The following is a 57,671-nucleotide window of genomic DNA, read 5'->3' as shown; positions in this document are numbered from 1 at the left end:
CGATCCCATGCCGCCGACCACCACCACCGCGAAGACCACGATGATGATGTTGGAGCCCATCAGTGGCGAGACCTGGTAGACGGGCGCCGCCATGATGCCGGCAAGCCCCGCCAGCGCCGAGCCGAGCCCGTAGGTGAAGGTGAGGAGGAGCGGCACGTTGATGCCGAAGGCGCGCACCATCACCGGGTTCTCGGTCGCCGCGCGCAAGGTCGCGCCGAGCCGCGTCTTCTCGATGAGCGCCCAGGTGCCGATGCAGACGACGAGCGAGGCCACGACGATGAAGGCGCGGTAGTTCGGCAGGAACATGAAGCCGAGATTGGTGCCGCCGGTGAGCGCGACCGGGGGTGCGTAGGGCTGGCCCGAGGCGCCGTAGAGATAGCGGAACGTGCCCTCGATCACGAGCGCGAGGCCGAAGGTGAAGAGAAGGCCGTAGAGGTGGTCGAGGTCGTAGAGGCGCGAGAGGGCGAGGCGCTCGATCGCCGCCCCGATGATGCCGACGACGAGTGGCGCCAGGATCAGCGAGAACCAGAAGCCGATGCCGAGATTGGTCAGGAGCAGGTAGCCCACGAAGGCGCCCAGCATGTACTGCGCGCCGTGGGCGAAGTTGATGATGCGCAGGAGCCCAAAGATGATCGCAAGGCCCAGCGAGAGCATCGCGTAGAACGAGCCGTTGATGAGGCCGACGAGAAGCTGGCCGAGCAGCGCCTGAATCGGAATGCCGAAGACCATGGTCATGCGGTCAGACTCCGAGGGTTTCGGTGAGCTGGGCCATGCGGGCGGGAAGCTCGGAGACGGGGAAGCCGTCGAGCACCTGTCCGTGGTCCATGAGATAGAAGCGGTCGGCGACCTTGGCGGCGAAGCGGAAGTTCTGCTCGACGAGAAGCACCGTCATGCCTCTGGCCTTCAGCGTCGTCAGGATTTCGCCGATGCGCTGGACGATGACGGGCGCGAGGCCCTCGGTCGGCTCGTCGAGAAGCATGAGCTTGACGCCTGAGCGCAGGATGCGGGCGATCGCCAGCATCTGCTGCTCGCCGCCCGAGAGCTTCGTGCCGGGCGAGGCCCGGCGTTCCTCGAGATTGGGGAAGAGGCGATAGATCTCCGCGATCTCCATGCCGCCCGGTGCCACGACGGGGGGCAGGAGGAGGTTCTCCTCCACGGTCAGGCTGGAGAAGATCGCGCGCTCCTCCGGCACGAAGCCGATCCCATGATGGGCCGTACGGTGGAGCGGTACGCGGATCATGTCGCGGCCGTCGAAGCGGATCTCGCCGGTGCGCCTGGGGATGATGCCCATGATGGCACGCAGCGTCGTGGTCTTGCCGACGCCGTTGCGCCCGACCAGCGTCACCGTCTCGCCGGGCAGGATGTCGAGGTCGACGCCGTGCAGCGCATGGCTTTCGCCGTACCAGGCGTTGAGGCCGCGCACGCGCAGGAGGGGCTCAGCCATGGTCGGTCCCCATGTAGGCGGTGCGCACGCGCTCGTCGGTGGAGACGGTGGCATAGTCGCCCGCCGCCAGGATCTCGCCGCGCTGGAGCACCGTCACGCGGTCGCAGAGATCGGCGACCACCTTCAGGTTGTGCTCCACCATCAGGACGGCGCGCGTCTCGGCGACGCGCTTGATGATGGCGGCGACTGTGCCGACGTCCTCGTGCCCCATGCCGGCCATCGGCTCGTCGAGGAGGAGAACCTTGGGGTCGAGCGCAAGCGTCGTCGCGAGTTCGAGGACACGCTTTCGGCCATAGGACAGGTCGGCCGCCTGCAGGTGGCGGGCGTCCTCCAGCCCGACCTCGCGCAGGAGTTCCATCGCCCGCGCATCGAGGCGGTCGAGGGCGGACAGGCTGCGCCAGAACTGCGTGGCGAGCCCGGCCGGGCGCTGGAGCGCGACGCGCACGTTCTCCAGGACGCTCATATGGGGAAAGGTCGCCGAGATCTGGAACGAGCGCACGAGGCCCATGCGCGCAACCTTGGACGGCGAGGTCTTCGTGATGTCCTCGCCCATCAGCGTGATGGTGCCGGCGGTCGGCTGGAGGAACTTCGTCAGGAGGTTGAAGACCGTGGTCTTGCCCGCCCCGTTCGGTCCGATCAGCGCGTGGACCTCGGCATGGCGGACGTCGAGATCGACGTCCTTGACCGCGGTGAAGCCGCCGAAGTCGCGCCGGAGCCCCCGGCAGGCGAGCACGACCTCGCCTTTGGCTGCGATCGGGGAGGCGCCGGCCGGGACAGCGCCCGGCCGGTCGATGCGCGCCGTCGCGCCCGCCATCTCGGCCCCGCCCTTTACTGCGCCGCGACCAGCGGGCAGCCGCTCTTCGCCGGATCGATATAGGCCTCCGAGCCCGGCACGGTGGCGAGCACCTTGTAGTAGTCCCAGGGCTTGGTGCTCTCGGCCGGCGTCTTCACCTCCATGAGATACATATCGTAGATCATGCGGCCGTTGGCGCCGACCTTGCCGCCGCGCGCGAAGACGTCCTCGACGGGCATCTCGTGCAGCGCCTTGGAGACGGCTTCCGTCTCGTCGGTGCCGGCCTTCTGGATGGCCTTCAGATACTGCGTCACGGCCGAGTAGGTGCCGGCCTGGATCATGTTGGGCATGCGCTGCGTGCGATCGAAGAACTTCTGGGAGAAGGCGCGCGATTCGTCGTCGCGGTCCCAATAGAAGCCTTCGGTCAGCGACAGGCCCTGCGCCGCTTCGAGTCCGAGGCCGTGCACCTCGGCGAGCGTGAAGAGGAGCGCGGCCAGCCGCTGGCCGCCCTGCACGATGCCGAACTCGGCCGCCTGCTTCACCGCGTTGGCGGTGTCGAGGCCGGCATTCGCCATGCCGATCACCTTGGCGCCGGACGACTGGGCCTGAAGCAGGAACGAGGAATAGTCGGTGGTCGAGAGCGGATGGCGGACCGAGCCCAGCACCTGACCGCCATTGGCCTTCACGAAGTTGGAGGTCTGCTCTTCCAGCGAATAGCCGAAGGCGTAGTCGGCGGTCAGGAAGAACCACGTGTCGCCACCCTGCTTCACCAGCGCGCCGCCGGTGCCGACCGCGAGGGCATGCGTGTCGTAGGCCCAATGGAAGCCGTAGGGGCTGCACTGCTTGCCGGTGAGTTCCACCGTCGCGGCGCCCGTCGTGATCGTGACCTTCTTCTTCTCCTTCGACAGGCCCTGTACGGCGAGCGCGACCGAGGAGGTCGTCAGCTCCATGATCGAATCGACCTGCTCCGTGTCATACCACTGGCGTGCGATGTTGGAGGCGACGTCGGGCTTGTTCTGGTGGTCGGCCGTGACGACCTCGATCGGCGCATCGAGGACCTTCCCGCCGAAGTCCTCCACCGCCATCTTCGCGGCCTCGAAGCTCCAGCGCCCGCCGAAGTCGGCATAGACGCCGGACTGGTCGTTGAGGATGCCGATCTTCACCTTGCCGTCCGAGACCTGGGCGGCAGCCGGCAGCACGGTGGCGGCGAGAAGAAGCGTCGAAAGCGCGGCGAGTCGGGTCATCAGGTGTCCTCCCAGGTTGCGACGAACGTCGGGAAGACGGCGCGTGCGCCAGGGTGGATCTCGCCCGCCCCGGCTCTCGCCAACCTCCCCGTCCGCCCCGCGTCGTTCGATCGCGCAGGTTCGGACCATCCGCCTGCAGCACCCGAGGCCTCCCGCCTCGTGATGCTGCCGATGACCGAAAGGCTAGCATCGCCCCGCCGGCAGATGAATGTTCATTTCCGAAAATGACCTGTACAAAAACGTACAGGCGGAGACGAGAATGGCCGAATATTCCTGGGACGACCTGCCGTTTTTCCTCGCCGTCGCACGGACCGGCCAGCTGTCGGCCGCGGCGCGCGAGCTTCGCACCAATCACGTCACCGTGTCCCGCCGGCTCGATCGGCTGGAGAGCGACCTTGGCGTCCGCCTCTTCGAGCGCTCGCCACGCGGCTACCGGCTGACCGCGCTCGGCGAACGGCTGGTCGAGCGGGCCGGCGCGATGGAGCGCGATGCGGCTGTCTTTGCGGAAGCGGCGACCGAGGGCCCCGCGACGCCGCGCGGCACGGTGCGGCTGGCGACGCCGGAAGGGTTCGGCAATTTCTTCCTGGCCGACCACCTGCCCGCGCTCGCCCGCAGCCATCCCGCGCTCCTCATCGAGCTCGTGCCGATCCAGCAGATCATGTCGCTGTCGCGGCGCGAGGCGGACCTGTCGGTGGCGCTGCATTCGCCGTCGAGCGGGCCATACCGGCGCGAGCGCATCCTGCCATATCGCCTCTTCGTCTATGCCTCGCGCGGCTATCTCGACGCGCATGGCCCAATCCGGCACGCAGGCCAATTCGCGGCCCATCCGGTGATCGGCTACATCGAGGACATGATCTTCACGCCGGGGCTCGACTATCTCCGCGAAATCCTGCCCGGCACGCGCGCGAGCTACCAGAGCTCCAGCATCCAGGCGCAGCTGGCCGCAACGCGCGCCGGCTTCGGCCTCGGGGTCCTTCCCTTCTTCATCGCCAGCCGCCATCCCGACCTCGTCCCGGTCCTGCCGCGCGAGGTGCATATCGAGCGCGCCTACTGGCTGATCTGTCACGACGATCTCGTCGCCGCGCCGCGCATCCGCCTCCTGTCGGACTTCATCCGCAACGCCGCGCAATCGGCTGCGGAGACCTTCGCGGGCGCGCCGCTCCTCTCATGAAAAAGGCCGCCCGGAGGCGGCCTTCTCATATGCGTCAGGCCGTTCAGGCCTTCGGCGCGGTCATCTTGCCGTCCATCCGGCGCCAGAGGCCGAGCGGGTTGGCGTCCTTCAGGGCGTCGGGCAGGAGGCCGTCCGGCAGATCCTGGTAGCAGACCGGACGCAGGAAGCGGTCGATCGCCTTCGAGCCGACCGAGGTCGAGCGGCCGTCGGCCGTGGACGGATAGGGACCGCCGTGGACCATGGCATGCGCCACCTCGACGCCCGTGCCAAAGCCGTTGACGAGGATGCGGCCGGCCTTGCGCTCCAGAAGCGGGAGCACGGCGCGCGCCGCCTCGTGGTCGCCTTCCGTGATGTGGATCGCCGCTGTGAGCTGACCTTCCAGCGCCGATACCACCGACTTTATCTCGGCGGCGTCCCGGCAGACGACCACGATCGAGGCCGAGCCGAACATCTCGTCCTGCAATTCGGCCGACTTGACGAAGTCGGAGGCCGAGACGCGGAAGAGCGCCGCCTGGCCGCGCAGCGTCTCGCCGGCCTGCCCCTTGGCGACCACCGAGACGGAGGCATGGCCCTCGACCGCCGCGACGCCCTTGGCGTAGGCCGAGCAGATGCCAGGCGTCAGCATGACGGCGGCGGGCGCGGCGACGAGCGCCTCCTCAGCGCCCCGCAGGAAGGCGTCGAGCCCCTCGCCCTCGACCGCGATGATGAGGCCGGGATTGGTGCAGAACTGGCCGGCGCCGAGCGTCAGCGAGCCGACGAAGGCCTTGCCGATCGCAGCGCCACGCTCCTTCAGCGCGCCCAAGAAGAGCAGCACCGGATTGATCGAGCTCATCTCGGCATAGACGGGAATCGGCTCCGGCCGGTTGGCCGCGATCTTCATCAGCGCCGTGCCGCCGGTGCGCGAGCCGGTGAAGCCGACCGCCTTGATGCGGTGGTCGGCGACGAGGCCCTCGCCGATAGCGCGCTCGGCCGCGAACAGGAGCGAGAAGGTGCCTTCCGGCATGCCGCACTTCTCGACCGCCGCATGCACCGCGCGGCCGACAAGCTCGGACGTGCCGGGGTGGGCCGAGTGCGCCTTGACGACGACCGGGCAACCTGCGGCGAGCGCCGAGGCCGTGTCGCCGCCGGCGACCGAGAAGGCGAGCGGGAAGTTGGAGGCGCCGAACACGGCGACCGGGCCGACCGGCACGTTGCGAAGACGCAGGTCCGGGCGCGGCAGGGGCTGGCGGTCCGGCATCGCCGGGTCGATGCGCGCATCGAGATAGCCGCCGTCGCGCAGGACGCCGGCGAAGAGGCGCAGCTGGCCCATCGTGCGGCCGCGCTCGCCCTCAATGCGCGGGCGCGGCAGGCCGCTCTCCGCCATGCAGCGCTCGACGAGCTCGTCGCCGAGGGCCAGGATCTCGTCGGCGATCGTTTCCAGGAACCGGGCCCGGTCCTCGAGGCTGGTCTCGCGATAGGTGTCGAACGCGGCGTCCGCGAGCGCACAGGCCCGGCCGAGGTCGGCCTTGCTGGCACCGCCGAAGGCCGGCTCGAGCTTTTCGCCCGTCGCCGCTGCGATACCGTAGACCGTGCCCTGCCCCCCCTTGGAGATGGCCTGGCCGATGATCTGCTCGCCTTGAATGGTCATGATAGGTCTCCGTCGTGTCCCGACCCGGTGCGGCGCGCCCGCCGCTTCGCGCTCCGATTACAGCCTAGAGCCGGCGGAGGGAACCTCGCGAAGCCCGTTCGGGACGGTTTCCTCGGACAAATAGGGGCGCGAACATGCAAACGGCAGGGGGTCTTTGATGCCGCTGCATCAGATACGACAACCTAAGTGTTGCGTACGAAGACACATTGCGGCATGTGAGATTGGTATTCCTTTGTAAGAAGTGGCGGCAGCACCGATGAGCAAGGACCTTCTCCTCGACGAGCAGCTGTGCTTTGCGATCTATTCCGCGACTCACGCCTTCAACCGCTTCTACAAGCCGAAGCTCGATCGGCTCGGCCTCACCTATCCGCAGTACCTCGTCATGATGGTGCTCTGGGAGGAGGAGCCGCAGACGGTCGGCAGCATCGGCGAGCGGCTGCTCCTCGATTCGAGCACCCTGACGCCGCTCCTGAAGCGGCTGGAAGCGGCCGGCTACGTCAGCCGCAACCGCTCGCTGCGCGACGAGCGCGTGGTGGAGGTGACGCTGACGCCCGTCGGGCGCGCGCTGCGCGAGGACGCCTGCCCTCTGCCGGAGGCGGCGAAGGCTGCGAGCGGCTCGACCATGGCCGAACTCACCGACCTGCGGCACCAGCTCGTGTCGATCCGCGACGCCCTCAATACGGCCGATCCGGCCTGACCCGACGCGCCCACTGGTGCGGAGCGGCGACTTATCCGCTATGAGATCGCCCGACTGCGGCGGCCGAGGACGGCGCCGCGCGAGGGAGGATCGACGATGGTGGCGCTCGGCAACGGCAATCTGGCCGAAATCTCGAAGACGGCCGACGTGCCGGCCTATGACCGCGGCGCGCTGACGCCCGGCATCGCGCATTTCGGCGTCGGCAATTTCCACCGCGCCCATCAGTGCGTCTATCTCGACGACCTGTTCGCGACCGGCGCGGACCACGACTTCGCCGTCGTCGGCCTCGGCGTGCGCCCCGAGGAGAAGGCGGCCTTCGCCGACCTCACGGCGCAGGACGGCCTCTACACCGTGACCGAGGTCGACGAGGGCGTGCGGCGCACGCGCGTGATCGGCTCGGTGGTCCGCCTCGTCGAGCCCGGCGACCGCGCCGCCACGATGTCGGTCCTCACCGACCCCGCGATCCGCATCGTCACGCTGACGATCACCGAGGGCGGCTACTACCTGTCCGGCGACAAGCCGAACCTCGACCATCCCGACCTTGCCGCCGACGCCGCCGACCTATCCGCTTCGCGCACCGTCTTCGGCCTAATCGTCTCGGCGCTCGCCGAGCGGCAGAAGGCGGGCACCGCACCCTTTACGGTGCTCTGCTGCGACAACCTCCCACACAACGGCGACCTGACGCGCAAGCTCGTGACCGGCCTCGCCCGCAAGGCCGACCCGGCGCTCGCCGACCACATCGAGACGGCCGTCGCCTTCCCGAACTCGATGGTGGACCGCATCACGCCCGCCACGACTCCGGTGCAGGCCCAGTCGCTGCGCGACGAGACCGGCATCGAGGACAAGCGCCCGGTCTTCTGCGAGCCCTTCATCCAGTGGGTCGTCGAGGAGAACTTCTGCAACGGCCGCCCGGCCCTCGAGACCGTGGGCGTCACCTTCGTCGAGGACGTCACGCCCTACGAACTGATGAAGCTGCGCATCCTGAACGCGGGCCATGCGACCATCGCCTATCCGGCGGCGCTCCTCGGCCTGACCTATGCGCACGACGCCATGCGCGACGACCTCGTCCTGCGCTTCTTCCGCGATGTCGAGGAGAACGAACTTCTGCCGACGGCGCCTGGCATCGAGGGCGTCAGCCGCGAGGACTATCTCGCCACCGTGACGTCGCGCTTTGCCAATCCGGCGATCGCCGACACGCTGCGGCGCCTCGCCCTCGACGGGTCCAACCGCCAGCCGAAGTTCATCCTGCCCTCGGTGCGCGAGCGGCTGGCTCGCGGCGAGGACATCTCGGGGCTCGCGCTCGTCGGCGCCCTGTGGTGCCGCTACTGCTACGGCACGCTGGAGGACGGCACCGACATCGAGCCGAACGATCCGAACTGGGACGCGCTGCAAGCGGCTGCGCGCGCCGCCAGGGACGAGCCCCGGCGCTTCCTGGAACAGCGCGACATCTTCGGGGATCTGGCCGAGAACCCCGTCTATGCCGAGGCCTTCTCCGGCCACCTAAAGGCGCTGTGGCGCGACGGCGTGCGCCCGGTTCTGGAAGGATACCTCGCCCGCCGCGCAGGCTGACGCTCGGGCCGAAAGGCCCGTTTCAGCCGCGGAATCCGAAGGGCCGGACCTCATGGAGGTCCGGCCCTTCGTCGTTTCGGTTGGTCGCCAGCCCGATCGGCCGACGGAGCGGTCAGGGGAAGAGGATGGCGACGGCCAGCGTCGTGCCCGCGGCCAGCATGGCCAGCGCGGTCAGGTTCACGAAAACGGACACCATGGTCTCGATGCGCACCGGAATCTCTCCTCGTAGTCGGCAATTCGATCCTACAACGGCCTTGTTTCGGCCCGGTTTCATCAAATTGCGCATTTCACCATTCCCCTCGAAATCCACAGGGAAACGGCAGCCGGACGCATCAACACGGGCGTGTGAGAAATCGAGTTGACAGACGCCCGGGTTTCGAACTTGTATGAGTTATTGCGGATCAGACGACCGCAAGGCGGTTTCCGGCACGGCCGGACCCGTTCGCCGGCTCGGGAGGCCGGTTCGGATTCAGGCCGGCAGCGGTCCGGCTTCAGGGAGGAAGAACATGGGTAAGTTGGGCAAGCTGGCTGCGGCCTTGGCTTTGGCGACCGTGATGGGCGCGCCCGCCTTCGCGCAGGGCGGCATGGTGGTCGGATTCTCGCAGGTCGGCTCCGAATCGGGCTGGCGCGCGGCCGAGACCGCGGTCACCAAGCAGGAGGCCGAGAAGCGCGGCATCGACCTGAAGTTCGCAGACGCCCAGCAGAAGCAGGAGAACCAGATCAAGGCGATCCGCTCCTTCGTGGCGCAGGGCGTCGACGCGATCCTGCTCGCCCCCGTGGTCGCGACCGGCTGGGACGACGTCCTCGAGGAAGCCAAGGAAGCCGAGATTCCGGTCATTCTTCTCGACCGCAACATCGAGACCACCGACGATTCGCTCTACCTCACCGCCGTGACCTCGGATCAGGTCCACGAGGGCAAGGTCGCCGGCGACTATCTCGTCGGTCAGGTCGGCTCCAAGCCCTGCAACGTCGTCGAGCTCCAGGGCACCACGGGCTCCTCGCCCGCGATCGCCCGCAAGAAGGGCTTCGAGGAGGCTCTCAAGGGCCACGACAACATCAAGCTCACCCGCTCGCAGACCGGCGACTTCACCCGCACCAAGGGCAAGGAAGTCATGGAGAGCTTCATCAAGGCCGAGAACGGCGGCAAGGACATCTGCGCTGTATACGCCCACAACGACGACATGGCGGTGGGCGCGATCCAGGCGATCAAGGAAGCCGGCCTGAAGCCCGGCTCCGACATCATGGTCGTCTCGGTCGACGCCGTGCCCGACATCTTCGCCGCCATGGCGGCCGGCGAGGCGAACGCCACGGTCGAGCTGACGCCCAACATGGCCGGCCCCGCCTTCGACGCGCTGGAAGCCTACAAGAAGGACGGCACCGAGCCGAAGAAGTGGATCCAGACCGAATCGAAGCTCTACACGCAGGCCGACGATCCGAAGGCGGTGATGGAATCGAAGAAGGGCCTCGGCTACTGAGCCGACTCGTCTGACGGGACACCTCCCGTCCGTTCGATCAGCCGCGCCGTCGCCCCGAGGTCGACGGCGCGGTCCTTTCGGGGCGAGGACGCCGCCGCGCGCAAGGCGCCGGCTGGAACGGACCGCCCCCGGCTCCCGCGATCCGAGCGACGTCATGCCCCACGACCTCTTGGCCCTTCGCGGCCTGACCAAGACCTTTGCCGGAATGACGGCGCTCGACGGCGTCGACCTGACGCTGCGCGCGGGCGAGATCCACGCGCTGCTGGGCGAGAACGGCGCGGGCAAGTCGACGCTGATCAAGACGCTGACCGGCGTGTATCGCCGCGACGGCGGCCGCATCCTTCTTGACGGCGCCGAGATCCACCCGGCCGACAGCCGGCAGGCGCAGGCTCTGGGCATCGGCACCGTCTATCAGGAGGTCAACCTCCTGCCCAACCTGTCGGTCGCCGAGAACCTGTTCCTCGGACGCCAGCCCACCCGCTTCGGCTTCACCGACGGGCGCGCCATGCGCCGCCGCACCGCCGAGCTCCTGCGAGCCTATGGGCTCGAGGTCGACCCGTCCGCCACGCTCGGGCAGCTCTCGGTCGCCGTGCAGCAGCTCGTCGCGATCATCCGCGCCGTCGACATTTCCGGCAAGGTTCTGATCCTCGACGAGCCGACGGCAAGCCTCGACGCGGCCGAGGTCGAGCTCCTGTTCTCCGCCATGCGGCGCCTGCGCGACCAGGGCATGGCGATCGTCTTCGTCACCCATTTCCTCGACCAGGTCTTTGCCGTCTGCGACCGCGCGACGGTGCTGCGCAACGGCCGCCTCGTCGGCGAGCGCGCGATCGCCGAGACCTCGCGCATGGACATCGTCACCATGATGCTCGGCCGCGAACTTGGCGAGGCCGTGCACCACGCCCCGCCCGCACGGGAGGCGGCCGGCGAGCCGCGCGTCGCCTTCCGCAACTTCGGTCGCCGCCGCAGCGTCGAGCCGTTCGACCTCGCGATCCGCCCAGGCGAAGCGGTGGGCGTCGCCGGCCTTCTCGGCTCGGGTCGCACCGAGACCGCGCGCCTTGTCTTCGGCGCCGACCGCGCCGACACGGGCGAGGCGATCGTCGACGGCAAGCCGGTGCGGCTCGTCAATCCGCGCGCCGCGATCCGCGCGGGCTTCGGCTACTGCCCGGAGGAGCGCAAGGTCGAGGGCATCGTCGGCGACCTGTCGGTGCGCGAGAACATCATCCTCGCCCTCCAGGCGCGGCGCGGATGGGCAAAACCACTGTCGATGCGCGAGCAGGTGCGCATCGCCGACCGCTTCGTGAAGGCGCTCGATATCCGCACCGCCGACATCGAGAAGCCGATCCGCCTCCTGTCCGGCGGCAACCAGCAGAAGGCGATCCTCGCCCGCTGGCTCGCCACCGAGCCGCGCTTCCTGATCCTCGACGAGCCGACCCGCGGTATCGACGTCGGCGCCCATGCCGAGATCGTCCGCCTCATCGAGAAGCTCTGCGAGGACGGCATGGCGATGCTCGTCATTTCCTCCGAACTCGATGAGATCACGACCTACGCCTCGCGCGTGCTCGTCCTGCGCGACCGTCGCCACCTCGGCGACCTGACCGGCGAGGACGTCTCGCCGGGCGCGATCATGCGCACCATCGCTGGAACGCCGTCCGAGGAGATGCGCCCGTGACCCTCGCCCGCCTCCGCTCCGCCCTGCCGCAGCTTCTCGCCCTCGCTTTGGTGCTCGGCGTCAACGCCATGGTGTTCCCCTCCTTCTTCGACCTGACGGTGCGCAACGAGCGCCTCTACGGGCCGCTGATCGACGTTCTCAATCGCGGCGCGCCGGTGATGCTGCTCGCGATCGGCATGACGCTCGTCATCGCCACCAAGGGCGTCGATCTCTCGGTCGGCGCCATCATGGCGATCTCGGGCGCCGTGGCCGCGACGCTGACGGTCGCGGGCGTGCCGGTTCCACTGGTGATCCTCGCCTCGCTCGGGGTCGGCCTCGTCTGCGGCCTGTGGAACGGCATCCTCGTCGCCGTCCTCGACATCCAGCCGATCATCGCGACCCTGATCCTGATGGTCGCCGGGCGTGGCATCGCGCAGCTCGTCACCTCGGGCTTCATCGTCACCTTCAACGACCCGACGCTCTTCTTCATCGGCTCGGGGTCCTTCCTGTTCCTGCCGATGCCGGTGGTGATCGCGCTGGTGATGGCGGCGCTGGTCATCCTTCTCGTCCGGCGCACCGCGCTCGGCCTCCTGATCGAGGCGACCGGCATCAACCGCCGCGCCTCCGCGCTCGCCGGCATCGACGCCAAGGCCGTCCTGATCGCGGCCTACATGACCTCCGGCCTCTGCGCCTCCGTCGCGGGCATCATCGCGGCGGCCGACATTCGGGGCGCCGACGCCAACAATGCCGGCCTCTGGCTCGAACTCGACGCGATCCTCGCCGTCGTCATCGGCGGCACGTCGCTGATGGGCGGGCGCTTCTCGATCCCGCTGGCGCTCGTCGGCGCCCTGATCATCCAGGCGATGAACACCGGCATCCTCCTGTCGGGCTTCCCGCCGGAGATGAACCTCATCCTGAAGGCGGTCCTGATCGCGCTGATCCTCGTCCTCCAGTCGCCGGCCATGGCGCGCGTCACCGGCCTCCTGACGGCCCGCCGCGCCCCGGCGCCCGGTCCTGCCGCGCCGACCGCCGCCAATCCCCGCAAGGTCTGATGCCGATGAACGCGCGCTTCCTGCCCCTCGTCATCACGATCGCCGTCTTCGTCGTCGCCTTCGCCCTGTCGTCGGTGCAGTTCCCGGCGATGCTCTCGACCCGCGTCGTCGCCAACCTCCTGACCGACAACGCCTTTCTCGGCATCGTCGCGGTGGGCATGACCTTCGTCATCCTGTCGGGCGGCATCGACCTCTCGGTCGGCTCGGTAATCGCCTTCACCGGCGTCTTCCTCGCCGTCACCATTCGCGACGGCTACCATCCCTACCCGATGATCGCCGCGATCCTCGTCATATCGGCGCTCTTCGGGGCGCTGATGGGGGCGATGATCCACTATCTCGAGACGCCGCCCTTCATCGTCACGCTCGCCGGCATGTTCCTCGCGCGCGGCGGCTGCTACCTCCTCACCACCGAATCCGTGCCGATCGACCACCCGGCCTTCGACGCGCTGAAGCGCATCTACTGGACGATCCCGACCGGCGGTCGCCTCAGCTTCGTCGCCATAGTCATGCTCGCCGTCTTCGCCGTTGGCATGCTGATCGCCCACAAGACGCGTTTCGGCACCTATGTCTACGCGCTCGGCGGTGACCGAACCTCTTCGGAACTCATGGGCGTGCCGGTCGCCCGCGTCACCATCGGCATCTACGCCCTGTCGTGCCTCCTTGCCGGCGTCGCGGGCGTCGTCTTCGCGCTCTACACCTCCTCCGGCTATTCGCTCGCGACCGTCGGCGTCGAGCTCGACGCGATCGCCGCGGTCGTCATCGGCGGCACGCTCCTGACTGGCGGCGTCGGCTTCATCGCCGGCACCTTCGTCGGCATCCTGATCTCGGGCCTCATCCAGACCTACATCGTCTTCGACGGCACGCTCTCGTCCTGGTGGACCAAGATCGCCATCGGCATCCTCCTCTTCGCCTTCATCACCCTCCAGCGCGGCCTGACGAAACGCACCAGCCTGGCCGCCGCGGCGTAAGGGATGGCAGGGGCGCCGCCCCTGCACCCTGCCAGGGGACATGATGTCCCCTGGACCCCTCCTCACTCGAAGAGTGTCCAAAGACAAAGGGGGCCGCCGGCCCCCTTTGTCTTTGGAAAGATCATCAAATGAAAAGAAGGGTTCGGGAATTCTTTCCCGAGCGGGGACCGGGGCGGCAGCCCCGCTATCCCTACCCCTCCGCCGAGAACGCCGCGAAGGCGGCCATGTTGACGATGTCGATATCGGTCGCGCCGAGCTTGACGATCTGCACCGGCTTCTCGAGGCCGACGAGGACGGGGCCGAGCACCGTCGCCTCGCCGAGTTCCTGCACCATGCGGGTCGAGATCGAGGCCGAATGGAAGGCAGGCATGACGAGGACGTTGGCGGGCCCGGTGAGACGGCAGAACGGGTAGAGCGCCATCAGCTCGGGGTTGAGGGCGACATCGGCGCCCATCTCGCCGTCGAACTCGAAGTCGACGCTGTTCTGCGCGAGCAGCGCGACGGCCTCGCGCACGCGCTCGGACCGCTCCGACGCCGGATGGCCGAAGGTCGAGTGAGCAAGGAAGGCGACGCGGGGGTCGTGGCCGAGCTTGCGGGCGAAGCGCGCAGCCTCGGTCGCGATGCGCGCGAGCTGCGCCGCGGTCGGCATGTCATGGACGGCGGTGTCGGCGACGAAGGTCGTGCGCCCTTTCGAGATCACGATCGAGATGCCGATCACGGCGCGGTTCGGCTTGGGGTCGATGACGTGGCGCACGTCGTCGAGCACCACCGAATAGTTGCGCGTGAGGCCCGACACCATCGCGTCGGCGTCGCCGAGCGCCACCATGGCGGCCGCGAAGTGGTTGCGGTCGGTGTTGATCAGGCGGTGGCAGTCGCGCTGCAGGTAGCCGTGGCGCTGGAGCCGGCCGTAGAGATGCTCGGAATAGGCGCTGGTGCGCTCCGAAAGCCGGGCATTGTTGATCGAGATCCCGTCCTTCAGCTCGACGCCGGCAAAGCGCGCCGTCTCGCGGATGCGGTCCTCGCGGCCCACGAGCACGGCCTGGCCGAGCCCCTGCGTGACGTAGTTCGTCGCCGCCCGGATGACCTGCTCCTCCTCGCCTTCCGCGAAGACGACCTTGCGCGGACGCTGGCGGAGCGTGGCGAAGATGTTCTGGAAGGTGCCGGCGGTCGGGTCGCGGCGCGAGGCGAGCTGGTTGCGATAGGCGGTCCAGTCCGCGATGTCCTTGCGTGCGGCGCCCGATTCCATCGCCGCGCGCGCCACGGCTTCCGGAATGTGGGTGATGAGGCGCGGGTCGAAGGGCGCGGGGATGACGTAGTCGCGGCCGAACTTCGGCCGGCCGGAGCCCTTGTAGGCCGAGGCGACGGCATCGGGGACGTCCTCGCGCGCGAGCGCCGCGAGAGCCTCGGCTGCCGCGATCTTCATCGCGTCGTTGATCTGCGTCGCGCGCACGTCGAGCGCGCCGCGGAAGATGTAGGGGAAGCCGAGAACGTTGTTGACCTGGTTCGGGTAGTCCGAGCGCCCCGTCGCCACGATCGCGTCGTCGCGGATGGCGTGCGCTTCCTCCGGCGTGATCTCGGGGTCGGGATTGGCCATGGCGAAGATGATCGGATTGTCGGCCATTGAGCGGACCATCTCGGCCGTCAGCGCGCCCTTGGCCGACACGCCGAAGAAGACGTCGGCGCCGCGCATCGCCTCCTCCAGCGTGCGCGCGTCGGTGTGGGCGGCGTGCGCCGACTTCCACTGGTTCATGCCGTCGGTGCGCCCCTGGTAGATCACGCCCTTGGTGTCGCACAGGATGACGCTGTCGTGCGGCACGCCCATCGCCTTGACGAGCTCGACGCAGGCGATGCCCGCCGCTCCCGCCCCGTTGCAGACGAGCTTGATGTCCTTCATCTCGCGCTTCGTCAGATGCAGCGCGTTGATGATGCCGGCGGCCGCGATGATCGCGGTGCCGTGCTGGTCGTCGTGGAAGACGGGAATGTCCATCAGCTCGCGCAGGCGCTGCTCGATGATGAAGCACTCGGGAGCCTTGATGTCCTCGAGATTGATGCCGCCAAACGACGGGCCGAGGTAGCGCACGGCGTTGACGAAAGTCTCCGGATCCTCGGTGTCGACCTCGAGGTCGATCGAATCGACATCGGCGAAGCGCTTGAAGAGGACCGCCTTGCCCTCCATCACCGGCTTGGAGGCGAGCGGCCCGAGATTGCCGAGCCCGAGGATCGCGGTACCGTTCGAGATGACGGCGACCATGTTGCCGCGCGTCGTGTAGTCGAAGGCGCGAGCGGGGTCCTCGGCGATCGCCTTCACGGGCACGGCGACGCCGGGCGAGTAGGCGAGACTGAGGTCGCGCTGGGTCGCCATCGGCTTCGTCGGCGCGATTTCGAGCTTGCCGGGCCGACCGTCGGCATGGAAGGCGAGCGCTTCCGCCTCGGTGGTGCGGATGCCGCTGCGTCGCGTCGTTTCGGCCATGGAATCCCTCGCTCGCTGGACCGGCTCAACGAGCCGACCGGAGGGCCGTTGTTTCGCGTCGGCCCGGCCGCGTCAACGGGTCCGGCATGCGGCAGTGCAGCGAATCCGTGTCGGCGCAAGGCTTTGCGGGAGGTCACGCACGACGCCGCGGCGACGCTTGCCGGAGCCGTCGAGCCTGTCGCCAAAACGAAAAAGGGAGAGACCTGGGACGACAGGTCTCTCCCCGAAACTGGAGGCAGGTGCGAAGGGGCCGAAGCCCCTTCGGTCTTGCGATCGGCTTAGAAGTTGCGCTGGAAGCGCAGGAAGCCGTTGACCTGGTCGGTGTCACCGATCGGGCCGCCGAAGTCGACGTTCCGGTAGGAGACTTCAGCCAGCGTCGCGAAGTTGTTCGTGATCTGGTAGCCGACGTTACCGACGAACGAGTAATACTCGCCGGAGAGATCGACCGGGATGACGGTGCCGATCGGGCTGAGGGCGAAGAAGCGAGTGTCGAAGGTCTCACCGTACTGACCGGAGACCGCGAGACCGAGCTTGCCGAACGCCTGGGCGTAACCGGCGCCAGCAGCCCACTCGAGGAAGATCGGCAGCGAGCCCGGGGTCGGGTTCAGGATGTTCGGGTTGTTCGCGGCGAAGGTGTTGACCGTCGCGAGGCCCGAGATCGACGAGTAGACCGTCGGGTCGAAGGCGTAGTGACCCTCGATCTTCAGCTGCGAGCCAGCCGCGATCAGGTCCTTCAGGAGCACGCCGCCCTTCAGAGCGAAGGCGTCGTTGTTGCCGTCCTCGAGGAGCGTCGGGAAGTTGCCCGCGAGCGTCACGAAGTTGAAGTTGTTGCCGAAGGCGGTGCGGAGATCTTCGCGGTTGAAGGTCTCGTCGTAGACGGCCGAGATGTAGGCACCACCGAACGCGCCCGAGTAGACGAGCTTGCCGTGGATGTCCGGAACCACGTCGCCGGTGCCGTCGTCCTCGAGGCCGATCGAGGCCGAGAAGCCGGCGAGGGCGAAGGTGTAGGACACCTGGTTGGTGTTGAAGTCGCCGACCACGAGGTCGGTATCGGTCAGGAGGCCGTCCTCGATGCCGCCGATGTTCGACGACCACATCGTGTCACGGTAGCCCATGAGCAGGCCGCCGAGCTGGATGTAGGCCTGGTCCATCGCTACGCCGTTGTTGGCGCCCGAGGTGTTGGTCGCCTGGAGACGGGCGAAGGCGCGCAGGGTGCCGAGCTCGGTCTCTTCGCGAGCGTCGAAGTTCAGGCGGGCGCGGACGCGGCTGGCGAGCTGGTAGTCGTCGCCTTCGAGGTTGACGGCCGGGTCACCGGCGACGTTCACCTGGAAGCGGACGTAACCGCCGACCGAAAGGCAGGTCTCGGTGCCGGGGATGTAGTAGAAGCCCTTGCCGTAGACGTCGCAAACGCGGACGTAGTCGACCGGCTCCGGCTCGACGGCCACGATGGCGTCGGCAGCGCGAGCGCCGGAAACAGCGACGAGAGCCGCAGCGGAGCCAAGAAGTACTTGGTGGAAAACGTTTTTCATTGTCCCGGACAAATCCTGGTTGAAGGCTAGGCAGCCCTTGCGGCGGCTACGCCTCACGAATGGCACCGAAGATGTTTGGACACAATTTAAAAACGCCAAGACCCCTTCCCGGATAGACGCTCAGACACATCGTTGTGCCGTTTTAGCCACATTTCGACTGCAGATATGGCTATTACTACTTACAGTAAGGACGTCTTACCATATTGCGTCGCGGTATATTCTTTGAGTAGCGGGCGATGCACCATCAGTTCGTGACAGCCGCCGCAACGAGAGACGCCGGCCGCATGTCGCGGCCGGCGTTCCGATCTGCGTCGATGTCGAGTGTCCGGGACGGACCGCCGATGAGGGCTCAGTCCCGCGTCGGCACATAGTTGAGAACCGGCCCGAGCCAGCGCTCGACCTCGGCCGTCGCCATCCCCTTGCGACCGGCATAGTCCTCGACCTGATCGCGCTCCACCTTGGCGACACCGAAGTAATAGCTGTCCGGATGCGCGAAATAGAGGCCGGAAACCGAGGATCCCGGCCACATGGCATAGCTCTCGGTAAGCGTGACGCCGGTCTGGACTTCCGCGTCGAGAAGGTTGAACAGCGTTACCTTCTCCGTGTGGTCGGGCTGGGCGGGATAACCCGGCGCCGGGCGGATGCCGGCATAGGGCTCGCCGATCAGCTCCTCCGGGGCGAAGGCCTCGTCCGGCGCATAGGCCCAGAGTTCACGCCGCACCACCTCGTGCATGCGCTCGGCGAAGGCCTCCGCGAAGCGATCGGCCAGTGCCTTCACCATGATGGCCGAGTAGTCGTCGTTGGCCTTGGCGAAGCGGTCGGCGATCGCCTCCTCCTCGATGCCGGCGGTGACGACGAAACCACCGAGATAGTCGGAAAGGCCCGTCTCCTTCGGCGCGACGAAGTCGGCCAGCGCCACGTTCGGCCGCTCGCCGCGCTTGGCGAGTTGCTGGCGCAGCGTGAAGAAGGTCGCGAGCTCCGTGTTGCGCGCCTCGTCGGTATAAAGGCGCACGTCGTCGCCGATGGCGTTCGCCGGCCAGAAGCCGACCACCGCGCGCGGCCGGAACCAGCCTTCCGCAACGATCTGCGCCAGCATGCCTTGCGCGTCCTCGAAGAGCTGGCGTGCGGCCGCGCCCTGCGTCTCGTCCTCGAGGATCGCGGGATAGCGCCCCTTCAGCTCCCAGGTCTGGAAGAACGGCGTCCAGTCAATGTAGCGGGCGAGATCGGCAAGATCCCAGGTATCGAAGGTGCGCGTGCCGAGGAACGAGGGCTTCACCGGCCGGAAGCCCGCCCAGTCGATCGGCTGGCGGTTGGCGCGCGCCTTTTCGAGCGGCAGGCGCTGCTTCTCCGCTTCGGCCTCGGCGTGCTTCACCGCCACGCGCTCGTATTCGGCGCGCACGCCGTAGGCATAGGCGTCGCGCCCCTCGGGCGACAGGAGGCTCGAGACGACGCCGACCGCGCGGCTGGCGTCGGTCACGTAGACCGTCTGTCCCTTGCGGTAGCGCGGGTCGATCTTGACCGCGGTGTGGACACGGCTCGTCGTCGCCCCGCCGATCAGGAGCGGCACGTCGAAGCCCTCGCGCTCCATCTCGCTCGCGACATGCACCATCTCGTCGAGCGAGGGCGTGATCAGGCCGGACAGGCCGATGACGTCGACCTTTTCCGTCCTGGCGGTCTCGAGGATCTTGGCGGCCGGCACCATCACGCCGAGGTCGATCACCTCGTAGTTGTTGCAGGCGAGCACGACGCCGACGATGTTCTTACCGATATCGTGGACGTCGCCCTTCACGGTCGCCATCAGGATCTTGCCGGCGTTCTTGCGTTCGCTCCCGCCCGACAGGCGCTTCTCCTCCTCCATGTAGGGAAGGAGATGCGCGACGGCCTGCTTCATCACGCGCGCGGACTTCACCACCTGCGGCAGGAACATCTTGCCGGCGCCGAAGAGGTCGCCGACCGTGTTCATGCCGGCCATCAGCGGCCCCTCGATCACGTGGAGCGGGCGCTCCGCCTTCTGCCGCGCCTCTTCCGTGTCGGCGTCGATGAACTCGGTGATGCCGTTGACAAGCGCGTGGGCCAGCCGCTCCTCGACCGTACCCTCGCGCCAGGACAGGTCCTTGGCCTTCGCTTCCTTGCCGGCAGTGCCGCGATAGCGCTCGGCGATCTCGAGCAGCCGCTCGGTCGGGTTCTTGCCGTCCCGCCCCGGCCGGTCGAGCACCACGTCCTCGCAGGCCTCGCGAAGGTCGGGATCGATGGAATCGTAGACCGCGAGCTGGCCCGCGTTGACGATGCCCATGTCCATCCCGGCCTGGATGGCGTGGTAGAGGAAGACCGCGTGCATCGCCTCGCGCACCGGCTCGTTACCGCGGAACGAGAAGGAGAGGTTCGACACGCCGCCCGAGATATGGGCGTGCGGCAGCGTTTTCCGGATCGTGCGCGTCGCCTCGATGAAGGCGACGCCGTAGCCGTCGTGCTCCTCGATGCCGGTCGCGACCGCGAAGACGTTGGGGTCGAAGACGATGTCCTCCGGCGGAAAGCCGTTCTCGGTGAGGAGCTTGTAGGCTCTCGAGCAGATCTCGACCTTCCGGGCGAGCGTATCCGCCTGCCCCTCCTCGTCGAAGGCCATGACGACCACGGCCGCGCCATAGAGGCGGCAAAGGCGCGCGTGATGCAGGAAGGCCTCCTCGCCCTCCTTCATCGAGATCGAGTTGACGATCGGCTTGCCTTGCACGCACTGCAGCCCGGCCTCGACCACCTCCCACTTGGAACTGTCGATCATCACCGGCACGCGGGCGATGTCGGGCTCCGAGGCCACGAGGTTGAGGAACTCGACCATCGCGGCCTTCGAGTCGATCAGGCCCTCGTCCATGTTGACGTCGATGATCTGCGCGCCGTTCGCCACCTGATCGCGTGCGACGTCGAGCGCTGCCGCGTAGTCGCCCGCGGTGATGAGCTTGCGGAACTTCGCCGAGCCCGTGACATTGGTGCGCTCGCCGACGTTCACGAAGGGAATGTCCTTCGTCAGCGTGAAGGGCTCGAGGCCCGACAGGCGCATCATCGGGGCGGGCTTCGGAAGGCCGCGCGGCTTGAGGCCCGCGACCGCGTCGGCGATGGCGCGGATGTGCTCGGGCGTCGAGCCGCAGCATCCGCCGACGACGTTGATCAGCCCCTCCTCGGCAAAGCCGCGCACCTGTCGCGCCATCGCGTCGGGCGTCTCGTCGTACTGGCCGAACTCGTTGGGGAGGCCGGCATTCGGATAGGCGCAGACGAAGGTGTCCGCGACGCCCGAGATCTCGGCGAGATGCGGGCGCATCGCCTCGGCGCCGAGCGCGCAGTTGAGGCCGATGGTGAAGGGCTTGGCGTGACGCACGGAATGCCAGAACGCCGTCGGCGTCTGGCCGGACAGGGTGCGCCCCGACAGGTCGGTGATGGTGCCGGAGATCATCACCGGGAGGGAGACGCCGGCCTCCGCGAACACTTCCTCGGCCGCGAAGATCGCCGCCTTGGCGTTCAGGGTGTCGAAGATCGTCTCGATGAGGATGATGTCGGAGCCGCCGTCGAGGAGACCGCGCACCTGCTGGGCGTAGGCGATGCGAAGTTCGTCGAACGTGACGGCGCGGTAGCCGGGATTGTTGACGTCGGGCGAGATCGAGGCGGTCCGGTTGGTCGGGCCGATCGCGCCCGCCACGAAGCGCCGGCGCCCGTCCGCCTCCTCGGCGCGCATGGCCGCGCGGCGCGCCACGGCGGCGCCCTCGCGGTTCAATTCGTAGACCACCGCCTCCATCTCGTAGTCGGCCTGCGCGATCGTGGTGCCCGAGAACGTGTTGGTCTCGACGATGTCGGCGCCGGCCATCAGGTAGGCGAAGTGGATGTCCTCGATGGCCTTGGGCTGCGTCAGCACCAGGAGGTCATTGTTGCCCTGGAGGTGGCAGCGGCAGTCGTGGAAGCGATCGCCGCGGAAATCGTCCTCCTGCAGGCCGAGCCCCTGGATCTGCGTTCCCATCGCGCCGTCGAGGATCAGGATGCGCTCGGAAGCCGCCTTGCGCAGCGCCGTCCAGACGTCGTCGCGCGGCTGCGCGAGGCGGGAGGCGAAGAGCGTGTCGAGAGTGGAACTCATGGGAAGCACCTCAGGGCCGGGGCGCGGCCGCACCACATATAAGGATGTCCTTATATGATTTGACCGGCCGTGGCGAGGCGTCGCCGTCGCCGGTCGTCCGGGCCTCGATCGACGCCATTCGCCGATGGGACAACACCCCGCAAACCGTTGCAATGCAGGGTTTAGGCTGGAACGGTTCCAAAACAAAACATTTGCTGACTTTTTTGTGAAGGATTATGAGGACCCACCCGGCGAACGCTCGCCGCATCCCGTTCAGAACCGCTGGGGTCCGACCATGCTCGTCCCGTTCCTCATCATGCTCCGCGAGGGGCTGGAGGCCGCCCTGATCGTCGGCATCGTCGCCGGCTACATCTCGCGAAGCGGTCGCGGCGCCTGGATGCCGGCGGTCTGGTCGGGCATCTTCCTTGCCGTCGCGCTGTCGCTCTTCGTCGGCGCCGGGCTGCAACTGGCGAGCGCCGAGTTCCCCCAGCGCACGCAGGAGCTTTTCGAGGCCGTCGTCGGTTTCGTCGCCGTCGCGATCCTCACGTCGATGGTGCTGTGGATGCGAAAGGCCGCGCGTTCGCTCAAGACCGAACTCCAGGGCTCGATCGACCAGGCGCTCGGCGACACGCGCGCGCAAGGGCTGGCGCTCGTCGGCCTCGTCTTCTTCGCCGTCGCGCGCGAAGGTCTCGAGTCGGTCTTCTTCCTTCTCGCTCTCTTCCAGCAGAGCCCCGGCGCCTCGGCTCCGCTCGGCGCGCTTCTCGGCGTCGTCGTCTCCGCCCTTCTTGGTTACGCCATCTATGCCGGCGGCGTACGCCTCGATCTCTCGCGCTTCTTCCGCTGGACCGGCGTCTTCATCCTCGTGGTCGCGGCCGGTCTCCTCGCCGGCTCCTTGCGCCATCTCCACGAGGCCGGTGTCTGGAACGCGCTGCAGACGACGGTGTTCGACCTGACGCCCGTCCTGCCGGTCGACAGCGCGCTCGGCAGCGTCCTGTCGGGTCTCTTCGGCTACATGGCCGACCCCAATACGGGCGAGCTTCTGGCTTATGTCGCCTATCTCGCTGTCACGCTGCGACTGTTCCTCCGCCCGGCCGGGGTGCCCGCGCGCGCGTCCGCACGCCCCGCCGCCGCGCTGCGCTGAGGACAGTCCGATGACCGCCGCTTCCCCCGCCCCCGCCTCTCGCCGCGCCCTTCGTTGGGGGGCCGTCGCGTCCGCCGGCCTGATGGTCGCGGGCCTCGGCGCCTTCGCCTATGCCTCGCAGGTGGCCGCCCGCCGGTCGCCCGGCGGCGACGCCGTGACGGTGACGCTGCGCGGCGACGCCTGCCAGCCGAACGCCTTGACGGTCCCGGCCGGTCGCGTGAGCTTCCGGATCGTCAACGAGACCGAGCGCGCCGTGGAATGGGAGATCCTCGATGGCGTGATGGTGGTGGAGGAGCGCGAGAACATCGCGCCCGGCCTGTCGCAGACGTTTGGCGCACGCTTGAAGCCCGGCGAATACGCGATCACCTGCGGTCTCCTGTCCAACCCGCGCGGGCGCCTCGTGGTCCTGCCGTCCGGGAACGGCGCACCAGTCGAGGCACCGCGCCTCGTCGCCTTCGTCGGGCCGCTCGCCGAGTATCAGGTCTTCACGCAGATGCAGGCGCGCGACCTCCAGCGCGCCGTGGCAGCGCTCGACGCGGCGGTGCAGGCCGGCGATCTCGCCAAGGCTCGCGAGCTTTATTCGCAGGCGCGCGCGCCCTTCGAGCGCATCGCGCCGGTGGCGGAACGGATCGGGGATCTCGCCGACCGGATCGATCCCGTCGCCGCCTATCTGGCCGCGCGCGAGGCGGACGGAGGCTTCACCGGCTTCCACCGCCTGGAATACGGCCTGTTCGCCAAGAACTCGCTCGCTGGCCTCGAACCGGTGTCGAAGCAACTCGTTGCCGACGTCGGCGCCCTGCGCGAGCGGCTGCGCGCCCTGAAGACCGGCCCTGCCGACATGACCGACGGCGCCGCGCGCGCGTTGCGCTCGCTGGCCGACACCACGGACGGCGGCGGCGAGAACGTCTACGCCCGCACCGATGTCGCCGATATCGCGGCCCGCGTCGCGGGCGTCGAGAAGATCGCAGCGCTCCTGAAGCCCGTCGCGGCGGATGCGGCCCCCGCGCCCTTCGGCGCCGTGGACGCACAGCTCGAAACGTTGAAGACCGATGTCGCGGCGATCGCCGGCACGGGTGCCGCGCCCTCCTTCGACGCCGTGCCGGCGGCGGCGCTTGCCAAGCTGGCGACGGATGCGCGGGCCCTTGCGGAGGCGATCGAGACCCTTGGTGGTGCCATCGGCCTCGGGCAGGACGACGCATGAGCGACGCCGGCACGGGCGGCTGCCCCGCCTTCGTCACAGACCGGCGCCGCCTGCTGAGGGGCCTTGCCGGGGGAGCCGCCGCCTCGATCGCCGGCATCGGCGCTGCGCGCGCGTCGGAGGCCGAGGTCGCCGACGCACCGCACAGCGAGGCGGCACGCCGGAGCCAGCCGTTCCACGGCCCGCATCAGAGCGGCATCGTCACGCCCCGTCCGGCAGCCGGCATGGTGGTCGCCTTCGACACGCTGGCTGAGACGCCGGACGAGGTCGAGCGCCTGTTCCGCACGCTCACCGAGCGCTTCCGCTTCCTGATGGCGGGCGGCCCGGTGCCGGAACTCGACCCGAAACTTCCGCCCGCCGATTCCGGCATCCTCGGCCCCGTGATCGCGCCCGACAACCTGACGATGACCCTGTCGCTCGGGCACAGCTTCTTCGAGGCCCGCCCGTGGCTGCGGCCGCTGCGGCCGCGATGCCTCCAGCGCATGACGCGGTTTCCCAACGACGCGCTCGACCCGGCGCTGTGCCACGGCGACCTGTCGATCCAGATCTGCGCCAACACGCCCGACGCGACGATCCACGCGCTGCGCGACATCATCAAGACGCTGCCCGACCTTCTCGTAGTCCGCTGGAAGCAGGAGGGCTCGGTGCCGATCCTGCCGCCAAGCCCGGACGGGCGCGAGGAAAGCGCCCGCAACTTCCTCGGCTTCCGCGACGGCTCGGCCAACCCGGATTCGCGCGATGCGAGCCTGATGGACGCGCTCGTCTGGGTGGGCACGGGAGCCGACGAGCCGGCCTGGGCAGAGGCAGGCACCTATCAGGCCGTGCGCATCATCCGCAATTTCGTGGAGCGCTGGGACCGCACGCCGCTCGGCGAGCAGGAGGCGATCATCGGCCGGCAGAAGCCGAACGGCGCGCCGCTTGGCCATCCCGGCACGGAAGCCGACGTGCCGGACTTCGCATCCGACCCTGACGGTACGATCACGCCGTTGGACGCCCATATCCGGCTTGCCAATCCGCGCCGGGCGGACACCGAGAAGAGCCGCATCCTGCGACGCCCGTTCAACTATTCGAACGGCATCACCCGGAACGGCCAGCTCGACCAGGGCCTCCTGTTCATCGCCTACCAGGCCGACCTCGACGAGGGCTTCATCGCCGTCCAGCGCCGCCTCGATGGCGAGCCGCTGGAGGAATACATCAAGCCCGTCGGCGGCGGCTACTTCTTCACCCTGCCCGGCGTGCGGGACGAGGACGATTTCCTCGGCCGCCCCCTGCTCCGGGCGGCATCCGACCTGAAAGCCTGACGACGGAGACCCCTTGATGACCCGTAAGACGCCCGCCCTCGCCCTTGCGGCCGCCCTCCTGTGCGGCGCGACGCCGACGCTTGCCGAGGTGTCGCCGCTCGATCTCGTCCAGCCGGTGGCCGAGTACAAGCTCTACGTCTCGGACAAGCTGGAAACGCTGGTGACCGACACGAAGGCCTTCACCGACGCCATCAAGGCAGGCGACGTGGCGCGTGCCAAGGCGCTGTTTGCGCCGACCCGCATGAGCTACGAGGCGGTCGAGCCGATCGCCGAGCTGTTCTCCGACCTCGACGCGTCGATCGATTCGCGCGCCGACGACCACGAGAAGCGCGAGGAGGACGAGGGGTTCATCGGCTTCCACCGCCTGGAATACGGCCTCTTCGCGAAGAACTCGACCGAGGGCCTCGCGCCCTTCGCCGACCGGCTGATGGCCGACGTCACCGATCTCGAGCAGCGCATCGCCGACCTCGCCCTGCCGCCCGAGAAGGTCGTCGGCGGCGCGGCCGCGCTGATGGAAGAGGTCGCCGCGACCAAGATCTCGGGCGAGGAGGATCGCTACAGCGGCACCGACCTTTGGGACTTCCGCGGCAATTTCGACGGCTCGCGCAAGATCTTCGACCTCGTCCAGCCGCTGATCGAGACGCAGGACGCCCCCTTCGTCGCCAAGGTCAACAAGAGCTTCGGCATCGTCGACACGACGCTCGACAAGTACCGCGAGGGCGACGGCTACACTCATTACGAAAAGCTCACCGACGCGGACCGCCGCGTTCTCGCCGCCAACGTCAACACGCTGGCCGAGGACCTCTCCACGCTGCGCGGCAAGCTCGGCCTGAACTGACCCGCGCCATACCGAGCAACGGCCGCACCGGAGGTTGGACACCTCCAGGGCGGCCGTTTTCGTCTCCGCCGGCTTCGTCCCCGATCGTCAGCACAACGCCCTCGGAGGCACGCGACAGACCGAGTGGATTGCGGATCGAAGGTGGCCCGAAGCAACCCGTGCGACCGGGCGCGCTTCGCATCCGGCCGGTCAAGGATGGGAGGCGTCTTCAAGCCCATCCGTCGCATCGCGGCATGGCGGGCGGGGCGAAGCGGATGAAGGGTCGGCCGTCCGCTCCGATCTCGACGGCAGCCGTCACGTTGAAGACGGCGCCGATCAGCTCGGGCGTCAGCACGTCCGACGGCAGGCCCGCGGCGGCGAGCCGACCGCCCTCCATCACCGCGATCCGGTCAGCGAACATGGCGGCGTGGTTGAGGTCATGGAGCGCGGCGAGCACGGTGCCGCCGCGCCGCCGCACCAGCGCGAGGAGGCCGAGCTGGTGCTCGACGTCGAGGTGGTTGGTCGGCTCGTCGAGGACGAGCACCTTCGGCTCCTGCGCCAGCGCGCGGGCGATGTGGAGCCGCTGGCGCTCGCCGCCCGACAGCGAATGCCAGAGGCGATCCGCGAAGGGCGCCATGCCGACGGCTTCGAGCGCGTCGGCGACGATCGCGTCGTCGCGTGTCCCCCAGGGCGACAGCGCGCCGAGATGGGGCGTGCGCCCAAGCTCCACTGCCTGGCGCGCGGTGAGCCGCTCCGTCGTCTCGGCCTGCTGTTCGACGAGGGCGAGGACGCGCGCGAGATCACGGCGCGGCATCCGTGCGACCGATCGCCCGTCCAGCGTCGCCGCTCCGCCATGCGGGCGTTTCAGACCCGCCAGCATCGCGATCAGCGTCGTCTTGCCCGATCCGTTGGGGCCGACGAGCGCGAGGAACTCGCCCGGCTGAGCCTCCAGCGACACGCCGTCGACGATCGCCCGCCCGCCGGCACGCAAAGTGAGGTTCTCCGCCGCCAACCTCACCGCGTCGCCCCCGCGACTGGACGGTGGATCAGGATGAGGGCGAAGGCCGGGGCGCCGACGAGCGCCGTCATCACGCCGATCGGCAGGACCTGGCCGGGGATGACGGTCCTCGAGAGGACGTCGGCGGCGATCATGAACAGGGCCCCGATCAGGGCAGACGTAGGGAGGAGCGCGCCGTGGCGCACGCCGACCACGAGACGCGCGGCATGGGGGATGACAAGGCCGACGAAGCCGATCGAGCCGACGATCGAGACCATCACGGCCGTCATCAGCGCGGTCACCCCGATCAGCACCGCCCGCACCCGGCGCACGGGGATGCCGAGCGCGGACGCGGACGCCGTGCCGAAGGCGAAGGCATCGAGCGAGCGGGCGTGGAGGAGACAGATCGCGAGGCCGACGAGCGCCACGGGAACCGCCAGCCCAGCGTCCGGCCAGCGCACGCCGGACAGGTTGCCGAGCAGCCAGAACATGATGCCCCGCGCCTGGTCGGCGGTGGCCGACTTGGTGACTATGAGCGAGGTCAGGGCGTTGAAGAGTTGCGAGCCCGCGATCCCGGCGAGGATGATCCCGGCCGGCCCCCGCCCCGCCAGAAGCGCGAGGCCCGACACGAGCGCGAAGGCAAGGAGCGCCCCTGCGAGCGCGCCGAGCGGCAAGGACAGGAGGCCGCCGCCGAGCCCTAGGATCGCCACCGCCACCGCTCCTGAAGAGGCGCCGGCCGAGATGCCGAGAAGGTAGGGATCCGCCAGCGGATTGCGCAACAGCGACTGGAGGACGGCCCCGGAGACGGCCAGCGCCGCGCCGCAGGCGCTTGCTACCACCGCCCGCGACAGGCGGTAGTTCCAGACGATGCCCTCGTCGATCGGGTCGAGGACGTGGCCGCCGTGCCAGAGGCGGTTAGCGATCGTCTTCGCGACCGTCTCGAACGGGATGCGCGTCTCCCCGATTGCCGCCCCGAAGACCAGGGCGGCAAGGATAAGCATGAGTGCGGCAATGGCGAATCCGGTGGTGCGTGCCGGATGGGCGGCGGCTCGGCTCACCGGGCGAGGCCGGCCTTCTCGAGCGCGTCGGCCAGCACCTCGATGCCGTCGATGGTGCGGATCGTCGGGTTCATCGCCTGGGCGTCCATCTCGACGACGCGGCCTTCGTGCACCGCGGGCATCAGGCTGGCGACCGGGTCGGTGCGCAGGAACTGGAGCTTCACCGCGATGTCGTCGGCCGGGAAGCGGCGACGATCCATCCTGCCGGCGACGATCACCGTCGGGTTCGCCCGGGCGATCGTCTCCCAGCCGACCGTCGGCCATTCCTCCTGGCTGTCGATGACGTTCCGCACCCCGAGGAGGGACATGATGTAGCCCGGCGCGCCGCTCTGCCCGGCGACGTAAGGGTCGATGTCGAGTTCGGCCGAGGAGAACCAGAACACCGCCGAAGTGTCAGCCTTCAGGCCGGCGATCTTGGCCTTGGCCGCCGTCTCGCGCGCCTTGAGGTCGGTCACCAGCGCCGCCCCCCGGTCCTGGACGTCGAAGATGCGGGCAAGGTCCTCGACCTCCTGGTAGACGAGGTCCATCATGAAGCGGGCCGTGCGCGTGCCGTCGCCGCCGCCGGAGTTGTCCTTGCCCTTGCAGTCGGCGGGCGAGGTGTAGACAGGGATGCCGAGCTCATGGAACTGCTCGGGGGTCGCCACGACACCCTGCGGCCCGACCTGCCATTCGAACTGCGTGGTGACGAGGTCGGGGCGCTCTGCGACGACGCTCTCGAAGCTCGGATCGTTGTCGGCCAAGCGCTTCACCTTCGCGTTCGCCTCCTCGTAGCCCGGCAGGACCGGGCCGACCCAGAGAGCGGTTCCCGCGACCTTCTCCGACAGGCCAAGCAGGTAGAGGATCTCGGTGGTGGACTGGCCGATCGAGACGGTGCGCGAAGGCGCCTTCTCGAAGCGGAGCGTACGGCCGCAGTTCTCCAGCTCCAGCGGGTACTGCGTCGGGGCCGCGATGGCCGAGCCTGCGGAGAGGACGACAGCGAGGAGGCCAAGGGCGGCGGGGCAGCGGTAGGATGTCATCGACGGGTTCCTGATGGGAATGGGCGCGGCTTCGCCATGCCGCGGCGTGCGGCCTGGGTCGCCCGGATGGGAGAACGGGACGAGCGCGGCGCCTCAGCGGCGCGCGGACGCTCGCGGGCGGAAGCAGAAAGGGGGAGTGTGGGCGCGAACGCGCCGAGGGTGAGCCGTCATGGGCATCCTTTCCGGGCATCCCCGCCCGAACGTCATGGATCTATCGCTGACGGCAGGTCTCCTGGCTCGCGGAGGTCGCACCGATCATCTGCCTTCCCGCTTCGGCCCGTGGGCGCTTCGCAGTGGCATGGCGCCGGGGCGACCCAGCGGCCCGCCGCGCCCGTCCGAGGACCAGCGCGGGGATGATCGGCATCCGCTTACAGTTGCGGGGGCAGCCACGGTTTCGGCCCCGATTGGGTCGTCCTCACCGTGTTCCCTTTTAATCCCCCGGGCTCGTCGCCGCGGGGAAACCGTCGAAGCCTGCTTACGCGGCGCACGTCGGCAGCGTCAACGGCAAGGGAGGTGGAGAAGTTCGATACCGCCACGCGGTCGGGATGACGGAGATACTCGATGCGAACGAGGCACAGCCCCAATAGCCGCTGGGAACGGCAGACCGGTGACGAACCGACGCCGAGGCCACCCGCGCCGAGGATATGGCGCCTCTTCGTTCTCGTAAGCGGACGTCCCGTCGGACTGAATGCCTGTTGTCGCCGCCCCCATAAATCCCGCAGAGCAAACGCATCAATCAATAGGTTAGCGGCAACTTCGACCCATAAATCCCGCAGAGCCACCCCATAAATCCCGCATTGACGTAGCCTTCCGACCCATAAATCCCGCAGCGTGCTCCAGCAGTGGCCAGTGAGGCCGCGCGCCAGAACCCTGGGGATCGTACGAGCAGGCCTTCAACGACCCTATTGCCGCCCATTCATCGGGGCCGAACGGACAACCAGTGGCGATGGGAGATACAGCCGGCCCGAGGCAACGCCGCACGCCACGACGAGCGGCCCCGACGTTCGATCGACGACATTCGCCGTCCGAACGCGACGCCGCCCAAACGAACCACCGGCTATCCACGGGCTGGCGGCTTCCACCACGCGACGACCCTTAGGTCAGACCGGCTTCCCGTCCGAACGCCGCCCCACATTTGAACTCCGGGCCGTTCTATCGGAAGGAATCGGTCTGCCAGAGCGGCGGCCATCGCAGCGAGCACTCCGTCCCAAACTCCGGCGCGGTCCCATTTCGTCAGGCGGGCACGAACCGTGGAATGAGGCCCATACCTGTCGGGGAGGTCGGACCAAGGCAACCCGGTCCTCAAGTGCCACAGGATGCCGTCGACGGTGCGTCGGTCGTTCAAGCGGGCGTAGCCTTGAACTGCGGTCGGCAGCAGGGGGGAGATCACGGACCATTCCTCGTCGCCCATGTCATCGTAGGCGGTGGACTTCCCGGCGTCCGGACCTCCGGAAGGCACCCGGTCGACGAGGCCATCCGACAGGACCCTCTGGACATCGCCGCGCTCGACCACGAACAGGTCGGCAAATCCGGCGACCGCATGCACGAACGATCCACGAGCCTCGAGATCGAACCGCAGGCTCTCACTCCAGGGAAGACCGTATTCCGATCGCAGACGGTTGGAGAGGACGTATCGCGCCGCGAACTCCTCGACGTCCTTCTCCAAGAACCCGAACTTGATCCGCCCTCCATCCGACACACTTCGAAGAAGGCCTCCCTGGACGAGAGCGACCAAGCTTGCCCAAGCCGTCCCGAGCCGCTTCGTGGTCGCGCGCGAGCTGAGAAGTTTAGGCTTGTTCTCGATCTCCCTCACGCGCTGAGCTCGCTTCTGCGGTTGGCGTTTCCGCTCGCGACGCTCCTTGGGGAGCTTCAGGTATCCACCCTTTTCCAAATCCCTTCGATCCAGGACGAGCGCCTTGAGGTCACGAACCTTCGACGGACCGAGGGGTACCAGGCTGCCTTCCACGATCGCCGGCAGGGCGAGCCAGGTATCGACCTCATCCGCGAACAGACACAGGTGTTCGCGCTCGTCCAACGTGACGAGCGGAGCGTCCAGGCGCGTCAGGTTCGCGAAGCGCTCGACGTCGTTGGCCTCGACGTACCTGCGTTCCGCTGGTGGAGGAGCGCTGACGACCGGAAGGATGCCGAGCTCGATGATCCTGTTCCGGTGCTTCTGCGTCAGCCCCAGCCGTTTGCCGACTTCTCCCATCGGAAGGCGGTCCGTGCGGATCGACGTGATCTTCGGTATGTCGCCACGGACGAACCTGCCTAAAGAGACGTCCCGTTCCGTGATCATGCCCGCTGCAAGCGCCCGCCGCACGAAGGCCCGGTGCTGCGTTCCCGCAGCGAGCGACGCGGACTTGATGGACACGTAGCGGCTTCCGGAGCAGTCCTGGCGGAACAGTGCGTCCGTCGTCATCATCGGGATCTCGGACATGGCGTGCGTCCGCAGGATTCCCCTGAGGATCTCGACGTGCTTGGGCGTGTCGTCGTCGAAGCGAGTTGAGTCGAGCCATGTGAAGAGCATACCGTACGACTTAGAGGGGCCGTTCTTGAAGCCCGCCGATCGGTCGAAGAGGCTCTGCAGGAGGCGCTCGACTCCCTGCTTGCCATCGATACAGACCGACAACCCTCGGGAGGCCAGCCGACAGAAGTCCGCAGGCCCCAACGTCTCGACGAAGCGGTTCACACGCTCGGTGCCCATCTCCGCGACGATGCCCAATCGCCACATCGTCTCGTCCGCCTGATGCAGGCTCATCGCGTCCAGGAAGGGGACGGACATGCGCTCGCGGATGCCCAGGCGTCCCTGGACGTAAGCCTCGGCAGCCATATCCCCCTCTGACAATGCCGACCGCGTCTTGGCGGCGAACGGCGCGCGGCAGACCATGCAGCGATGTGACGGGACATGCGAATGCTTCACGATCGCCCGGCATTGGGGCCGCGGACAGCGCGTCTCGAGAAGGATTCGATGCCTCGAGCAGGCGCGGACGAAGCGCAGGTCCCACCATGCACGGACATACGCGCGCTGCTCGGGCGGTCCGCCTTCCCCGTCCGACGCGTCCTCCTCGAGGCATTCGGCGCAGTAGCGCCGACCCGCCTCGGCGAAATCCATGCAGCACCACTCGGACTTCATGCGGAGGGTCTCGCCCGCCAGCACGACGGTGGATTCGGACACCTGGTCGACGGACCATTCCGCGATGCCCGCTGCCGGCAGGCCGGAGAGGATCGACAGTTCCGCGGTATGATGGCCCCGCGACACGGCAACGGGGTCCAGGCCCACCGATCGGGCGAACCGAGCCGGATCGTCGGATCCCCGACGCGAGGCCAAGCGGCCCAACAGGCTCAGCGGCGTCTCGCCGATCCGCGGTCGGACTCGAAGGGGAAGCAGCGCGAGATTGTCTGGCATGACCGTTTCCGACAGGAATCGGCCGAGCTTCGGCGACGGTGCGATAAGATCGCGTTAGGATCGGATGCCAGATCACCGCCTTCGGCAACCTGAGTCCTTTTGAAGCCCTCGAACCCGGTTCCGCGATCACTCACGAATTCCGGCGAATTGCGGCGTCGGCCTGCCAGGGGTGCCGACGCGTTGCGTCAACCGCCGACCGGGCTGCCCTGCCCCCGACGCTAGCGGCCAGATCGGCTCGATCGCATGGCTGGCCGCCTGCCGGACAGTTGCGCGTCCTCGGCGCCTCGAAGGTAGACGACCTGGCGGCAGGCGGGCGGACCGATCACCGGATGCACGCCGACCTTCGCGAGACGGTTGATGAGCGCCCTGGGCGCCAGTTCCTGGCGGACGGCGAGCTTTGCCCCCGTGACAAACCGCTCCTCGAAGCGCGCGACCTCGGACCGCGGTATCGTCCACGACGCTCCGGCGCGCCTCGCCGAGATCATCCCCTCGCGCAGCATCGTAGACACCGCCTCCGGATGCATCCCGATGGCTCCCGCGAACTGCTGGAGGTTCAGCGTCTCGGTGTCCTCAGCCGCACGCGGAACTAGATCGCTCTCCCGCAGAAGGCATGCGCCGAGACCTCGTCCACCGGGTAGCCGAGCCACGGGACGGAGGTGCCCGGCCGCCAGTTCGGCGATGAGCGCCGTGGTGTCTGTCCTTGCCGACCGCGTGGCGCCGGCGAGCCGCACGAGGCCGCTTCCTTCCTCGGCCTCCCCCACGTCGCGCAGGATCCTCTCAACGAAGCCGTCCAGCCTCTCGCCGTCGAGGACCTTCTTTCCGTTCGCTTCGCCGAGCAGGCAGCCGTCGAGAACGCCGGAGGAGACAAGCGAGCGGACCTGCGGACGGCCGATTCCCAGTCGCTGTGCGGCCGTGGCGACGCCGATCCTGCGGCGCCGATCCGAGGCGAGCGCCGCGACGGCCGCGGGGTCGACGGTGCTCGACACGCCCCGCCTCGACCCGCGCGGCATGCGACCCGCCGCGACCAGCAGGCTCCTCGTCCGGGCGACGTCGCTGCCGATCGACCTCGAAGCCGCAACGAGGGTGACGCCCCGGGCGACCTTTTTCCCAAGCATGGCCTCTCCGTCGGCCATCACGCCGTTGGCGACGGCATGGCGCCGGAGTTCGGAGCGAAGGCGGTCGCCGACGGGTCCGTCGGGATAGGTAGACACGAACTGCTCGTAGACCCAGCCGTAGGTCGCAAGCACGCCTCCAGACGGCTTGCCGCCCCGCTCGCGAACCGCCTTTCGGTTGAGCACCGCACGGAACGAGAAGGGCCAGCCCTCCAGGCAGGCCATTCCCGCGTCACGGAGGTCGCCGTCCGCCTCGGTTCCCGCATCCGGCCAACGGGCGTGCCAGTCCGCACACTCGACGAGCCCCAAGAGCCGGGCAAGGGGAATGAGTTCGGCGACCGCCAAGTCGTCCACGTTCGGCGAGGCGTGGCGCGGCAAACCGAGGAGCCGATCGTGGAGGTAGCGGGAGAATGCCCCGACGGGCTGCGGGCGCCCATCCCCGTTCAGCTTCGCGCCGCAACGGCAGGCGTGCAACGGCGCATGGTCCCAATTCGCCCCGGCGCCGCATCGAGCACAGGCATCCTCGATACGGCATCCGTGACGCGGACATGTCTCGATGGCGGCCACGTCCCACCAGAAGCGGTGACGGGCCATCGCAGCTCCTGACGACGACAGGTCGAGGTCTTCCGAAAGGCAAGCCGGACACCAGCGACGCGTCGCCACCGAGTGGTCGATCGTGCGAAGGGTCTCCCCGCGCAGTTTCACGATGCGCCGACGGATGTCGTGGGCCGGCGTCGAGAACCGGAGCACCTCATCATCCACCAAGGCGGCGGACGCGAGGTTGGATACGCCCCCGCCGGCGAGCAGTGACCTCAGCGGCAGCCCGCAGGACGAGGCAAACCCCCTGACGTCCAAGCGCCCGTGGCGCCAGGCGAGACGTGCCATCAAGCCGTAGGAGGGCTCGTCCGGTGCAAGCGGGACACGCAGCGCGAACCGGCGGATGGGCGCCGGAGCCCTTCTCCGCTCAACGCCGTCCATCTGCTGCCTTGGGGCCGCGGAACGTGCCCTTGCGCTGCCCCTCGCGCTTCCTCGGCTTATAATCATTCTTTGTGGCGTCCGGCTTTGCAGGGGCAGCCTCGGTTTCCTCGTCGCCCGAGCCATCCTCTCCGACCGCGAGCCACGAGTTCCACATCCTGCGAAACTCGTCGACCTCCACGAGGAAAGGGTTCCCCGCAACCGGGACGGTGCGGACGGCGGCCGCGACGGGAGGCGCGTCGAATTCGACCGGCGCGATGGCTGGCATCGGCTTGGGCCGGAACTCGTCGAAGATGACGCCCAGGTCGTAAGGGGTGATCTTTTCCAACTCACCATGCAGGACCTTGTCCAAGGCCGCGCTCATGTATTTCGAGACGAGGCCGATCCTTCCCTTGGTTGCGTAGTACATCCTAGCCTGCAGGACCGGATCGTCGAGCAGGGAGGGGACGAACGGCACGCCCACTTTGGCCTCCAATTCGACGAGAAGGGTCGCGAACTCTACACGACCCTCTTCCGTACCCCAGTCATAGGGAGCCAGGTAAAAAACAGGGGCCATGCGTCGTCCGACCTGTTCCTCAGGCTGGAGATCCAGCACGCCCGGAAGCCCGGCCAGGACGAACTGGACCCCGGTTTGGTTCAGCAGCGACTTGACGAACTCTTGGATCACCTCGACCCGCTTGCCACCGCCTTTCGTCAACTCGTGGGCCTCGTCCAAGAGGATCACCTGTACGCCCATACGCCTGCAGAGATCACCGATCTCGAGGACGATGGCGGTGGAGTCGACGTCGGCTTGCGCCTTGTAGCCCAAGGCTCCGACAATGGCCGACACGAACTGCCTTTTCTGCGCCGAGCTCGGCACTTGCAGTCGGACCACCGGCCGCACGTCGCCGTCCTCGTCGCTCCGGAACGCTCCCGGCTTCATTCTCTCGTTGCGTTCGTACTGAGCGAGCAAGGTGCTCTTGCCCGCACCGGCGTAGCCGACGACGAAAAGCGCCCTTGCTTCGAGCGTCGTCTCGGGATTGGGAGTGTACCGCTTGCGCAGCCTGTCGATCGCCCCCAACGCCTTGTCGAGTTGCATGTGGTCGAGACACTCGCCCTCGAGTTGGAACAGCATCGCCTGGTGTTCCGCGGGCGACAGTTCGCTCTTCGGTACTTCGCTCATGACGCGCTCGCCCTCATGGCTGCCTTCTCACGCACGCGTCTCATGACGGTCTCCTTGTAGTCGGCGGCCACGTTCGGAACAGGTTGCACGATCTCGGGAGCTTCCATTTGAGGAGTCGGAGGATCTCGCACCTCGATGGCGGCAGGAGCTTCCGGCTCGGGCGCCGCATCCGGCAGGCGAGCCACGACACCGCTGTCGCCGGCGACCGGAGTGAGGAACTCGCCGTTCGCCAGACGGAACCTCGCTTCCGGCGCCGCGCCCCCCTTCCGCTTCTTGTCGGCAAGCCTTTCGTCCGCCCGGCGTTCGGATTCCAACATGAGTTCGGCCACCTGTTCGGGGGTGACCTTCCTACCGTAACGCTTTCTCGCCTGCCGCCTGGCCTGAACCGCGTGACGGAAGCTGACCCCGACGCAAAGACGGGGATGCTTGGCGGGGATCACCACCGGCTGGCGTGCGCCGGGCGGGAAAAGCCAGATCTGCCCCGCGTCGAAGGGATCGGCCGACGCATGATACTGATGGCCGGGGCCATGGATGTTCTGCAACCTCTGAAGCTGGGGACCGGTGAAGAGCAGGCCTTCCACGCTGATGCCGTCTCGACCGATCGGCACCAAGTACGCCTTGCCGAGCATGGAGTGCTTGTACCGGGCGTCGGGAGCGGGTTGGATGAACTTCTGGGCGGCCTTCTCATGCCATACCATAAGCGGGATACCAGACAGACCGTCATGCAAGGACGGATGATAATCGTCGACCACCCACTTCAGGAGCTTCCACTTCAGGTCGCGTAGAGTGAGTTTCGACTCCTTGTACGAATCGTATTCGTGACGTTGCACGTAGGACGAGAACGTCTTCCCTTCCTCGTAGGAGTAGACCTTCGCGTGCATGGTTCCGAAGAACCGTTCGATCTTCCCCTTCAGGTGCGGGCTACGCGCCGGCAGCGGCAAGATCCGAATGCGCAGGGACCAGCCGACCCTGTCGAGTGGGATCGAGAGGAACTCCTTGCCACGGTCCGTATAGATGACCTCGGGGATGCCATGGCACGGCCACGTGTGGAGAAGTTCGCGCTCGGGATCGAATTCGGGATGACCGGGCTTCCAGCGCCGGAGGTCCTTCGGCCAGAACGCGTGCATCAGGCAGCGCTGGACGGCGGCGAAGCCCGGAACCTCGAAGGACACGTGCATGCCGACGATCATGCGGGAGCAACGGTCCAGCACCACCGTTATCCATGGTCGTCCCAGGATGTCGCCGTTTTCGTCGCGGACAATGATGTCGGCCAGGCAGTGGTCGATCTCCACCTCGTCCATGACGTATTCGGGATCGGGATGCGCCTGAGAGACGCGATGGTTGTTCCTCGCCGTCCAAGCGCCGTATTGCCGTTTCTGGCGCTCGTACGATTCCGGGTAGAGTTTTTCCAGAAGCCGACCCAGCGGTTTCGCTGTCGTGAAGTAACTTTCGAATTCGGGATGCTGCAGCTTGATTGCGTCCCAGACCTGCCCGACGGACACCCTCTTTTTGTTTACGTTGAGCTTCCCGAGGAATTCCCCCATGACCTCGTAGATATCCTGCGCACCCTCCTTCGTCGTGACCAACGCATGCACACGCTTGGTGCGGTTGCCCTTGTGCTTGTCGTCGGGCTGCAGGATTCCCTCGCTCCTGTTCGTCCGCAACCAGAGTTCGTGCCAATCCGAAACCGTTCGCCAGTGTGGGGGGCGGAGGAACCAAGGCATCTTCTTGAAGTCGTAATAGGTGTCGTCGTCTTCGTCGGGATCTTCGGGCGCCGTTTCCGGCAGTGCGCGGGAGGTTCTTTTTGCCTCTTCCACAATCTCGATCTTCCTGAGCCGCTTGCGCCAGCCCCGGTAGTTCGTCGAGTGAACGCTGCGCTCCGTGGCCCCCTCGATCGGCACGCCGTCGTCGCCAACCCGCCCCAGAGATGCTTGGTCAGCTTGGTCGATCCCGGTGGTTCCACCCTCCCTGCTCGCGGGCACGACGGCGGCGCGACAGATCTCCTCCTTCGTCCGCCCTTTCCCGAGACGCTCGTCGACGAAGCGGCAATAGGCGAGTTTCACGTCGACAACGAGCTCGACCCGTGCCGGCCAAAAGGCCCTGGGCGTAACCATCAGGTCCATCTGGCGTTCGGACACGAGCGCGGCGTTGGCCGGATAGTGGTGCAGGCGGCTGTCGAACCCCAGGAGTTCGATCATGACGTCGGAGAACGGAAGGACCTTCCCCGTCGCCGTCTCCTTCAACTTCCACCCGCGGTCTGCCCGTTCTTGGACGGACCACAGGGTCTTCGCGCCTCCTTCGTCGATGATCTCGACATGCTCTCCCGGGTTCCAGCGGAGCGGTGATGCTTCGGGAAGCGACATCAGAAGCCGAACTCGTTGGGTACGGGACCGTTTAGACGGGGTTCGGCATCCACCCAGACCTCGAACCGCGCCCCCCGGTGGCGGCATTCTTCGGCGATCGCGTCACGGCGACCGCGCAGGGTGGGGTCACGCAGCCAGACCCCACGCGGCTTCACCTCCCGATAGGCAAGCCCGCCATCGGTCCCGAACACGGCGAAGTCCGGGGTGTAGCTTCGGCGGCGAAAATGATCAGACCATTTGAACGTGACCGGCTGGGGCCGGAAGTTCGCGACCTCGTCGTCCATCTCCATCTGGTCCGCCATCGCGAGTTCCAGAAGACTCTCGACCGTGATCCGTCCGAAGGCCTTCTCGAAGTTGGCTCTCGGCGTGAAGGTTCGCTTGCCGCCGATCGCGAGCCGCCGGGCGGGTCCGACGCGGCGCGCGGCAGGCGAAGTGTCCGCCATCCGGCGGCCTTCGAGCGGAACGTCGGGCAGCGCCCTGCGCGAGTTGCCGCGTGCGACGTCGCCATCCCCGTACGAGACGAAGACCCGATGAAGTTTGCTCGACATGCCGTCCCCGTCTTACTGCGTTGAATTCTCATTCGGCGGAGACGATCGTTCGATCGGTCATCCCGCCGTCACGACGGACTGCGCGAGACGCGCGAGCATCGTCCGGTGTGGTCGACCGTTCTGTTTCGACCGGATGCACGAACGCCCCCCGATCGTTGCGAACGGTTGTCGGCGCTTCGTCTCCGCGCTGGGATCGTCGCGCGGAACTACCCCGTCCCGCGCCAACCAAGCCCCTCGCCCCGTCTTCCCGTCTCCGTCAGTCATCGCCGCTATCCCCCGACGGCTTGGTTCGAAGCATCCAGGGGGACGCTTTCGATCAAACTCCGAATCTCCACAGGATGCCCAGCGGAACTTCAGCAATCGTATCGATGGTGGTGAAACCAGATGATGATGGGACGACTTACTCTACGAACCGTTTACGCGGATCGCGGAAGTCGAAATATCGAGATGGGATCGAAAACATTACGTTTGACTGACATTCAGGCCAACATGGAGCACGACGTCGGCGTCCCGAACGTCGGACCTCTTCGTCTGTCCTGATGTGCAGTTCGAAGGTTGCCGGACGACAGAGGCATCTCAGCCTACGAATTCTGGAAATGCCGTCCGGCGTCCTGTTGGCGCCATCGACTGCAACCCACTTGCCCCGGGGACGGAGAACGTCCGTCGCCGGACGCTTTTGACGCGGGTCTCGTGCCCCGGGACGGGTTGGCGGGGACCGGAGGGACGGGGCCGACGAACGGTGGGGCCCAATTAGATACCGGGGACGGTCCCCAGACAGTTACGACCCTCCCAACGCCCGCGCCCTTGGCGTCCGCTTCGACGCCACCTCGGGATCGACGCCGACGGCCACCCTCCCACGGCACTCCATGAATAAGGCCCCGAGTTCCTCGAGCGCCTCGCGGATGCGCACGGCGTTGCCGACCCGGGGCACGCGCACCCCGTTCTCGAAATCGTTCAGGAGGTTCCTCCCGCAGTCGGCGGCTTCGGCCAGCGCAAGCTGCGAGACGCCCAGCATCGCACGGGCGCCGCGGCAGGCGACGCCGTCGATCGGCAGCCCCGGGGAAAGCGCGACCGCCACCAAAGCGTCACGCCCCCCCTCACCATTCGATCGAATCGTCGTTGACTCTAGTCGGGCTTCATGTTTCATTTGGTCAACCGCAGAAGGGCTCGACCCACAACAAAGATGCGGGGGCCAGGGAGGCCCGGCACCAGTCGATCGATCGCTCGCTCTAACAGTGGATCCATCGCCTTGCCCACGTTCAAGTTCCATTGCGACCGGGACGTTCCCGGCACGTCCTGCATACCCATGCTCGCCGCGCTCGGCGCCGCGTCCCTGGGATTCGAGGTGTCTTACGGGAAGACGGATCCCGATCCGCCGACCCCGGGGCCGTCCGGCATGATGCCGGACTTCCTTGCGGGTGTCGACGTCGTACGGCCGCCCCATGGGAGCGAAGCCGCGAATCTACCCGGCCGTCGTTGGATGCGCGTGGGGAAAGGACTCGAGGAGGGACGTGTCCTGCGAATCCTCGACGTGCCGCTGGCGGCATGGGACGGGCTCCGGGGCGCCGGCGTCGATGTCGACTGCCTCGTGGCAGGATCGCTTCTGCTGTCCCGGCTCGAGCGCGATCCCGCGCCGATCCGGATCTCCTGCGACGCGATCGGCCGCAACGGCCCGCGCCGGACCTGGGACATCGCCTCATCGAGTTGGCGCGTCGACGTCCCCGCCCTCACCAAGGCCGAGACGGCCTCGCTCCTGCGGGGAGTGCCCATGCCGAGGCCCCTGGCAACGGCCGGCGAACTCGCCCGCATGATCCTCGGCTCCGCAGGGATGCGGCATCCGGGGGCGCCCGCCCACGCATGGCCGATGGCGCTCCGCCGCCCGGCGCAGGCCCGCAACAGGCCCATGGCCGCACACGCGGCCCGCTAGACCGCTTCCTCTAACGTCCGAACGCGCCGACGCCCCTCCGGCGGGGCAGCGATCTCGCGCGCCCGCATCGAACCCCTCACCAAGACAACCACGAAAGGAACGCCATGCACATGATCCGCCAACGCCCGGCCATCCGGTCCGCCAAACGCTCCGCTTCCGACCGCGGGAGCGGCCGTCCCCGGCGCGGTTTCGTCCCGACGCCCAAGGGAGGCGGTCTCGTACCGTTCGAGAGTTCGCTCGGAGCGGACCTCCTCAAGATCATGGCCGCCGACCCGTTCGTCGCGTCCATACGCGCGCAGCCGGAGACCTTCGTCTGGCGTGACGCCGTCGACGGACGCCGCCACCGTTACACGCCAGACCTCCTCGCGGTCATGACCGATGGATCGAAGGTCTACCGATCCGTTCGACCCCACGCCTTGCTCCTCCGCGACACCGAGCTCTGCGGGAGGCGGACGAGGATCGAGCTGGAATGCGCGCTGAGGGGCGCGGCGTTCGAGATTTGGACGGAGCGCGAGATCCGCGAAGCCACGTGCGGCTGGCCGCTGCTGCGGGTCGCGACCGGTGCGGAGGCCTCGCTCTTGGCGAACCTGCCTTTGGAAGTGGGCAGCGAGGCGTCGCCGGCGGCGCCGCCGAAGTTGATCATGCGGATCGCCGAAAGACTGGGCCTCCGCGGTCCCTTGCAAGCTGGCGACGTGTTCTTCGCCCGCTCAATGCTGACGGGCATCCTGATGGCGTTCCGGTGCAGGCTCGACCGAGATCCCGTCACCGGCCTGTTGGTGTGGAAACCCGCCCCCCGGGCGAGCTGAGCGGTGACATCCTCAACTACGTAGCGGCCGGCGCCGTCGAAGCGCCAGTCGACCGTCCATCACCCCATTGATCGTGACGCATTTCCTTTGGAGAAAGACATGACGACGCGCACCATTCTGCAAGCCAGTGCTTGCCAATCTCCGTCGCCCGACCCCGTTCAGCCGGTGTCCCGGCCGATCGAGATCGACTGCTTCTCGGTAGCGGACAAGTACAGTCGGACTGCCCTGTCCGCAGCGATCCACGTCGACGTCTGCCCACATGCCAAGACGATCGTCGGGATGCGGCTCGTCTTCGATCCGGCTTCTCCACCCCCCGCAACAGCAGCCGTTCTTGACTGCACCCCCAGGGAAAGTTCGGCCTCTTCGATCCATGACGGATGGCCCCTCTACGGTTTGCCGAAGTTGCTCGTGATCGACTGCCCGGAGTTGGACGCGCCGACATTCCGGAACGCCGCTCTCCGGTTGGACGCCTTTGGATCCGGTCCAGACGACTGATCGAGGAAGCTGAGCGGAGCGGCAACGGCAAGGATCGGCTTTGCTCCTACCCCGTTTGCGGCATCGCTAGGCGGGATGGCGGCGCAAAAGGCGGCCACTACCGTCCGCATTCAGACACCGCAGCGTCGGCAAGGCTGGGCGCGTAGTCGCCTGACCCTGCGAGCAAGCGGACGACCAAAATTCGCCCTGGTTCCGGCTCGGATCGCGGACTCGGTCTTGCGGAGGATGTTCGTGCCGGGCGGCTTCTTTTCGGCACTCATGTGTGTGCCCCGCCCGCCCGACACGCCTACCGTTCGAAGGGTTCGAGGTGGTCGGAAGCTGCGACGACTTCTCCGGAGCCCAAGCCAGTGAAGGGGCTCGCGCCGGGTCGGCTCGACCGCATGCAGCCGAAGAAACGGCCCGTCGTATCACGACCGTCGGCGATGAGGCCCGAACCCATCCAGCAGGATTCCGCCCCAATCCGCGTCACTCTCCGATCGGAACGTGGGTAGGCTCAAAACTCATCGCGGTCTTCAGGCCCGTGACGATGCCGGGGCGCTTGCGCAACTGACCGATCTCACCCTTCAGCCAACATTGCTTCTTTGCGGCGACGAACGAAAACCCAGCGCAGGCGCCGTTCTGAACGCACGCCAAACGGCATTCGAATGGGGTGTGGATGGACGGCAAGGGCGTTCGCGACAGGTCACCTCCCGTGGCATCCGCGTCCTGGTATAGGTTGCGCGCCGGATCGATGACACCGAAGCTCATGGCGACGGCGTCCGGCTCCATTCGCCCGAGCAGCATCCCGGAAATCGCTACGAAGTTGCCGTCGAGCTCTCCCTGGCTCGACTTCAGGAAACAATTCGGCCCCCTCGCCGGACTGGTCGCGGTGTTGAACGTGAAGGCGCGGCATTGGTCCGTGCCGAGGCACGCGGACGCGCAGGCTGGGGCATCCGCAAGGGAGAGAGACTGTATGTCCCGGCCAACGAAATCGAGGCCACGATAGAGTGCCAGTCGATTTGGCTTGTTGATCTGAGGAGTCGAGAGCGGTGGCGTATGTGGAAGCGCCGCAAGCTGCTCTCCTGCAGCGACCTCATTTTCCGAACCGCCCGGCTGATCGGAGCCGAAGTTCGAGCCGGGCAAGCTCGCCAATCCATTGGATGATGGCAACGCGTTCCCGGATGCATCGCCGTTTGAGGTAACGCGCAGCTCGCTCATCTCGGCCGTGGTCAGGTACCGCATGTCCGTCGAGTCAACGGAGAGGGCGAGCTGCATCAGCCGCGGATCCACGCCCATCTCCACGAGGTAGGCAATGAGGTCGGCCGTTCCGGCCTGAATGGCAGCCACGGCCGTGGAACTGTCCATTTCCGCATCTTGGCCGAATGCCGCGCGATGCACGCCGATCGATCCGCTCTCGGCCACACGCATGACACCGCCCATGAAGGCCATTGAGCAGGCGGACGCGCATTCCAGCGGTCGCGCCTGAAGCGTATTCAAACCCGCCGCCCGTATGGCCCTTCCGAAGCGCATCGCCGCATACGCGTTTCCGCCCGGCGAGTCGAAGATGACGACTTTCGCATCCGTTTCGATCGCCTTGGTGACCAATGCTCGCTCGTTGTCGTCACGCCTGAACTCCCCGTGGACGACGAGGTAGCTCATCCCACTGTCGGTCGACCCGCTTTCAATGCTGACTGCCTGGGCCTGACCGATCCAAAGTAGGCAAATGGTGGCCGCGATGCAGTACCTGAGCCACCCCATGGCGCCGCCTCCTGTTTCGCCGAAATTCATCATCGTATGATGCAGGATGAATTGTTCGCGTAGTTAGTTGAATTCCGGAGCTCGGAGCGTTTTCCCCAGTCCGCGTTGGCAATCCGGCGTGACCGCACCGACCTGCGGGAGACCGTAGAGACGCGGCGTTGGACGCGTCATTACGCGTCATCGAACGCCACCCTGTTACGAAAGCCGCGACTGAGACGCCGCCTTGAGGGCGCTGGTGGTAGTAAAGAACGTCCGTTAGGAGGGACGCAACGGCAGCACGATCGTCGTCAGTGTTCGGAACGTCGCTCCGCGTCCTTAAAGAGCTGCCAGGATGAAGCTCTCTCTCGTACTCGAACCGTCGAAATGCCTGCCTTCGATCATAAGTGTCCGATCTGAGTTTGACGTTGAGAACCGAAATTCTGTGTCGCCAGCCGTGTAGGAGTTCCGCCACCTCCCGTTCGGGATCGACCAGACGACGTTCCTTCCGGAGACCCTGCAAAGGTACTCCCATAGGGTGCCATCGTTTGGGCGTATGTAGCTGACGTAATGCGGCTCACCCTGTATAGAACTGGCGAACATCGACACGGGATCTCGACCGAACTCGATCGCGATGACAGCCTTGCAGACCCGGCGCTCGAATTGCTGCCGTTCATTCAATGATGCGAAGGTCGGCACCGCGTAGGCGGCGGTCGCGACTTTCGGAAGAGTTAGGTCGACCACACTTGGACTGGCCGCTCGGGGAGGCGTCGCCTTCGCAATCGGTAGCGCAGCTGCCATCGTCGGGGTTATGGGACTGGTGGGAGGTTCGTTGTCGGACCGGGTCCAGCTGTAGACGTTGCCGAAAAGCAGAAGTGCCATCCAAAACGGCCACGTCGATCGTTTTCTCTTCTTCAACGTCATCCACGCCATGGTCCGGGTCCCCTACGCTGCTTCCATCAGGTCTACTGATGAGTCAGAAACGGCGAACGAATTGGTTTGCTAGGATTTTAAGGGTCCTGTCCGCTCCTTGTTGGACGGGACGGGCGAGACGCCTTAGCGGATGACAAACCTCACGGATGGTGGTTTCCGGTCAGGCAGCGCCTGCGGATGATCGACCATTCCGAAGCGACGGCGATGTTGAGTGAACGACAAACTCTTTGCACTAATGCTCACGCATTCAAATCTTCGGTTTGCCCGCACGATCGCGACCATGTCGGACAGCAGCCGAAGGCAGATTTGCGCGCGTTGATCACGCGCGTCACAGTGAATTGGCCGGATCGCAGGACGTTACTCCTACTGTAGTTTCCGTATCGGTCGGACACCTCGAATATGGACGAGGGATAATTCTGGACTGGAAATAACCTTCATCCGTGAGCTATCAGTCACGCGAGAGTTGGCGACAACGGATTCGTACCGACTAGCTTGATGGAGATGCGTAGTGGACGAGAAATCGAATGCGGTTGAACTGGCGGTTGAGATCACAACCGCATGGCTCAGCAATCCTAATACCCGGGTCGCACCCGAGGACGTCCACACGTTCCTGAAGAACAGCCATGCCGCTCTTGTCGGCATGATCGACCCGCCAGCCGATGAAACGCAGGCGAGTGCGGCGGCACCGGAAGAATACCAGGGTGCGGTGACCGTCCGGAAAAGCCTTGCGGACCCCGAGGTCATCTACAGCATGATCGACGGAAAGCCGTACAAGGCGCTTCGTCGTCACCTCGCGACGCACGGCCTGACGCCCGAGACCTATCGCGAGCGCTACGGGCTGAAGGCGGACTACCCGATGGTCGCTCCGAACTATTCGAAGCGCCGTGCCGAGGTCGCCAAGCAGCTGGGACTCGGGCGGAAGCGCACGGTCGCCGCCGAAGCCGCGCCTGACGACGCCGCAACATCTGAAGCGGCGCCTGCATCTGGTCCGACATCCGAGCCCACCCCGGCGAGCAAGCCGAAAGCCAAGAGGTCCGCGAAGGGCTCCGCGAAGGCGGACGCGTAACGAGGCTCTCCAAGCCCGTTCTGCGCACGGATTTCGCAACGTGCAGGCGATGGGGGCCGCCGTGTGCGGCCCCCGTCAGCCATCTGATCCGCCCACCAATTCCAGCCTTCGCGCTGCCGAACCCGCGATTGGTTCGAAAGCATGTGCACGGCGGCTTCGGTCGGGCCGCCCGCCGCGTCTTCCCAAAGCACCTCAGTGCCTAAGGAAACGCGGACGGCACCTCGACCGAACGTGGATGCGAGCTTTCGCTTCGCAGCAGCCCTCCCGGTCGCCTGTCCCTAACCAGCATGGATGGCGAAGCTCACCGCGCCCAACATCGAGGGATCGGAAAACATTTCGCCTGTGCCCCGCATCGAAGTGGCCTGACGACGGCGACCACAGGCGGCCGTCTTATCCTACGCCGGTATCGCGAAAAGGAAGATCGGCGCCCACGACGCCAAGCCAATTCAGAACCTGACGGCGTGCGTCGATCGGACAACGGTCCCATCCACCTTCGTGCCACGCCCTCCGGCTGATGTCATCCTTTGTGCATAAAGCACGTCGACGCGAAGCGTCTTGTTCAACAATATGGACGCGACCGTCGGTCATCTCTAACGTAGCCTTATCGAATTCAGGGCGCATGCCGAGGGGGCCATCATCGACGGAGACGATTGGAGAAGCTTCGGACCTCGTACGCTGAGCGACGGAGGCCTCGTGCTCCCTACCCTGATTCCTGACGCTGCCGACAATCTTGGGGAGCGCGAACGGATGCGAGCCTCCTCCCCACGCTTCCGTAGCATGAGATCCAAGTCGTCTTGGAATGCATCGCTTCGACTGATGGTCGCTCCTCGCAACACGCTCCCAGGCAGGCTGGTAACAAGCACTTGCGCGGCCATCCGCGCTCAATGTCTCCCTCGACCCGGTCGTTTGTGAGACGCTTTGCCTGAAGCATTCCCGCAATGGACGCGCGAGGGGCGTCACCCCCGAACGACCCGTCATCAACAGACGGAACCTGGCAGCGCCGTATCCTCGTCAGCAGTTGGGATCGAGCGCCCTTCCCCGCCGTATGGACTGACCAAGGCGATGATGAGTGACATGAATATGGAAAATCCGGCCGCCGTACCGCTCAGCGGCAGCGCCATTCGTCTGGCGGAATCAACGGCCTTCCAAGCCGCAGGCACGATCGTTGTCCGCATTCACACGGAGACGCTGGCATGACCGATCGCGGCAATCCGCCATCACCCGTTCTGAGGATCGAGAACCTCGGGGTCCGGTTCGGCACGACGGCCGTCATCGAGGATCTCAGCTTCGCGGTGCCGGCCGGCAAGACCGTCGCCGTGGTCGGCGAAAGCGGTTCCGGCAAGTCGGTGACATCGCTGTCGATCATGCGCCTCGCGGACATGGCGGGCGCGACCTTCCCCACCGGGTGTATCCTGTTTGACGGCCCGGGCGGCGAGATCGACCTCCTGAAGGCCTCGCAGAAGGCGATGCGAGCCATCCGCGGCAAGGAGATCGCCATGATCTTCCAAGAGCCGATGACCTCGCTGAACCCGGTCTACCGGATCGGCGACCAGATCGGCGAGGTCCTGACGCTGCACGAGGGGATGACGAAGGCTTCGGCACTTGCCGAGGCGCGGCGCCTGCTCGACATGGTGCGCCTGCCCGATTCGGCCGACCTCCTGACGCGGTTTCCCCACCAGCTCTCCGGAGGCATGCGCCAGCGCGTGATGATCGCCATGGCGCTGGCCTGCCGCCCCCGGCTCCTGATCGCGGACGAGCCGACCACCGCGCTCGACGTGACGATCCAGGCTCAGATCCTGACGATCATGCGGGACCTGCAGCGGGACCTCGGCATGGCGATGGTCTTCATCACCCACGACATGGGCGTCGTCGCCGAGATGGCGGACGAGGTCGTGGTGATGTGGAAGGGCCGGAAGGTCGAGGAAGGCCCGGTGCGCCAAATCTTCGCCGCCCCGAGCCACGCCTACACACGCACGCTCCTCGCCGCCGTTCCGGCGCTCGGCAGCATGGCGGGCGAGGACTTGCCGAAACGGACGCCGCTGACCGTCCTCCAGGACGGCGAGCCGACTCTGGTGGGCACGGAGCGGGTGCAGGACACCGCGCGATACGACGGCGTGCCCCTCCTATCGGTCCAGGATCTCGGGGTCCGCTTCGACGTCAGAAAGACATTCTTCGGCCGGGTCACCCATCGCGTCCATGCGGTGGAGAACGTGTCCTTCGACATCCATCCCGGCGAAACGCTGGCGCTGGTTGGCGAGTCGGGATCCGGCAAGTCCACGATCGGGCGCACGATCCAGCAGCTCCAGGCTGCGACGTCCGGCAGTATCGCGTTCGGAGGCAAGCCGCTCGATCAGATGAGCGCGGCCGAACGCCATCGGCTGCGCCAGGATGTCCAATACATCTTCCAGGATCCGTTCGCCTCGCTCGATCCGCGCAAAACGGTGGGTTTCTCGATCGCCGAGCCGATCCGCACGCACGGGCTTCTTTCGTCGCGTCGCGAGATCGAGGCGCGCGTCCATGGCCTCCTCGAACGTGTCGGGCTTGGGTCCGAGCATGCCAAGCGCTACCCCCACGAGTTCTCGGGCGGCCAGCGGCAGCGCGTCTGCATCGCGCGCGCACTGGCCTGCGACCCGAAGCTGATCATCGCCGACGAGGCGTTGTCGGCGCTCGACGTGTCGATCCAGGCGCAGATCATCAACCTGTTCATGGATCTCCAGGCGGAGCGTGGACTCGCCTACCTCTTCATCAGCCACGACATGGCGGTGGTGGAGAAGATGAGCCATCGGGTGGCGGTCCTCTATCTCGGGCAGGTGATGGAGCTCGGCAGCCGACGCCAGGTGTTCGAGACGCCAGGTCATGCCTATACGCGCAAGCTCCTGTCCGCCGTTCCCGTCGCCGATCCGGAGCGGGCACGCGACGCATCCCTGATCGAGGGCGAAATCCCCAGTCCCGTGCGCGCCGTCGGCAACGAGCCGGCCATCCTGGCGCGCCGCGAAATCACCCCCGGCCATTTCGTGGCCGTAGGCGCCTGACGCGCTCCGAAGACCCAACGAGAAGGACCCAAGCCATGACGACACCGAAGACGATCCGTACTGCCTTCCTAAGCCTTGCGATGGCGGGCGTCGCTTTCGCCGCGGCGCCGGCGATGGCCGAGGGCAAGCTCACCGTGTCCTCGCCGCAGGATCCCGGCAGCTGGGACCCAGTCGACACGTTTCTTGTCAATTGGGCGGCCGTCGCCACCAACATCTTCGACGGCCTTACCTATCGCGGGCCGGACCTGAAGCTCGTGCCGGGACTGGCCGAGTCCTGGGAGGAGTTGGACGAGGGCAAGCGCATCCGCTTCAAGCTGCGGCAGGGCGTGACCTTCCATGACGGTGAGCCGTTCAACGCGGCGGCGGTCAAGTTCACCTTCGAGCGTCTCCTCGGCGAGCAGGGCTCCAAGGGGCCGCAGCGCTCCAATTACACGGCGATCGAAAGCGTCGAGGTCATCGACGACTACACCGTGGAAATGAAGCTGAAGTCGCCTGATCCGGTGCTCCTCACCAAGCTGGCCGGGTACGGGGCAATGATCGTGCCGCCGAAATACATCGCCGAGCACGGCGAGGACCACTTCAACACGAACCCGGTCGGCACCGGCGCCTTCAAGTTCGTCTCCTACGCGCCCAAGGTCGACATCAAGCTCGCGGCCAACCCCGACTACTGGGGCGGAGCGCCGAAGCTGTCGGAGCTCGAATACCGCTTCATCACAGAGCCGGCGACCGCCGTCGCCGAACTCCAGGCGGGCCGCGTCGACGTCGTGCTGCCGCCGACCATCCCCATCGGCATGATCGACGTCATCCGCAACGATCCCAAGCTCGAGCTGGTCTCAGTCCCCGGACCGACGGTGGATGCGCTTCGCTTCAACACGCGCGACGGCATCACCAAGGACGTTAACGTGCGCAAGGCGCTCATCATGGCGGTGGATCGCAAGACCATCGTCGAGCAGATCCTCGCCGGGCAGGCGACGGAGATCGCCTCCTTCCAGAGCGCCCTATCGTTCGGCGACGACCCCGCCCTGAAGCCGCTGCCCTACGACCCGGAGGCGGCCAAAAAGCTCCTCACCGAGGCCGGGGTCCAGGAGGGTGCAAGTGTCCAAATCGACGTGCGTGGCAACGACCAGACCATGAACGAGGTGGCGCAGGTCATCGCGAGCTACCTGCAAATGGTCGGCGTCACCGCGTCCATTAAACCCTACGAGACCAATGTCCTGCTCAACGACATCATCCCGCAGGGCAAGACCGGGGCGATGTTCCAGCAAAAGTGGGGCGGCTGGACCTTCGACTACGACAACACCGCCTATGCAATGTACCACTCGGGCGAGAAGTGGAACCCGTACGAGAGCGATTCGGAGCTCGACAAGCTCCTCGAGTCGCAGCGCTCGCTGACCGATCGTGCCGAGCGCGAGCGGATCCTGCGGGAGATCGCCGCCACCGTCGCCGACCGGGCGCTCGAGATCCCGCTGTACAATTCGAACGCGATCTATGGCGTCAACAAGCGGGTGAAGGACTTTGTCGCGGCGCCCGACAACCGCACGAAGTTCGACACCGTGTCCGTCGAGTAGCACCGCTGCTTGAGGCCGCCCTCAGGGGCGGTCTCCTTCCGCGCTCGTCCGCGCAGGCCGCATCGCGCCAAGCGCATAGGCCCACGCTTTCCGGAGAACGATTCCTTGGCCGGCTTTCTCATAAAACGCGTGCTTCAGGCGATCTTCGTCGTGATCGCCGTCACCCTCCTCGTGTCCTTCGCGATCCGCCTCACCGGCGATCCGGCGGTAACGATGTTCCAGGGCGGCGGTTCGATGACGGAGGAGGACCTCACGCGCATCCGCCAGGCGCTCGGCGTCGACAAGCCGTTCCTCACCCAGTACCTCCTGTTCCTCAAGGGCCTGCTGACGCTGGACTTCGGTCGCTCGTTCGCCGGCGGCGCGCCCGTCTCGACCCTTCTCGCCCAGGCGATGGGGCCGACGCTTCTGCTCGCCTTTCTGTCCATCGCCCTGTCGATCGTCGTGTCCATCCCGCTCGGCATCAAGGCCGCGACGTCGCGCGGGCGATGGAGCGACCAGATGATCCGCATCTTCTCGCTGATCGGCCTGTCCTTCCCGAACTTCTGGCTCGCGACCATGCTGGTGCTGCTCTTCGCGATCACCCTCGGCTGGCTCCCGCCCAGCGGCATGAGCACCTGGCAGAGCTACGTGATGCCTGCCTTCACGATGGGCGTGATCCTAACAGCGACCAATGTGCGCCTCGTCCGCACGACCATGCTGGAGACGTTGGGGTCGCAGTACGTCATGGTGGCCCGGGCCAAGGGCCTCAGCGAGCGCAAGGTCCTCTACAAGCACGCGCTGCGGAACTGCGCGATCCCGCTCATCACCTACTTCGGCATCCAGTTCGGCGGCCTTCTCGGCGGCATCGTCGTGGTGGAGCGCGTCTTCAACTGGCCGGGCCTCGGCACACTCGCCTTCGACGCCGTGGCTGCCCGCGACTACCCGCTCCTTCAGGGTGTCATCACGGTGCTCTCGCTCTTGATCGTGGCCGTCAATCTCATCGTCGACATCGCCTACGGCCTCGTCGATCCGCGCGTGCGTACGGAGTAGCCTCAGTGACCTCCCTCACCCGACGCTTCGCCAATCTCGAGTTTCTCCTCGGCGCTCTTCTCACCGGCGGCATCTGCGTGGCCGTCTTGTTCTCCGATTTCCTGTTTCCGGACGGAGGCTCCAAGATCAACCTGACGGCGCGTCTCGTGGCGCCCTTCACCAATCCCGCCTTCCCGCTCGGCACGGACCCGCTCGGCCGCGACGTGCTCTCCCGCGTGGTGCAGGGCGGCAAGATCTCCCTCACCGTCGGTATCCTGTCGGTGGCCGGCTCGGTGGTGATTGGCGTCTTCATGGGCCTCGTCGCCGGCTACTATCGCGGCGTCTGGGACATGGTGGTGATGCGCTTCGCCGACGTGCAGCTGGCCATGCCCTTCATCCTCCTAGCGATCACCTTCATCGCGATCGTCGGCGGCAGTCTCACCAATACGATCATTCTCCTGATCGTCTCGCAATGGGTGCAGTACGCGCGCCTTGTGCGCGGCTCCGTTCTGTCGCTGCGAGAACGGGAGTTCGTCCTGTCGGCTCGCGCCATCGGCGTGCGCGACCGCAACATCATCCTGCAGCATCTCCTGCCCAACCTCGTCGGGCCGGTGATCGTGCTGATGACGCTCAACATCGCCACCAACATCCTGCTCGAGTCCTCGCTGACCTTCCTCGGCCTCGGGGTCGACCCGACCATCCCCAGCTGGGGCGGCATGTTGGCCGATGGACGGACCTACCTCCAGCTCGCCTGGTGGGTGTCGGTGTTCCCGGGGCTGGCGATCCTCCTCACCGTGCTTGGCCTGAACCTCCTTGGCGACTGGCTGCGCGACACGCTCGACCCAACAGGACGGACGCGCTGAGCCATGACCGACATCTTCCGTAGGACCTACCGCAGCACTCTCGATGCGCTGGTGGAGGACGCCATCCCCGACCGCGCCTTCGAAGCATGGACCTTCGACGACCCCGCGCGCCGCCGCGCCGCCGAAAGCCGTCTCCGGGACAAGGGGGTCATCGCCCGCATCCACAGCGCCTACAAGCCGCTCGTGTTCGCCTTCCTCGAGGACATCGACCTCGACGGGGTCACGGCGATTGAGGTGCACTATCCCGTCCACGAAAGCGCACCGGCCAACCGTTTCCGCTTGGAGGCCTATCCCCTCGCCGCGCTTGTCGGCGATCGGCAGATCGACTTCGTCGCGCGGGAGGATGGCGCGTTCCAGTACGACGTCCGGCTGACACGAGGCGACACGACGGAAGCCTTGGTCGTCCTCGCACCCAACCGCGTCCATGCCGATCTGGTCGGCCAAACCAGTCTCTCCCCGACCGGCTGGTATCGGGTCGCGGGCGACGACGTCGGACAACGGCTCGAGACAGACTACGAGCGTCTCTTCCACGACACGATGGAGGCCATCGCCGCGCACGACTGGGGTCGGGACGAGCCCTATTTCGAGGAGCTCAACATCGCCGTCGCCCTTCCGGCGGCGGACGTGCCGTTGCCCGTGGGCGACGAGGTCTCGAGCCTGCGCGAGGCGCTGCACGAGGACTTCTACTTCAGCCTCCTGGAGGTCTTCCAACACCGGTCGGCCCGCCCGCTCGGCGACCGGAGCCTTCGCCCCGGCCAGATCGTCCCCGAGATCGTGGCGAGCGACGGCGCCGTGTCGGTCCGCGTCGAGACGCGCCCGCTCACGGACGGCTTCCTCGACGCGCCGGATCAGGACCTCGGCACGGCGGGCGAGCCGATCGGCGTCGGGCAGGTCCAGCGGCTCCTTGCCGACTTCGGTGGCGAATTGTTCGCCGCGCGCTCGCGTGCGGGCCGACACGTGCAGGCCGTGCACGTGTCGGGGCGAGACGCGCCGGTCATGGTCAGCGGTGGCCAGCACCCCAACGAGCCGACCGGCATCGTCGGTGCGATGCGGGCCGCCATGCAGCTGTCGCAGCGGGAGGGCGCCCATTTCGTGGTCTCGCCGCTGGAAAACCCGGACGGCTACGCGCTCAGCCAACGTCTCCGCCGCGACAACCCACGCCACATGCACCACGCTGCCCGCTACACCGCGCTCGGCGACGACCTGGAGTACCGCACTCGTGAGAACGCCGGCGCGATCCTCGGCGAGAAGGAGATCCATCTCCAGGCCGAGACGCGGGCCCAGGCCCGACTGCACGTCAATCTCCACGGTTACCCTTCGCACGAATGGACGCGGCCCCTCTCGGGCTACCTGCCGCGCCACTTCGCCATGTGGACGCTGCCCAAGGGCTTCTTCCTGATCGTCCGCCATCATGAGGGTTGGGGGGACGCCGCCGAGCAGCTGCTCGATCACGTGACGCGCCGCCTCGCAGCCATCCCGGGACTTCTCGAGGCCAACCGGTCCCAGATCGCACTGTATGAGATCCACGCGGGCGAAACGGGTTTCCGCATGATCAACGGCTTCCCCTGCCTCTCGTCTGTCGACGACCGGCACATCGCGCCAGTCACGCTGATCACGGAGTACCCCGACGAGACGATATACGGTGCGGCCTACGTTGCCGGGCATTCGGCGCAGATGGAGACGGTTCTCGCCGCGTACGACGCCTGGCAGACGATCGCAGGCTCAACAAGCGTCGTCGCTGGCGTCTAGGCTAGGATCGGTACAGGCAGGCGGCGCGTTCGATATCGACCGCTCCCGAGGCTCGCGCGTCGTGTTTCGGGGGAAACGACACCGTTCTGCAGCTCGGTGTCGTCTGGTATCGCGTCGCTCGAGAAGACGTGAGCGGAAACCCTTGATCTTCGAGGTCTCGAAGCGACATCGCTTTCACGCGTTGGAGGGCCAACCGGAAAAGCCGAGGCTACGCATGTTCAACCGCACCATGCACTTCGGTTTGGTAGCCGCGATCCTGCTCCTTCATTATTCGCACCTGGCCCTCGCGCAGGATCCTGCCTTCCCGCCGGGTGCCGAGACGGCAGGCACCGCGCCGCCTAGCGAGATCATGCTGCGTGCGGCACCCTTGATGAAGGCGGGCAAGGGCGACGAGGCGACGTTCTGGTTTTATGCCGGACAACTTCGGTGGCGCTCGCGCCTGAACGCCAACCCGGATCAGGACCCGACCGGCGAACCCGCCCTGTTCTCGTCGCTGTTCGAAACGCTCGGGCCGTCTGTCAACGGCTGGGCATTCGGCGACATCCCCAAGCTCCAGCGCACGATCGACGCGGTGCTCCTTTGGGACGCGCGCTATCCTGATCCCTCGCTGGATCCCGCCGTACACCGGCGGATGCGGGCAGGACTCACAAACCTTCGCGACCAGATCGGTCGTGAGGCGGACACGATCCGGGCAGAGCGCGCCTCACGGGGGCTCGAGAATCGATGAGGCCGAGTTCACGGTACTGCATCGACACAAAGCGCCTTTGCCACCTGCTGCTCGCATTCTGGATGCTGCTCGCGATCTCCGGTTCAGCATCGGCGCAGGATGGGCCTGTCGCAGACCCGCTGCGCAGTGGCTTGGAAGGCGCGCTGCGCGGATGCGAGATCTGGGTCCTCGACCCGTCGAGCTGGCTGGATGATCCGACGCGTTTCCTGGCGGCCGTCGATCTTGGCGGCGCGGTGTCCGAGACCGAGAGCCTGCCCGAGCCGCTTCTCCCGCCCGAGCCCTTCCGACGCGGCAACCGCTACTGGCGGATCAATGCGGGCCCCAGCGAGGGTTACGCGCTGGTGGTCTCTCGCGACATTCCGATGTGCCACATCACCGGCGGCGGCGAGGTGGACCTCCAGCCGGCGGCCGAAGCCGTTGTCGCCTCGCCGGATTTCGCCGAGCGCTGGGAGCGCGTCGGCGAGAAGCGTCGGGAGGGCATGGTCTCGACTTCCTTCCGACTGCGCGAGGAGCCCAAGCTGACGCTCGTTCTCAGCCGTGCCGACGCACCGGGTGGAAGACGTGACCGCATCCAGGTAATCGCGACGGCGATCTACGATCTCGGTCGCAGAGGCAACTAAGGTTCGTCCGGCCAGCGTATCGGAAATGGCCGCACCAGAACCTGACCGCCCGGCGGGATCGGTCCTACGTGACGCAGGATGCGATCATGGTCCGGGTGGCTCGGCGGGTAACGAAACTCTCCATGTCCGACACCCATCCGCATCGGCCCTCCTCTCCGCAGACCATGACTGCTGGCCGTCCGTGCGGAGCGGACGTCCAACTATAGGTCAGCGCGCATCAAGCGTGGGAACAGGACCGCATGCCATCTTGCAGCATGCACGCCTTCCACGATCCTGGGCTGGTGCGAACATCCTTGTGAACATCAATCGAGGTAGAGGACCATGATCCCGCGCTGCTTCTTCGCATTGGCTGTCATGTCGACAACGGCGTGCCCAGCTCTCGCTCAAGACTACCGATCCCTTTCCGGCGCCGAGATCGCCAAGATCATCGCCGGGAACACGGTCCAGGGGACGATGGCGTCAGGCGGTCCGTATCGCGAGTTCTACCTTCCCGACGGCACCTTGCGGGGTTCGAACTACGACGGACGCTGGAGCGTGGTCGGCGACACGCTGTGCTTCAGTTACGACCCGAAGACCGAGCCGCAGTGCTGGGGCGCCAGGATCGCGCGATCGGGCGAGATTTCCTGGATGAAGAACGACGTCGTGGACGGCAACGGCGTCGTCGAACCTGGCAACCCCGGCAACTTCTGAGGCCGCGGGCGATCGGGACGGCCGACGATCAGGCGACCTCGTCCACTCGGGACTGGTCCTTGGCACCGAGTAGCGCGGCCATCTCGGCAAGCGGCAGCGGACGGCTGTAGAAGTAGCCTTGCACCTGCTGACATCCCTCCCGGCGCAGGAACCGCGCCTGCTCGGCGGTTTCGACGCCCTCCGCGGTGGTCACCATCTTCAGGCTCTGCCCGAGACCGATCACCGACCGCACGATCGCGTTCGATTTTTCGACCGTGAGGTCCGCGATGAAGGACTTGTCAATCTTGATCTTGTCGAAGGGGAAGGAGTTGAGATAGCCGAGCGAGGAATAGCCGGTCCCGAAGTCGTCCATGGCGATGCGCACGCCGAGCGCCTTCAACCGCGCGAGGATGTCGCGCGCGGCGGCGCCGTCGTGGAGCAAGACGCCTTCCGTGATCTCGAGTTCGAGTCGCGCCGGCGGAAGGCCGGTCGCCTCGAGGATCTCCGCGACCACGGCCACGAGGTCCCGGTGCTTGAACTGCATCGGCGACAGATTGACCGCGATCGTCAGGCCCGGCCACTGCGCGGCCTGGCTGCAGGCCGTGTGCAGGACCCATTCGCCGATCGGAAGGATCAGGCCCGTTTCCTCCGCCAGCGGGATGAAGTCACCGGGCGGCACCAGGCCCCGGTCCGGATGGCGCCAACGCACCAGCGCCTCGGCGCCGATGATGCGCTCGTCCTCCAACGAGACGAGCGGCTGGTAATGGACCTCGAACTGCCCGCAGGCCAGAGCCTGCTTCAGGTCCTGCTCTAACGACCGGCGCGCCTGCCGCTCCATGCCCATGAAGGGTTCAAAGACGCGCGCCACGCCTCGGCCGGCATCCTTGGCGCTGTAGAGGGCGATGTCGGCATTCTTCATGATCCGGTTCGGCGTCTCGCCGTCCTCGTCCGAGAAGGCGATGCCGACGCTCGCGCCGATGAAGGTCTCGCGTCCGTCCACCGTGAAAGGAGCGCTGAGATCGGCGATGATCCTGCGGGCGAGGGCCAGCGCATCGAGCGGCTGGTTCAGCCCGGACTGGACGACGGCGAACTCGTCGCCCCCGAGGCGGGCCGCGACATCGCCGCTCCCCAGACATGCGCGCAGGCGCTCGGCGACCTCCGTCAGCACGGCGTCGCCCGCCGCGTGCCCGAACGTGTCGTTGATGTCCTTAAAGTGGTCGAGGTCGATGCAGAGGACGGCGAGGCGCATATGCCCGAGACGGTCCTCGTCGAAGGCGTCCTGAAGGCGGCTCTGGAACTGGACCCGGTTCGGCAGTCCGGTCAGGGCATCATGCAGGGAGAGGTGGATCGCCTGCGCCTGCGCCTCGATCTCGCGGGTGATATCGGTCGCGGTGCCGCGATAGCCGATCAAGGCCTCGTCCTCGCCCTGCACCGGCCGGGCCGAAAGCCGCGCAATGCGCCGGCAGCCGTCGGCAGCCCGATAGGTGCAGCGCAATTCGCGGATCGCCGGCGCGTCGACCTCGGCGACGGTCGGGAACAACGTGTCGCCCCCGTCCTCGGCATGGAAGACGTCGTTCAACGTCGCGCCGATGACGTCCGCTTCGTCCAGGCCCGTGACCTC

General features: G+C 66.9%; 44 protein-coding genes, 1 pseudogene and 1 riboswitch (1 of these 46 running past the window's edge). Of the genes and pseudogenes, 24 read left to right on the top strand and 21 right to left on the bottom strand.

The window, feature by feature from the left end:
* The 4 genes in view from BM175_RS18160 to BM175_RS18145 are tightly spaced (at most 14 nt apart) and all read right to left on the bottom strand, a layout consistent with a single transcriptional unit that may run on beyond the window.
* Positions 1 to 735 carry the 5' portion of a branched-chain amino acid ABC transporter permease gene (locus BM175_RS18160; protein ID WP_090965564.1) on the bottom strand. Its footprint begins 153 nt before the window's first position, so only the first 735 of its 888 coding nucleotides appear in the window; the start codon lies at positions 733 to 735; its stop codon lies beyond the left edge, outside the window.
* Positions 736 to 739: 4 nt separating this feature from the next.
* Positions 740 to 1,444 (bottom strand): ABC transporter ATP-binding protein, encoded by a 705-nt coding sequence (locus BM175_RS18155; RefSeq protein WP_090965563.1) that lies wholly within the window; start codon positions 1,442 to 1,444, stop codon positions 740 to 742.
* Positions 1,437 to 2,258, bottom strand: coding sequence for an ABC transporter ATP-binding protein (locus tag BM175_RS18150; RefSeq protein ID WP_090965562.1), 822 nt, complete (start codon positions 2,256 to 2,258; stop codon positions 1,437 to 1,439). The genes BM175_RS18155 and BM175_RS18150 overlap by 8 nt, the downstream gene beginning before the upstream one ends.
* 14 nt (positions 2,259 to 2,272) lie before the next feature.
* Positions 2,273 to 3,481 carry an ABC transporter substrate-binding protein gene (locus BM175_RS18145; RefSeq protein WP_055892378.1) on the bottom strand — a complete coding sequence of 403 codons (1,209 nt, stop codon included), beginning with the start codon at positions 3,479 to 3,481 and terminating at the stop codon, positions 2,273 to 2,275.
* A gap of 259 nt (positions 3,482 to 3,740) precedes the next feature.
* On the opposite strand from BM175_RS18145, the gene BM175_RS18140 reads away from it, so the two are divergent.
* Positions 3,741 to 4,652: a LysR family transcriptional regulator gene (locus tag BM175_RS18140; RefSeq protein WP_090965560.1), complete on the top strand. Its 912-nt coding sequence runs from the start codon at positions 3,741 to 3,743 to the stop codon at positions 4,650 to 4,652.
* A 43-nt stretch (positions 4,653 to 4,695) separates the two neighbouring features.
* On the opposite strand, the gene BM175_RS18135 is transcribed toward BM175_RS18140, so the two are convergent.
* Positions 4,696 to 6,279 carry an aldehyde dehydrogenase (NADP(+)) gene (locus BM175_RS18135; RefSeq protein WP_090965558.1) on the bottom strand — a complete coding sequence of 528 codons (1,584 nt, stop codon included), beginning with the start codon at positions 6,277 to 6,279 and terminating at the stop codon, positions 4,696 to 4,698.
* Between the two features lie 256 nt (positions 6,280 to 6,535).
* On the opposite strand from BM175_RS18135, the gene BM175_RS18130 reads away from it, so the two are divergent.
* The 6 genes from BM175_RS18130 (at position 6,536) to yjfF (ending at position 13,688) form a co-directional block, all read left to right on the top strand.
* Entirely contained in the window at positions 6,536 to 6,976 is a 441-nt protein-coding gene (locus tag BM175_RS18130; protein WP_090965556.1) for a MarR family winged helix-turn-helix transcriptional regulator, read from the top strand.
* A 96-nt stretch (positions 6,977 to 7,072) separates the two neighbouring features.
* Positions 7,073 to 8,545 carry a mannitol dehydrogenase family protein gene (locus BM175_RS18125; RefSeq protein WP_090965554.1) on the top strand — a complete coding sequence of 491 codons (1,473 nt, stop codon included), beginning with the start codon at positions 7,073 to 7,075 and terminating at the stop codon, positions 8,543 to 8,545.
* A 506-nt stretch (positions 8,546 to 9,051) separates the two neighbouring features.
* Positions 9,052 to 10,020: a galactofuranose ABC transporter, galactofuranose-binding protein YtfQ gene (gene ytfQ, locus BM175_RS18120; protein WP_090965552.1), complete on the top strand. Its 969-nt coding sequence runs from the start codon at positions 9,052 to 9,054 to the stop codon at positions 10,018 to 10,020.
* Between the two features lie 154 nt (positions 10,021 to 10,174).
* Positions 10,175 to 11,689 carry a sugar ABC transporter ATP-binding protein gene (locus BM175_RS18115; RefSeq protein WP_090965550.1) on the top strand — a complete coding sequence of 505 codons (1,515 nt, stop codon included), beginning with the start codon at positions 10,175 to 10,177 and terminating at the stop codon, positions 11,687 to 11,689.
* Positions 11,686 to 12,720 carry an ABC transporter permease gene (locus BM175_RS18110; RefSeq protein ID WP_244546066.1) on the top strand — a complete coding sequence of 345 codons (1,035 nt, stop codon included), beginning with the start codon at positions 11,686 to 11,688 and terminating at the stop codon, positions 12,718 to 12,720. The genes BM175_RS18115 and BM175_RS18110 overlap by 4 nt, the downstream gene beginning before the upstream one ends.
* Before the next feature lie 5 nt (positions 12,721 to 12,725).
* Positions 12,726 to 13,688, top strand: coding sequence for a galactofuranose ABC transporter, permease protein YjfF (gene yjfF / locus BM175_RS18105; RefSeq protein WP_090965612.1), 963 nt, complete (start codon positions 12,726 to 12,728; stop codon positions 13,686 to 13,688).
* A 190-nt stretch (positions 13,689 to 13,878) separates the two neighbouring features.
* Here the strand turns inward: yjfF and BM175_RS18100 are convergent, their stop codons facing one another.
* From BM175_RS18100 to metH, 3 genes are all read right to left on the bottom strand, one after another.
* Positions 13,879 to 16,158 carry an NADP-dependent malic enzyme gene (locus BM175_RS18100; RefSeq protein ID WP_090965548.1) on the bottom strand — a complete coding sequence of 760 codons (2,280 nt, stop codon included), beginning with the start codon at positions 16,156 to 16,158 and terminating at the stop codon, positions 13,879 to 13,881.
* Positions 16,159 to 16,436: 278 nt separating this feature from the next.
* Positions 16,437 to 17,687 (bottom strand): porin, encoded by a 1,251-nt coding sequence (locus tag BM175_RS18095; RefSeq protein ID WP_090965546.1) that lies wholly within the window; start codon positions 17,685 to 17,687, stop codon positions 16,437 to 16,439.
* Positions 17,688 to 18,036: 349 nt separating this feature from the next.
* Positions 18,037 to 21,801, bottom strand: a complete 3,765-nt coding sequence (gene metH / locus BM175_RS18090; RefSeq protein ID WP_175526906.1) for a methionine synthase — start codon at positions 21,799 to 21,801, stop codon at positions 18,037 to 18,039.
* 274 nt (positions 21,802 to 22,075) lie between these two features.
* On the opposite strand from metH, the gene efeU reads away from it, so the two are divergent.
* Genes efeU through efeO (BM175_RS18070) form a run of 4 tightly spaced genes read left to right on the top strand, consistent with a single transcriptional unit; the run spans position 22,076 to position 26,258 of the window.
* Positions 22,076 to 22,921 (top strand): iron uptake transporter permease EfeU, encoded by an 846-nt coding sequence (efeU, locus tag BM175_RS18085; RefSeq protein WP_090965608.1) that lies wholly within the window; start codon positions 22,076 to 22,078, stop codon positions 22,919 to 22,921.
* 10 nt (positions 22,922 to 22,931) lie between these two features.
* Entirely contained in the window at positions 22,932 to 24,122 is a 1,191-nt protein-coding gene (gene efeO / locus BM175_RS18080) for an iron uptake system protein EfeO (protein WP_090965544.1), read from the top strand.
* Positions 24,119 to 25,420, top strand: a complete 1,302-nt coding sequence (gene efeB / locus BM175_RS18075; RefSeq protein ID WP_090965542.1) for an iron uptake transporter deferrochelatase/peroxidase subunit — start codon at positions 24,119 to 24,121, stop codon at positions 25,418 to 25,420. The genes efeO (BM175_RS18080) and efeB overlap by 4 nt, the downstream gene beginning before the upstream one ends.
* A 16-nt stretch (positions 25,421 to 25,436) precedes the next feature.
* Positions 25,437 to 26,258, top strand: coding sequence for an iron uptake system protein EfeO (gene efeO / locus BM175_RS18070; RefSeq protein ID WP_090965540.1), 822 nt, complete (start codon positions 25,437 to 25,439; stop codon positions 26,256 to 26,258).
* A gap of 208 nt (positions 26,259 to 26,466) precedes the next feature.
* Here the strand turns inward: efeO (BM175_RS18070) and BM175_RS18065 are convergent, their stop codons facing one another.
* From BM175_RS18065 to BM175_RS18025, 10 genes and pseudogenes are all read right to left on the bottom strand, one after another.
* Positions 26,467 to 27,255 (bottom strand): ABC transporter ATP-binding protein, encoded by a 789-nt coding sequence (locus BM175_RS18065; RefSeq protein WP_090965538.1) that lies wholly within the window; start codon positions 27,253 to 27,255, stop codon positions 26,467 to 26,469.
* On the bottom strand, positions 27,252 to 28,235 hold the full coding sequence (locus tag BM175_RS18060; RefSeq protein ID WP_090965606.1) for a FecCD family ABC transporter permease: 984 nt from the start codon (positions 28,233 to 28,235) through the stop codon (positions 27,252 to 27,254). Before BM175_RS18060 ends, BM175_RS18065 begins: the two co-directional genes overlap by 4 nt.
* Before the next feature lie 53 nt (positions 28,236 to 28,288).
* The gene (locus BM175_RS18055) at positions 28,289 to 29,308 is read right to left on the bottom strand and encodes an ABC transporter substrate-binding protein (RefSeq protein ID WP_090965536.1); all 1,020 of its coding nucleotides are present in this window, start codon (positions 29,306 to 29,308) and stop codon (positions 28,289 to 28,291) included.
* 205 nt (positions 29,309 to 29,513) lie between these two features.
* A riboswitch (cobalamin riboswitch) is annotated at positions 29,514 to 29,789 on the bottom strand.
* Between the two features lie 576 nt (positions 29,790 to 30,365).
* Positions 30,366 to 32,138, bottom strand: a complete 1,773-nt coding sequence (locus BM175_RS18050; protein ID WP_244546065.1) for a transposase — start codon at positions 32,136 to 32,138, stop codon at positions 30,366 to 30,368.
* A gap of 138 nt (positions 32,139 to 32,276) precedes the next feature.
* Positions 32,277 to 32,714, bottom strand: a pseudogene (locus BM175_RS23370) (TniQ family protein); the annotation flags it as partial.
* 218 nt (positions 32,715 to 32,932) lie between these two features.
* On the bottom strand, positions 32,933 to 34,804 hold the full coding sequence (locus BM175_RS18045; RefSeq protein WP_175526905.1) for a TniQ family protein: 1,872 nt from the start codon (positions 34,802 to 34,804) through the stop codon (positions 32,933 to 32,935).
* Positions 34,791 to 35,963, bottom strand: coding sequence for a TniB family NTP-binding protein (locus tag BM175_RS18040; protein WP_090965530.1), 1,173 nt, complete (start codon positions 35,961 to 35,963; stop codon positions 34,791 to 34,793). The genes BM175_RS18045 and BM175_RS18040 overlap by 14 nt, the downstream gene beginning before the upstream one ends.
* The gene (locus BM175_RS18035) at positions 35,960 to 38,326 is read right to left on the bottom strand and encodes a DDE-type integrase/transposase/recombinase (protein ID WP_175526904.1); all 2,367 of its coding nucleotides are present in this window, start codon (positions 38,324 to 38,326) and stop codon (positions 35,960 to 35,962) included. The genes BM175_RS18040 and BM175_RS18035 overlap by 4 nt, the downstream gene beginning before the upstream one ends.
* Positions 38,326 to 38,874: a TnsA endonuclease N-terminal domain-containing protein gene (locus tag BM175_RS22455; protein WP_139224694.1), complete on the bottom strand. Its 549-nt coding sequence runs from the start codon at positions 38,872 to 38,874 to the stop codon at positions 38,326 to 38,328. Before BM175_RS22455 ends, BM175_RS18035 begins: the two co-directional genes overlap by 1 nt.
* 778 nt (positions 38,875 to 39,652) lie before the next feature.
* On the bottom strand, positions 39,653 to 39,952 hold the full coding sequence (locus BM175_RS18025; RefSeq protein WP_244546063.1) for a helix-turn-helix transcriptional regulator: 300 nt from the start codon (positions 39,950 to 39,952) through the stop codon (positions 39,653 to 39,655).
* Positions 39,953 to 40,360: 408 nt separating this feature from the next.
* Here BM175_RS18025 and BM175_RS18020 point away from each other — a divergent pair, with 408 nt between their 5' ends.
* The 3 genes from BM175_RS18020 to BM175_RS18010 all read left to right on the top strand — a co-directional run bounded on the left by BM175_RS18020 (position 40,361) and on the right by BM175_RS18010 (position 42,102).
* Positions 40,361 to 40,801: a hypothetical protein gene (locus tag BM175_RS18020; protein WP_139224692.1), complete on the top strand. Its 441-nt coding sequence runs from the start codon at positions 40,361 to 40,363 to the stop codon at positions 40,799 to 40,801.
* 260 nt (positions 40,802 to 41,061) lie between these two features.
* On the top strand, positions 41,062 to 41,607 hold the full coding sequence (locus BM175_RS18015) for a TnsA endonuclease N-terminal domain-containing protein (protein ID WP_139224691.1): 546 nt from the start codon (positions 41,062 to 41,064) through the stop codon (positions 41,605 to 41,607).
* A 99-nt stretch (positions 41,608 to 41,706) separates the two neighbouring features.
* On the top strand, positions 41,707 to 42,102 hold the full coding sequence (locus tag BM175_RS18010) for a hypothetical protein (protein ID WP_090965519.1): 396 nt from the start codon (positions 41,707 to 41,709) through the stop codon (positions 42,100 to 42,102).
* Positions 42,103 to 42,567: 465 nt separating this feature from the next.
* Here BM175_RS18010 and BM175_RS18005 read toward each other — a convergent pair whose 3' ends face one another.
* Positions 42,568 to 43,740: a PAN domain-containing protein gene (locus BM175_RS18005; protein WP_139224690.1), complete on the bottom strand. Its 1,173-nt coding sequence runs from the start codon at positions 43,738 to 43,740 to the stop codon at positions 42,568 to 42,570.
* Between the two features lie 414 nt (positions 43,741 to 44,154).
* On the bottom strand, positions 44,155 to 44,748 hold the full coding sequence (locus tag BM175_RS22450) for a hypothetical protein (protein WP_139224689.1): 594 nt from the start codon (positions 44,746 to 44,748) through the stop codon (positions 44,155 to 44,157).
* Positions 44,749 to 45,256: 508 nt separating this feature from the next.
* On the opposite strand from BM175_RS22450, the gene BM175_RS18000 reads away from it, so the two are divergent.
* The 10 genes from BM175_RS18000 (at position 45,257) to BM175_RS17960 (ending at position 56,071) form a co-directional block, all read left to right on the top strand.
* Positions 45,257 to 45,814 (top strand): Ros/MucR family transcriptional regulator, encoded by a 558-nt coding sequence (locus BM175_RS18000; protein WP_090965515.1) that lies wholly within the window; start codon positions 45,257 to 45,259, stop codon positions 45,812 to 45,814.
* A gap of 1,065 nt (positions 45,815 to 46,879) precedes the next feature.
* A complete protein-coding gene (locus BM175_RS23260) occupies positions 46,880 to 47,011 on the top strand; it encodes a hypothetical protein (protein WP_280141127.1) in 132 nt (43 codons plus the stop codon).
* Positions 47,008 to 48,846, top strand: a complete 1,839-nt coding sequence (locus BM175_RS17995) for an ABC transporter ATP-binding protein (RefSeq protein ID WP_090965513.1) — start codon at positions 47,008 to 47,010, stop codon at positions 48,844 to 48,846. Before BM175_RS23260 ends, BM175_RS17995 begins: the two co-directional genes overlap by 4 nt.
* Before the next feature lie 35 nt (positions 48,847 to 48,881).
* The gene (locus tag BM175_RS17990) at positions 48,882 to 50,414 is read left to right on the top strand and encodes an ABC transporter substrate-binding protein (protein ID WP_090965511.1); all 1,533 of its coding nucleotides are present in this window, start codon (positions 48,882 to 48,884) and stop codon (positions 50,412 to 50,414) included.
* Positions 50,415 to 50,519: 105 nt separating this feature from the next.
* Positions 50,520 to 51,443 (top strand): ABC transporter permease, encoded by a 924-nt coding sequence (locus BM175_RS17985; protein ID WP_090965509.1) that lies wholly within the window; start codon positions 50,520 to 50,522, stop codon positions 51,441 to 51,443.
* Positions 51,444 to 51,448: 5 nt separating this feature from the next.
* Positions 51,449 to 52,285 (top strand): ABC transporter permease, encoded by an 837-nt coding sequence (locus tag BM175_RS17980; protein ID WP_090965508.1) that lies wholly within the window; start codon positions 51,449 to 51,451, stop codon positions 52,283 to 52,285.
* Positions 52,286 to 52,288: 3 nt separating this feature from the next.
* The gene (locus BM175_RS17975) at positions 52,289 to 54,034 is read left to right on the top strand and encodes a M14 family metallopeptidase (RefSeq protein WP_090965506.1); all 1,746 of its coding nucleotides are present in this window, start codon (positions 52,289 to 52,291) and stop codon (positions 54,032 to 54,034) included.
* Between the two features lie 142 nt (positions 54,035 to 54,176).
* The gene (locus BM175_RS17970) at positions 54,177 to 54,761 is read left to right on the top strand and encodes a hypothetical protein (protein WP_139224688.1); all 585 of its coding nucleotides are present in this window, start codon (positions 54,177 to 54,179) and stop codon (positions 54,759 to 54,761) included.
* The gene (locus BM175_RS17965) at positions 54,758 to 55,381 is read left to right on the top strand and encodes a hypothetical protein (protein WP_139224687.1); all 624 of its coding nucleotides are present in this window, start codon (positions 54,758 to 54,760) and stop codon (positions 55,379 to 55,381) included. The genes BM175_RS17970 and BM175_RS17965 overlap by 4 nt, the downstream gene beginning before the upstream one ends.
* Before the next feature lie 321 nt (positions 55,382 to 55,702).
* Positions 55,703 to 56,071 carry a hypothetical protein gene (locus tag BM175_RS17960; RefSeq protein WP_090965499.1) on the top strand — a complete coding sequence of 123 codons (369 nt, stop codon included), beginning with the start codon at positions 55,703 to 55,705 and terminating at the stop codon, positions 56,069 to 56,071.
* Between the two features lie 28 nt (positions 56,072 to 56,099).
* On the opposite strand, the gene BM175_RS17955 is transcribed toward BM175_RS17960, so the two are convergent.
* Positions 56,100 to 57,671 (bottom strand): putative bifunctional diguanylate cyclase/phosphodiesterase (locus BM175_RS17955; RefSeq protein ID WP_139224686.1); only part of this gene is annotated, 1,572 nt, incomplete at its 5' end.

This window comes from Aureimonas phyllosphaerae (assembly GCF_900113065.1).
Taxonomy (GTDB): Bacteria; Pseudomonadota; Alphaproteobacteria; order Rhizobiales; family Rhizobiaceae; genus Aureimonas; species Aureimonas phyllosphaerae.
Note: the sequence above shows the minus strand (reverse complement) of the source record. Positions and strands in the feature narration are given on the sequence as shown.

Excerpts from the sequence above, each read along its gene's own strand:
- BM175_RS18140 (WP_090965560.1), top strand. The coding sequence starts at position 3,741 with ATGGCCGAATATTCCTGGGACGACCTGCCGTTTTTCCTCGCCGTCGCA.
- BM175_RS22450 (WP_139224689.1), bottom strand. The coding sequence starts at position 44,748 with ATGGCGTGGATGACGTTGAAGAAGAGAAAACGATCGACGTGGCCGTTT.
- efeU (WP_090965608.1), top strand. The coding sequence starts at position 22,076 with ATGCTCGTCCCGTTCCTCATCATGCTCCGCGAGGGGCTGGAGGCCGCC.
- BM175_RS18145 (WP_055892378.1), bottom strand. The coding sequence starts at position 3,481 with ATGACCCGACTCGCCGCGCTTTCGACGCTTCTTCTCGCCGCCACCGTG.
- BM175_RS18040 (WP_090965530.1), bottom strand. The coding sequence starts at position 35,963 with ATGAGCGAAGTACCGAAGAGCGAACTGTCGCCCGCGGAACACCAGGCG.
- BM175_RS18055 (WP_090965536.1), bottom strand. The coding sequence starts at position 29,308 with ATGACATCCTACCGCTGCCCCGCCGCCCTTGGCCTCCTCGCTGTCGTC.
- BM175_RS18150 (WP_090965562.1), bottom strand. The coding sequence starts at position 2,258 with ATGGCGGGCGCGACGGCGCGCATCGACCGGCCGGGCGCTGTCCCGGCC.
- BM175_RS18015 (WP_139224691.1), top strand. The coding sequence starts at position 41,062 with ATGGCCGCCGACCCGTTCGTCGCGTCCATACGCGCGCAGCCGGAGACC.
- BM175_RS17975 (WP_090965506.1), top strand. The coding sequence starts at position 52,289 with ATGACCGACATCTTCCGTAGGACCTACCGCAGCACTCTCGATGCGCTG.
- BM175_RS18135 (WP_090965558.1), bottom strand. The coding sequence starts at position 6,279 with ATGACCATTCAAGGCGAGCAGATCATCGGCCAGGCCATCTCCAAGGGG.
- BM175_RS18035 (WP_175526904.1), bottom strand. The coding sequence starts at position 38,326 with ATGTCGCTTCCCGAAGCATCACCGCTCCGCTGGAACCCGGGAGAGCAT.
- BM175_RS23260 (WP_280141127.1), top strand. The coding sequence starts at position 46,880 with ATGAGTGACATGAATATGGAAAATCCGGCCGCCGTACCGCTCAGCGGC.
- efeO (WP_090965540.1), top strand. The coding sequence starts at position 25,437 with ATGACCCGTAAGACGCCCGCCCTCGCCCTTGCGGCCGCCCTCCTGTGC.
- BM175_RS18130 (WP_090965556.1), top strand. The coding sequence starts at position 6,536 with ATGAGCAAGGACCTTCTCCTCGACGAGCAGCTGTGCTTTGCGATCTAT.
- BM175_RS18115 (WP_090965550.1), top strand. The coding sequence starts at position 10,175 with ATGCCCCACGACCTCTTGGCCCTTCGCGGCCTGACCAAGACCTTTGCC.
- yjfF (WP_090965612.1), top strand. The coding sequence starts at position 12,726 with ATGAACGCGCGCTTCCTGCCCCTCGTCATCACGATCGCCGTCTTCGTC.
- BM175_RS18100 (WP_090965548.1), bottom strand. The coding sequence starts at position 16,158 with ATGGCCGAAACGACGCGACGCAGCGGCATCCGCACCACCGAGGCGGAA.
- BM175_RS18050 (WP_244546065.1), bottom strand. The coding sequence starts at position 32,138 with ATGGCTGCCGAGGCTTACGTCCAGGGACGCCTGGGCATCCGCGAGCGC.
- BM175_RS17960 (WP_090965499.1), top strand. The coding sequence starts at position 55,703 with ATGATCCCGCGCTGCTTCTTCGCATTGGCTGTCATGTCGACAACGGCG.
- BM175_RS18060 (WP_090965606.1), bottom strand. The coding sequence starts at position 28,235 with ATGCTTATCCTTGCCGCCCTGGTCTTCGGGGCGGCAATCGGGGAGACG.
- BM175_RS18010 (WP_090965519.1), top strand. The coding sequence starts at position 41,707 with ATGACGACGCGCACCATTCTGCAAGCCAGTGCTTGCCAATCTCCGTCG.
- metH (WP_175526906.1), bottom strand. The coding sequence starts at position 21,801 with ATGAGTTCCACTCTCGACACGCTCTTCGCCTCCCGCCTCGCGCAGCCG.
- BM175_RS18095 (WP_090965546.1), bottom strand. The coding sequence starts at position 17,687 with ATGAAAAACGTTTTCCACCAAGTACTTCTTGGCTCCGCTGCGGCTCTC.
- BM175_RS17990 (WP_090965511.1), top strand. The coding sequence starts at position 48,882 with ATGACGACACCGAAGACGATCCGTACTGCCTTCCTAAGCCTTGCGATG.
- BM175_RS17965 (WP_139224687.1), top strand. The coding sequence starts at position 54,758 with ATGAGGCCGAGTTCACGGTACTGCATCGACACAAAGCGCCTTTGCCAC.
- BM175_RS18155 (WP_090965563.1), bottom strand. The coding sequence starts at position 1,444 with ATGGCTGAGCCCCTCCTGCGCGTGCGCGGCCTCAACGCCTGGTACGGC.
- BM175_RS22455 (WP_139224694.1), bottom strand. The coding sequence starts at position 38,874 with ATGTCGAGCAAACTTCATCGGGTCTTCGTCTCGTACGGGGATGGCGAC.
- efeB (WP_090965542.1), top strand. The coding sequence starts at position 24,119 with ATGAGCGACGCCGGCACGGGCGGCTGCCCCGCCTTCGTCACAGACCGG.
- BM175_RS18045 (WP_175526905.1), bottom strand. The coding sequence starts at position 34,804 with ATGGACGGCGTTGAGCGGAGAAGGGCTCCGGCGCCCATCCGCCGGTTC.
- BM175_RS17995 (WP_090965513.1), top strand. The coding sequence starts at position 47,008 with ATGACCGATCGCGGCAATCCGCCATCACCCGTTCTGAGGATCGAGAAC.
- ytfQ (WP_090965552.1), top strand. The coding sequence starts at position 9,052 with ATGGGTAAGTTGGGCAAGCTGGCTGCGGCCTTGGCTTTGGCGACCGTG.
- BM175_RS18005 (WP_139224690.1), bottom strand. The coding sequence starts at position 43,740 with ATGAGCTACCTCGTCGTCCACGGGGAGTTCAGGCGTGACGACAACGAG.
- efeO (WP_090965544.1), top strand. The coding sequence starts at position 22,932 with ATGACCGCCGCTTCCCCCGCCCCCGCCTCTCGCCGCGCCCTTCGTTGG.
- BM175_RS18125 (WP_090965554.1), top strand. The coding sequence starts at position 7,073 with ATGGTGGCGCTCGGCAACGGCAATCTGGCCGAAATCTCGAAGACGGCC.